The sequence below is a fragment of the Pseudomonas fluorescens genome (genome assembly GCF_902497875.1).
In the GTDB taxonomy this organism is placed as follows: domain Bacteria; phylum Pseudomonadota; class Gammaproteobacteria; order Pseudomonadales; family Pseudomonadaceae; genus Aquipseudomonas; species Aquipseudomonas fluorescens_BR.
Genome location: NZ_CABVHY010000005.1, coordinates 230687 through 277316, shown reverse-complemented (window position 1 = coordinate 277316; position 46630 = coordinate 230687). Strand labels below are relative to the sequence as shown.

The 46630-nt window shown below is 59.1% G+C and carries 31 protein-coding genes and 1 pseudogene (1 of these 32 only partly in view); 21 read left to right on the top strand and 11 right to left on the bottom strand.

Going from position 1 to position 46630, the window contains the following annotated elements; all coding sequences use genetic code 11:
* Positions 1 to 232 precede the first annotated feature (232 nt).
* Together F8N85_RS07055 and F8N85_RS07050 are read left to right on the top strand one after the other, a co-directional pair.
* A complete protein-coding gene (locus F8N85_RS07055) occupies positions 233 to 514 on the top strand; it encodes a putative quinol monooxygenase (protein ID WP_150802929.1) in 282 nt (93 codons plus the stop codon).
* A 61-nt stretch (positions 515 to 575) separates the two neighbouring features.
* Complete coding sequence (locus F8N85_RS07050) at positions 576 to 986, top strand: cupin domain-containing protein (protein ID WP_150802928.1); 411 nt, start codon at positions 576 to 578, stop codon at positions 984 to 986.
* Positions 987 to 1194: 208 nt separating this feature from the next.
* Here the strand turns inward: F8N85_RS07050 and F8N85_RS07045 are convergent, their stop codons facing one another.
* A complete protein-coding gene (locus tag F8N85_RS07045) occupies positions 1195 to 6108 on the bottom strand; it encodes an NAD-glutamate dehydrogenase (protein ID WP_150802927.1) in 4914 nt (1637 codons plus the stop codon).
* 502 nt (positions 6109 to 6610) lie between these two features.
* Here F8N85_RS07045 and F8N85_RS07040 point away from each other — a divergent pair.
* The 10 genes from F8N85_RS07040 to F8N85_RS06995 all read left to right on the top strand — a co-directional run bounded on the left by F8N85_RS07040 (position 6611) and on the right by F8N85_RS06995 (position 18684).
* Entirely contained in the window at positions 6611 to 6967 is a 357-nt protein-coding gene (locus F8N85_RS07040; protein WP_150802926.1) for a hypothetical protein, read from the top strand.
* A 23-nt stretch (positions 6968 to 6990) separates the two neighbouring features.
* Positions 6991 to 7746, top strand: a complete 756-nt coding sequence (locus tag F8N85_RS07035; RefSeq protein WP_150802925.1) for an amidohydrolase family protein — start codon at positions 6991 to 6993, stop codon at positions 7744 to 7746.
* Positions 7747 to 8525: 779 nt separating this feature from the next.
* Positions 8526 to 9725, top strand: coding sequence for a YcaO-like family protein (locus tag F8N85_RS07030; protein ID WP_191636130.1), 1200 nt, complete (start codon positions 8526 to 8528; stop codon positions 9723 to 9725).
* 31 nt (positions 9726 to 9756) lie between these two features.
* Entirely contained in the window at positions 9757 to 11463 is a 1707-nt protein-coding gene (locus tag F8N85_RS07025) for an ATP-binding cassette domain-containing protein (protein WP_150802923.1), read from the top strand.
* A 390-nt stretch (positions 11464 to 11853) separates the two neighbouring features.
* Complete coding sequence (locus tag F8N85_RS07020) at positions 11854 to 12813, top strand: AAA family ATPase (RefSeq protein WP_150640839.1); 960 nt, start codon at positions 11854 to 11856, stop codon at positions 12811 to 12813.
* A 5-nt stretch (positions 12814 to 12818) separates the two neighbouring features.
* On the top strand, positions 12819 to 13757 hold the full coding sequence (locus F8N85_RS07015) for a DUF58 domain-containing protein (RefSeq protein WP_150802922.1): 939 nt from the start codon (positions 12819 to 12821) through the stop codon (positions 13755 to 13757).
* Complete coding sequence (locus F8N85_RS07010; protein ID WP_150802921.1) at positions 13754 to 14248, top strand: DUF4381 domain-containing protein; 495 nt, start codon at positions 13754 to 13756, stop codon at positions 14246 to 14248. Before F8N85_RS07015 ends, F8N85_RS07010 begins: the two co-directional genes overlap by 4 nt.
* The gene (locus F8N85_RS07005; RefSeq protein WP_150802920.1) at positions 14241 to 15314 is read left to right on the top strand and encodes a vWA domain-containing protein; all 1074 of its coding nucleotides are present in this window, start codon (positions 14241 to 14243) and stop codon (positions 15312 to 15314) included. The genes F8N85_RS07010 and F8N85_RS07005 overlap by 8 nt, the downstream gene beginning before the upstream one ends.
* The gene (locus tag F8N85_RS07000) at positions 15311 to 17050 is read left to right on the top strand and encodes a vWA domain-containing protein (protein WP_150802919.1); all 1740 of its coding nucleotides are present in this window, start codon (positions 15311 to 15313) and stop codon (positions 17048 to 17050) included. The genes F8N85_RS07005 and F8N85_RS07000 overlap by 4 nt, the downstream gene beginning before the upstream one ends.
* Positions 17047 to 18684 (top strand): BatD family protein, encoded by a 1638-nt coding sequence (locus F8N85_RS06995; RefSeq protein WP_150802918.1) that lies wholly within the window; start codon positions 17047 to 17049, stop codon positions 18682 to 18684. Before F8N85_RS07000 ends, F8N85_RS06995 begins: the two co-directional genes overlap by 4 nt.
* 184 nt (positions 18685 to 18868) lie before the next feature.
* Here the strand turns inward: F8N85_RS06995 and F8N85_RS06990 are convergent, their stop codons facing one another.
* On the bottom strand, positions 18869 to 21616 hold the full coding sequence (locus F8N85_RS06990; RefSeq protein ID WP_224795658.1) for an RHS repeat domain-containing protein: 2748 nt from the start codon (positions 21614 to 21616) through the stop codon (positions 18869 to 18871).
* A gap of 223 nt (positions 21617 to 21839) precedes the next feature.
* On the opposite strand from F8N85_RS06990, the gene F8N85_RS06985 reads away from it, so the two are divergent.
* The 6 genes from F8N85_RS06985 to F8N85_RS06960 all read left to right on the top strand — a co-directional run bounded on the left by F8N85_RS06985 (position 21840) and on the right by F8N85_RS06960 (position 32377).
* Positions 21840 to 23585, top strand: coding sequence for a hydantoinase B/oxoprolinase family protein (locus F8N85_RS06985; protein ID WP_150802917.1), 1746 nt, complete (start codon positions 21840 to 21842; stop codon positions 23583 to 23585).
* Between the two features lie 32 nt (positions 23586 to 23617).
* On the top strand, positions 23618 to 25708 hold the full coding sequence (locus F8N85_RS06980) for a hydantoinase/oxoprolinase family protein (RefSeq protein ID WP_150802916.1): 2091 nt from the start codon (positions 23618 to 23620) through the stop codon (positions 25706 to 25708).
* Positions 25709 to 25805: 97 nt separating this feature from the next.
* On the top strand, positions 25806 to 26759 hold the full coding sequence (locus F8N85_RS06975; RefSeq protein ID WP_150802915.1) for a helix-turn-helix domain-containing protein: 954 nt from the start codon (positions 25806 to 25808) through the stop codon (positions 26757 to 26759).
* A 136-nt stretch (positions 26760 to 26895) separates the two neighbouring features.
* A complete protein-coding gene (locus F8N85_RS06970) occupies positions 26896 to 28140 on the top strand; it encodes an exonuclease SbcCD subunit D C-terminal domain-containing protein (protein WP_150802914.1) in 1245 nt (414 codons plus the stop codon).
* On the top strand, positions 28137 to 31778 hold the full coding sequence (locus F8N85_RS06965; RefSeq protein ID WP_150802913.1) for an SbcC/MukB-like Walker B domain-containing protein: 3642 nt from the start codon (positions 28137 to 28139) through the stop codon (positions 31776 to 31778). The genes F8N85_RS06970 and F8N85_RS06965 overlap by 4 nt, the downstream gene beginning before the upstream one ends.
* Positions 31775 to 32377, top strand: a complete 603-nt coding sequence (locus tag F8N85_RS06960) for a glutathione S-transferase (RefSeq protein WP_150802912.1) — start codon at positions 31775 to 31777, stop codon at positions 32375 to 32377. The genes F8N85_RS06965 and F8N85_RS06960 overlap by 4 nt, the downstream gene beginning before the upstream one ends.
* Positions 32378 to 32585: 208 nt before the next feature.
* Here the strand turns inward: F8N85_RS06960 and F8N85_RS06950 are convergent, their stop codons facing one another.
* The 6 genes from F8N85_RS06950 to F8N85_RS06930 form a co-directional block, all read right to left on the bottom strand.
* Positions 32586 to 32858 (bottom strand): hypothetical protein, encoded by a 273-nt coding sequence (locus tag F8N85_RS06950; protein ID WP_150802911.1) that lies wholly within the window; start codon positions 32856 to 32858, stop codon positions 32586 to 32588.
* Positions 32855 to 33067: a hypothetical protein gene (locus F8N85_RS06945; protein WP_150802910.1), complete on the bottom strand. Its 213-nt coding sequence runs from the start codon at positions 33065 to 33067 to the stop codon at positions 32855 to 32857. Before F8N85_RS06945 ends, F8N85_RS06950 begins: the two co-directional genes overlap by 4 nt.
* 115 nt (positions 33068 to 33182) lie before the next feature.
* Positions 33183 to 33308: a hypothetical protein gene (locus F8N85_RS35415; protein ID WP_263596370.1), complete on the bottom strand. Its 126-nt coding sequence runs from the start codon at positions 33306 to 33308 to the stop codon at positions 33183 to 33185.
* Positions 33309 to 33520: 212 nt separating this feature from the next.
* Positions 33521 to 33700 carry a hypothetical protein gene (locus tag F8N85_RS06940; protein ID WP_150802909.1) on the bottom strand — a complete coding sequence of 60 codons (180 nt, stop codon included), beginning with the start codon at positions 33698 to 33700 and terminating at the stop codon, positions 33521 to 33523.
* Positions 33701 to 33857: 157 nt separating this feature from the next.
* The gene (locus tag F8N85_RS06935) at positions 33858 to 35033 is read right to left on the bottom strand and encodes a lactonase family protein (RefSeq protein ID WP_150802908.1); all 1176 of its coding nucleotides are present in this window, start codon (positions 35031 to 35033) and stop codon (positions 33858 to 33860) included.
* Positions 35020 to 35316 carry a DUF5629 family protein gene (locus F8N85_RS06930; protein ID WP_150802907.1) on the bottom strand — a complete coding sequence of 99 codons (297 nt, stop codon included), beginning with the start codon at positions 35314 to 35316 and terminating at the stop codon, positions 35020 to 35022. Before F8N85_RS06930 ends, F8N85_RS06935 begins: the two co-directional genes overlap by 14 nt.
* 220 nt (positions 35317 to 35536) lie before the next feature.
* Here F8N85_RS06930 and F8N85_RS34880 point away from each other — a divergent pair.
* The 3 genes and pseudogenes from F8N85_RS34880 to F8N85_RS06915 all read left to right on the top strand — a co-directional run.
* Positions 35537 to 35688 (top strand): annotated as a pseudogene (locus F8N85_RS34880) (GntR family transcriptional regulator); the annotation flags it as partial.
* 171 nt (positions 35689 to 35859) lie between these two features.
* On the top strand, positions 35860 to 39618 hold the full coding sequence (locus tag F8N85_RS06920; RefSeq protein ID WP_150802906.1) for a DUF6543 domain-containing protein: 3759 nt from the start codon (positions 35860 to 35862) through the stop codon (positions 39616 to 39618).
* Between the two features lie 84 nt (positions 39619 to 39702).
* Positions 39703 to 40683 carry a hypothetical protein gene (locus tag F8N85_RS06915; RefSeq protein ID WP_150802905.1) on the top strand — a complete coding sequence of 327 codons (981 nt, stop codon included), beginning with the start codon at positions 39703 to 39705 and terminating at the stop codon, positions 40681 to 40683.
* A gap of 57 nt (positions 40684 to 40740) precedes the next feature.
* Here the strand turns inward: F8N85_RS06915 and F8N85_RS06910 are convergent, their stop codons facing one another.
* From F8N85_RS06910 to pepN, 3 genes are all read right to left on the bottom strand, one after another.
* The gene (locus F8N85_RS06910; RefSeq protein ID WP_150802904.1) at positions 40741 to 43116 is read right to left on the bottom strand and encodes an efflux RND transporter permease subunit; all 2376 of its coding nucleotides are present in this window, start codon (positions 43114 to 43116) and stop codon (positions 40741 to 40743) included.
* Between the two features lie 17 nt (positions 43117 to 43133).
* Entirely contained in the window at positions 43134 to 44189 is a 1056-nt protein-coding gene (locus F8N85_RS06905; protein ID WP_150802903.1) for a WD40/YVTN/BNR-like repeat-containing protein, read from the bottom strand.
* Between the two features lie 780 nt (positions 44190 to 44969).
* Positions 44970 to 46630 carry the 3' portion of an aminopeptidase N gene (gene pepN, locus F8N85_RS06900; RefSeq protein ID WP_150802902.1) on the bottom strand. The gene runs 997 nt beyond the window's last position, so 1661 of the gene's 2658 nt are visible here — the last part of the coding sequence; its start codon lies beyond the right edge, outside the window — the gene reads right to left on this strand; its stop codon occupies positions 44970 to 44972.

Sequence of the window (46630 nt, the reverse complement as noted above, 5' to 3'; positions counted from 1 at the left end):
ACCCGCTGGACAGCTTCTTCCACAACACGCCGGTCAAAAGCGGGCTGTTCATCGGTTTCGGGGCGATCGAGACCCTGGACATCGACCCTGCGCTGGACAAGGTCCGGGATATTCTCAAACAGATCGCCTGATTGGCTCAGTGGTTTTCCCGCGGATTGGATATTGGTGTTGAAAGAGCGCAGCCCTACTCTTCTTCTCACGAACTCCCAAGCCAGCAACAGGAGAACCCGCCATGCACAGCAGCGCGATCAACACCGTCCGGATCCAGGCCGTCCACGGCCGTTCAGATGAGCTCGGCCTGCACCTGGCGCGGATTGCCGAAGCGATCCGTGAAGCCCCGGGCTGCCTCGACTACACCGTGCAACCGTGCCCGGTCATCCCCGACCGGTGGATCGTCAGCGGCCACTGGCAGACCCGCCAGTTCATGGAGTCGCACTTCGCACTGCCAGCGCTGCAAGGGTTTATCGAGCTGATCGACAACCGTGTGGCCAGCCGTCTGGACTTCAATCACTGAGCCCATTGGCCTCCTGTTCTTTCCCGAGAATCACGCCTCCAACCATGCAAAGGTACCCATCATGAACTTCCCAACTTCGATCTTCGCCGGCCTGGCCATGCTGGCCTCCCTCAATTCCTTCGCCCACGACCCGGTCTACGGCAAGGAAAAACTCAATATCCTGCAGGAACATGCACTGACCAACGCACCGGGCAACAAAGCCATGATGCTCACCGTCGACTACGCCCCGGGCCAGGCCAGCGTGCCGCATATGCACCAAGGCTCGGCCATGGCCTATGTGCTGGAGGGTGAGGTCACCTCCCAGGTCAACGATGAAAAGGCGATCACCTACAAGGCCGGCGAATCCTGGTACGAAGCGGCCGGTTCCAAACACCCGGTCTCGGCCAACGCCAGCGCCACCAAACCGGCGAAGTTGCTGGTGTTCATATTGATGGGTGAGAAGGATGAAGTGCTGACGCCGTTGAAGAAGTAAGGCACACAATTTGTGGTGACTGGCAGTGCCTCATCGCGAGCAAGCTCGCTCCCACAGGGGATCTGCTGTGTATCGCAGAGAGTGTGCACACCGACGATCCAGGTGGGAGCGAGCTTGCTCGCGATGGCGTCAGATCAGCCAACACATGATTTTCAGGCCGAAAAAAACCCGCATCTTTCGATGCGGGTTTTTTTCATTCAGCACTCAATCAGGCAGTGGCAGCAACCACCGTTGGACCGCTCTTCGCCAGCTCCGGCGTGGCAGCAACCACCGCTTGCCCGCTCAACGCCAGGTCCAGCAGCTCACGGTTGGCCACCGCATACATGGCGTAGTCAGTGCCGCTGGCGGCACGGATTTCCACCAGCATGGCGCGCCAGCGTTCGATCATGCCGTTGTGCAGCTCCATCCACAGCGCCAGGCGTGTTTCCACATCCTGGGTGCCGTCGCCCATTTGCAGGACCGAGATGGTGATCGCCCGTTGCTGCCAGTCGACGTCATCGCGGAACGCTTCACGAGCCAGGGCCTGCCAGTTGTTTTCCACCGGCAGAGCGCTGATCTGTTGCAGGTACCAGGTAATGTCCAGCGCACTGCCCACGGCGAAGTAGGCCTTGGCCACGTCCGCCGGGTTCTGACCGGTAACGTCCGAAGCTTCGATGACCGGCAGCAAGGTATACAGGTGCGTAGTGCCTGCAACCATGCGCGCCAGCAACTCCGGAACACCGGCGGCGACATACGCCTGATAACGGGTCTGCCAGCCTTCGCGGGTCGGGCCTTCCAGCAATTCGTCGAGCTTGAGGCCCAACGCTGCCAGGTGCGGACCGAAGTGTGCGACGTCACGGGCAGCATTCTGCTCGTTGCGACGGCTGCGCAGGAACCAGCGGGTAGCCCGACGGCCCAGACGCATCAGCTCATCCATCAATTCCAGTTGTACGTCAGCCGAAACCTGGTAGTCCAGGGCTTCGATCTGACGGAACCAGTGCGGGAGATGGAAGATGTCACGCACGATCACATAGGCACCGGCAACGTTCGCCGGGCTCATGCCAGTCGACTCTTTCAAGCGCTGAACAAAGGTGATGCCCATGTGGTTGACCAGATCGTTGGCGATCTGGGTGCTGACGATCTCGCGCTTCAGACGGTGACGACGCATGGCTTCGGCGAACTTGCTGACCAGGGTCGGCGGGAACGCGGTTTCCATGTCACGCGTCAGGTAAGCGTCGTCTGGCACCTGGGAGTTGAGCAGCGCTTCCTTGAGGTCGATCTTGCTGTAGGAGATCAGCACCGACAGCTCGGCCCGGGTCAGGCCATGGCCCGCCGCGACGCGCTCGTTGAGTTGCTCTTCCAGTGGCAGGAATTCGATGGCGCGATCCAGCTTGCCACGGCCTTCGAGGTCGTTCATCAGGCGTTTGTATTCGGCGATCCGCACGTAGGCACGGCGGGCCGCCAGGGACAGCGCCTGGGTCTGCTTGTAGTTGTTGCCGAGTACCAGGTTGCCGACTTCATCGGTCATGCTGCCAAGCAACAAGTTACGTTGCTTCTCGGTCATATCGCCAGCCTGCACCACTTCGTTGAGCAGGATCTTGATGTTCACTTCGTGGTCGGAGCAGTCCACGCCACCGGCGTTGTCGATGAAGTCGGTGTTGGAGCCGCCGCCATTGAGGCCGAATTCAACACGACCCAGTTGGGTCATGCCGAGGTTGCCGCCCTCGCCCACCACTTTGCAGCGCAGTTCGTTGCCGTTGACCCGCAGTGCATCGTTGGCCTTGTCGCCGACATCGGCGTGGCTTTCGGTGCTGGCTTTGACGTAGGTGCCGATACCGCCGTTCCACAGCAGATCCACCGGTGCCTTGAGCAAGGCATTGAGCAGTTCGGTCGGGGTCAGCTTGTCGGCCTGAATGTCGAAGCGCTCCTGCATCTGCGGAGAAATCGCAATGCTTTTCGCGCTACGGGAGAAGATCCCGCCGCCTTCGGACATGATGCTGGTGTCGTAGTCGGACCAGGCCGAACGCGGCAGGTCGAACAGGCGCTGACGCTCGGCGAAGCTGTTGGCCGGCTCCGGGTTCGGATCAATGAAGATGTGCAGGTGGTTGAAGGCCGCGACCAGTTGCAGCTTGTCGGACATCAACAGGCCGTTACCAAACACGTCACCGGCCATGTCGCCGACGCCCACTACCGTGATGCTGTCTTCCTGGACGTTGATCCCGCGTTCACGGAAGTGGCGCTGTACGCCGACCCACGCACCCTTGGCGGTGATGCCCATTTTCTTGTGGTCATAGCCGGCCGAGCCGCCGGAAGCAAAGGCGTCACCGAGCCAGAAACCGTAGTCGATGGCAATGCCGTTGGCGATGTCGGAGAAGGTCGCAGTGCCCTTGTCCGCCGCCACCACCAGGTACGGGTCATCGCTGTCGTGACGAACCACGTTGGCCGGAGGCACCAGCGCACCCTCTTTCAGGTTGTCGGTGATGTCCAGCAGCCCGGAAATGAAGATCCGGTAGCAGGCGATGCCCTCGGCCGCGATCTCGTCACGACCGCCACCCAGTGGCAGACGACGGGGCAGGAAGCCGCCCTTGGCGCCGACCGGCACGATCACCGAGTTCTTCACTTGCTGGGCTTTTACCAGGCCCAGCACTTCGGTGCGGTAATCTTCTTCACGATCGGACCAGCGCAGGCCGCCGCGCGCGACGTTGCCAAAGCGCAAGTGCACACCTTCGACCCGTGGCGAGTACACGAAGATTTCGAACTTCGGTACCGGCTTGGGCAGCTCTGGAATCAGGTGCGGGTTGAACTTGAAGCTGAAGTAGGACTTGTTCTGACCGTTGGCATCGGTCTGGTAGAAGTTGGTCCGCAGGGTGGCCTTGATCAGGTCCAGGTAGCGACGCAGGATGCGGTCTTCGTTCAGCACCTGAACGTCGTCCAGCGCGGAAAGGATCGCGTGTTCCAGGCGCAGCTGCTTGTCGTCGAGGTCGTCACCGGTCAGCTTGCGGGCCAGGTAGAAACGGGTCTTGAACAACCGGGTCAGCTCGCGAGCGATATCGGTGTGGTTGTTCAGGGTGCTGGCGATGTAACCGAGGTCGAAGCCCAGGCGAATCTGCTTCAGGTAACGGGCATAGGCACGCAGCAGCGCCACGTCGCGCCATGGCAGGCCGGCGGTCAGCACCAGACGGTTGAACCCGTCATTTTCGGCATCGCCACGCACGATATGGACGAAAGCGTCCTGCAGTGTGTCGTTGAGTTGCTGGATGTCGAGGTTCAGGCCTTCAGCGGCGGTGAACGCGAAGTCATGGATCCAGAACTCGCGGCCATGGACCTGGCGCAGGCGATACGGGAACTCACCGAGCACGCGCAGACCAAGGTTTTCCAGGATCGGCAGGACATCGGACAGTGCCAGCGGGGTATCGGCGTGATACAGCTTGCAGTGCAACTGTTGCTGACCGGCGATCTGCCCCAGCGGCTGATAGAAGCTCATCACCAGCGGGTTGGTTTCATTCAGGCTCAGCAAGTGCTGCATGTCGACCACAGCCGAATGCGCAGCGAAACGCTCGCGGTAACCGGCCGGGAAACCTTTCGGGAAGTCCGCCAGCACGTTGGTGCCATGGGCTTCGCCGAAGCTTTCGATCACCAGGCTCGCGTAGTCGTCCTGCCAGCTGCGGCAGGCCTGTACCACTTCTTTTTCCAGCAACAGCGGATCGATGTCCAGCCGGTTCTTCGGGTCGACCCGCAGAATCAGTTGCACACGGGCCAGCACGGACTCGGAGAAGAAAGTCCAGAACTCGCAGTCCGAGGCTTTCAGGCGATCCATCAGCACTTGCTGGATCTTCTGCCGCACTTCGGTGGAGTAGATGTCACGCGGCACGTAGGCCAGGCAGTAGCAGAAGCGACCGTACGGGTCCTTGCGCAGGAACACGCGGATTTTGTTGCGCTCCTGGATCTGTACGATCGACATCACGGTGTTGAACAGCTCGTCGACCGGCGTCTGGAACAGATCGTCACGAGGCAGTACTTCGAGCACCTGAGCCAGTTCCTTGCCCAGGTGAGCCTTGGGCTGGAAGCCGGAACGCTGTTCGATGACCTCGACCTTGCGGCGGATGTAAGGAATGACATGCACGCTTTCGCCATACACCGAGGAGGTGTACAGGCCCATGAAGCGGCATTCCTTGATCACTTTGCCATTGGCGTCGATCTGGCGGATCGACACATAATCCGGGTAAGCCGGACGGTGTACGCGGCTTGGGTGTGCGGCCTTGGCGAACGACAGCGGAGTCGGTTCACGCAGGTAGTTGACGGCGTAGTCTTCAATGCGCAGATCGTCGACGGTCAGGCCGGCGCGCATTAGTTTGGTCAGGCCGAGGAAAGAACTCTGGTCATATTCGATATGACCGCCACTCTCGTCATCGCCGACCACGAACTCTTCGTAACCGAGGAAGGTGAAGTGGTTGCCTACCAGCCACTCGAGGAACGTCTTGATCTCGTTCTTTTCGTCGGCATCGATAGGGAACTGGCTATTGTCGATGCCTTCGATCAGTTCCTGGACCTTGGCTTTCATCGGCTCGAAATCGGTGACCGCGACGCGGACTTCACCGAGAACCTGCTCCAGTTCCTTGCTCAGGACATTGAGCTCGGCCACGTTGGCGCAACGGTCGATTTCCAGGTACATCAGGGATTCTTGCAGGATCCCCTCGCCCTGGGTGCCCTTGGGCAGGATTTCCAGCAGCTCGTTCTTGCTGCCGCGACGCACGCTCAGCACGGTGGTCTGCAGGGTATGGATGCTGTAGCCGCGACGGTTCAGCTCGGTGCGTACCGAGTCCACCAGGAACGGCAGGTCATGGTGCAGCACTTCGACCGCGGTGTGGGTCGACTGCCAGCCGTGACGTTCGTAATCGGGGTTGTAGACGCGCACTTGCGGTTGCGCGTGATCGAAGCGCTCAAGCAGGCGCCACGCAGAAAGAGTACAGCCGGCGAGGTCGGACAACCGACGCTGGGTCAGCTCGTCCAGGGAAATGATGCCGAAGAATTGTTCAGCGAACAGCGCCACTTGTGGCAGTGCCTGTTCACTGATGTGCTGCGCCAGTGCCGCTTGCAATTGGTGATGGAAGTCGGCTTTGCTGGCTGCGGTGAAGAACGACATCTGTGGTACTCCGCTTTGGCTTGTTATTGATGGAAGCGTCGCGTGTAACCCCTTTTCGGGGCAATCCGTCACCCTGTTCCTGAATCTCGGGCAGAGAAAACAAGGTGACAGGTGGGTGAAGCTGGACGAGACACTCGGGTCACATTCACCTTCTTCGATGGGCATCTGCAAAAACGACTGTCGAACACATTGACAATGCCTTTACAGGTATCCATCAGTTGCGCAGCTTAACGAGTGCGGCAAGGCCCGTGCTTGCGATGCTGCGACATATTCGGTCATAGGTACGTAACTCGCGTGCTGTGCATCGAACAACACTAGCAGTCACGGGGAAAAATGGCGGTTTTAAGCGCTTATTTGCGGTACAGGCGTACCAGAAATGACCGATAAGGTTGATTCCGTTTCCGGTGCATTTTCTAACACACAAGTCAGCAGAAAACCTTTCGGGCTGGCAGAATTGCATTTTGTTTGCCTTCACCGCGCTCCAGGCGCCAGGAATTGTCCCATGCAACTGACCACCGCCCATTTGATCGCCAACCCTTGCGATGACGAAGAAGACAACATGGCCATGCTCTGCTGCCACAGTGACAAGGGCGAGATGTTCCTGATGACCCGCTACCCGGACGAGGATGAAGTCGAAATCACCCTCGACGGCGAACCTTCGACCCTGGATGGCTTGAAGGTCACCCTCAGCGCCGAGCGCCTGCTGATCGAGATCGGCGCCGCCGATGCCGATGCCCTCAATGGCGACGACCATCTGGAAATCCACCACAGCACCGCGGCGTCGGATATGCCCGAGGTTGAAGAAACCCTGCAAAACATCCTCAAAGGTACCGGTACCTATATCAGCCAGCTCGCCTGAGCCATCGACCGACGGAGCCCGCCATGCCCTCGTGCATTTTCGACGCCCATTGCCACATCATCGACCCCGGCTATCCGCTGATCCCCAACAACGGCTATCTGCCCCAGGCGTTCAGCGTCGATGATTACGTGGCGCAGACCAGACCGCTGGGCATCGTGGGCGGCGCTGTGGTATCCGGGTCGTTCCAGGGTTTTGATCAGAGCTATCTGATTGCCGCCCTCAAGCGACTGGGCAAGGGCTTTGTTGGCGTGACCCAGCTGCCGGCCAGCGTCACCGATGACCAACTGCACCGACTGAACGCTCAAGGCGTGCGCGCGCTGCGCTTCAACCTCAAGCGCGGCGGCTCGGAGCAGCTCGATCAGCTCGAAGCCCTGGCCAGGCGCGTGCATGAACAGGTCGGCTGGCATTCGGAGCTGTACATCGACTCTCGCGAATTGCCGGAACTGGAAGCGCGACTGCTTTCGCTACCCGCGGTGAGCATTGATCATCTGGGGTTGAGCAAAGAGGGACTGCCCAGCGTTCTGCGACTGGCCGAACGCGGCGTGCGGGTCAAAGCCTGCGGCTTCGGCCGGGTGGACTTTGCGGTGGGTCCGGCCTTGAAGCAGATTCACAGCGCCAACCCGCAGGCATTGATGTTTGGCACTGACCTACCTTCGACACGAGCGCCGAGGGCGTTTGAGGTGGCGGACATTCAGTTGCTGATTGAGGCGCTGGGTGAAACCGCAGCCGAAATGGCGCTCTGGAAGAATGCGCAAGAATTCTATGGTTTCGGTGCCTGATCAACCGCATCGCGAGCAGGCTCGCTCCGGGGGAATGCCTACACCCGATCAATTACGTGCCACATGGTCGGCGTAGGAGCTGGCGCAGCCTGCGATCTTTTGGCGGTTTTCGGGGATGCCGAAGAGCAAGATCAAAAGATCGCAGCCTGCGGCAGCTCCTACAGTGATGACGTCCGCAAGAGCAGCATTTCCTTTCCCCATGCAAAAAAAACCCTCAATTGCACAAATCACCCCTCCACAAATGCCGAAAAATTCCTTTTCGCCTTCAGAATATTTAATGCCGGGCGACTGCTATCGACCCCGAATAAAAAACACTCCCCTTTTTATCACTCATCGTTAAACATGCTAACGGACTGATCCAGCAATATAAATTGAAAACCTATGCACACTTAATCAACAACTACGACTTTGATCCTACGCCTCAGCCGGACTTTACCTACGCCGATATAGGACGAATTCGCACCTCGCCCAATTGAACATAACAAGTCGTACTGTTATCAATACATAACTTGCGCTCAACTGACGTAAGCAAGGCGCAAACCCAAACAATGCGCCTTTTAAAATCCAAAAAACTGGAGTTACTGAAATGGGATCAAAACGCTCAGAAATAAATACGTTTGACGCTCTTCAACAACTGGTAGATTTTTCCGCTAGCTTTTTAGCGGCGGAAATCAAGTTCTTCAACTCCCTCACCAATGAACAAATCAACACCATTTAAGAAAGACCCGAAAGAGGCAAAAGCCTCTTCCGGCCCATATCTCGAGGTGAGAGAACACATCATGTCAGAACGCGAACTCAGCACTTTTGATGCAAAAAACCGGATCATGTCAATCATCAAAAATCTCGACTTAAGAGCGTCTACTCGCTACACACACAGCGGAAAACTCGTTGCCACCGCCGACCTCTTTGATAACCGCAACACTCTCGTCGCGTCGGGAGCGGGCAAAGGTCCTGACTGCCTCGTTGGCGCGCTAGCTGAAAGCATTGAACACTACGCGACGCTCCACCCCTCTTCCACATCCATGATTTTGCAATCTTGCCAAGCTATCGCATCCCAGAAACAGACCGAGTCTGACGGCCTATTCACCAGCCTTCCTCTAATAACTGACCCCATTGAATGCTTCAAACTCAAAACGCTATGCGATACAAAACAAATCTTCGTGCCGAGCGTAATTCTTTGCCCCCAGAAAAAGTTAGTGCAGGACACCCATAACAATCAAAGTATACGCCACCTTACCCGTTACTCATCCAACTCAGGAATAGCGTTTGGCTGCACCCAAGCAGAAGCCCTTCTTCATGGCATAAACGAAGCTATAGAGAGACATATTCTTTCGACTCTGTTCATGAGCCTCTGTGAGCTGCATACGAATATTGACTTGTACAGGCCGTCTGAACACTTGCTCAAGGCAGCTCTTAAAAACAACTCTTACGCCCTTGAGACCGCAAATAATTTGCAGATACTTATTATTAAAAATTTCTTCGGCGTTTATTTTTCCGCTGCCTTTCCAAAAATAGCGTCTCAAGATTTTTTTCTATCGCCTTTGGGTTCAGGGTGTTCCATGAATGTGTGCATTGCCATAGAACGGGCAGTCACAGAGCAGCTTCAAACCAGCACCCTCTATGGCGAAATGGAAAAAGACCAAGATAGAAAAACTTATGAATTCTTGTCCACCTCTGAGAGGCTCACCCAACTTATACATCTTGACCCTATCAGAAATATAAACCTCCCCCTCCTGAGCAACAGAGAAAATAAAATCCATCTGAGTGTTTCCGAGCAGATAAATCACATTCATGGAAACCTGCTGGATAACGGTAAAGACATCTATCGGAGGACAGTGAAAAGCTATGCTGATCATGGAGTCGTTGAACAGGTCTACATTCCGGGACTGGAGCGATTCAACATTATAAGAAACGGTTCTCCTGTGGTCCCCCAGCACGTACTTCGCGGTGACTCAGCAAACATTGCCACAGCCACCTGAAAATACTCACTTGCTAGCGAAGTAATTGGCCATGAGAAAATTTCTGACGAAAGCATGCGCTCAACACAAACCGCTTTTAGCCACAACGATTACATCGGTTATTGCGTTAAAAATTTTAACGATGGGGCCTCCCCTGATATTGGGCAAAATTGTCGACAACCTTACTTCCAGCAACACCATCGGCCTCACATCATTAACGGTGCTGATCGGAGGATTCATTCTCGTCAGCTGTATCCAGGCCGCCATCACTCCCCTTCAGATATTTTGTTTATCCCGGCTAGTCCAAAGGGTCATCATGGATGCATCCATCGAGTGGACTGGAGAACTCATGCGCAAGGAGTTCCAATACTTCAGCTCATTACGAATTGGCCAGTTCATCAAATCAGTAGAACGCGGTATTACAGCGCACGAGCAATTATTGAGCTTCTTTGTAACGGTAGGCCTTCCAGTCTGCCTTGAGTTCATTGTGATCGGAGGGGTGTTTTTTTATATGGGCGGCGCTGAAGTGTTTGTCGCTATGGTATTGCTCGGGAGCCTGTATCTGCTTGCAACTCATCGAATCATCAAATGGCGCAGAAAACACATAGACACTGTCAACGAGCAAGAGGATGAGTTAAGCGCCGTTTTATTCAGCACGCTACAGGCCGGCAAATCGATAAAACTGGAAAATGCTCAGGAAAGCGCAATTCGACCGCTGAACCAGGCCTTCACGCGTTACGCCAATGCGGCGATCACGGTAGCAAGCTCGGCAGGAATGTTGAACGCGGCAAAAATCCTGTTCATCAGCCTTTCTACCGGCGCATTGTTGATTTGGGGAGTCATGGATCAGCTGTCCGGCCAGCCCAGCATCAGCGTCGGCGAATTGGTCGCCATCTTCTCTATTGCGGGCAGTTTCCTGTTAAACATATCTGGATTGTCGGAGGCATACCGGGTACTGGACCAGTTTTTAGCCGACCAACGCAGGCTGCAACAACTCCTTTCACTGCCTGATTTTGATGCCCCTCAACGGCAAACGAATATCTCGTCCAATGGTAAATCGACACTAACGCTAGCGCCTTGCTCGATCACAGACAATCAGCTGGAACGCGTCTCCATAAAGCAGAATGTGATCATCCACCAAGGTGAATCCATAGCCATCACAGGCCCAAGTGGCGCAGGAAAGTCGACCCTGCTGGAAGCCCTCGCCGGAGTTTACGATTGCGTACGCGGCCAGTTGAAACTCGACGGAATCGAGGTTTCCCGGTTGAGCGCCGACACGCATCTTGCCGCGCTGCGTTACTGCCCTCAAATGCCGGTATTCCTTGAAGGCAGCTTCAATCAGTCCGTTCTGTTTGGTCAGCCACCTTCACGGAACCTTCAAGAGTCGATACGACTCCTGCAGTTGGATGATGTCGTGAGAAATCGAATCATTGCCGAAGGCGCATCCAATATTTCTGGAGGCGAAGCCAAACGCTTGTCTCTGCTACGCCTGATCAACAAACCAGGACTCTTTAATTTTTTTGACGAGCCCAGCTCCTCCATAGAACCCAAACTTGCTACCCCTGTCTGGGATTTGCTGTTTACCCATTTCGCCGGGCGCGGCCTGATCTGCGTAACCCATGATGTTGAACACCTTTCGCGCTTTGATCGGGTAATCGTCATGCGAAACGGTGCGATCGTAGATCAAGGCCCATGGGCCGATTTGAACACTAGAGCCTGCCTCACACCGATCATAAAAGAAATGCAAGAGATCCGATAACTCGGTGCTGCACCAAGGCGTGGGTGTTTGTACTGACCTACCGTCGACGCGAGCAGGCTCGCTTCGGGGGGAGGCCTACACCCGATCAATCACGTACCACACGGTCGGCGAGCTGGCGCAGCCTGCGATCTTTTGGCGGTTTAGGGGAAGCCGAAGAGCAAGATCAAAAGATCGCAGCCTGCGGCAGCTCCTACCGTGATGACGGCCGCAAGAGCAGCATTTCCTTCCCCCCCATGCAAAAAAACCTTCAATTTCACAAAACACCCCGCACAAATGCCGAAAAACCCCTGATCGCCGTTAGTCGTCCCCCCCTGCTATGGATTAAAGTAACGCCCCCAGCCCTGGCGTTATTCGAACGTCTTTGCTCACCCTTTCCAGGAACAGTCATCGATGGAACATCGTGAAGCGCTGCTTGCGCTGCGAACCTTTCTTTCAACGCAGATTCTCGGCCAGGAAAAACTCATCGAGCGTTTGCTCATTGCCCTGCTCGCCGACGGCCACATGCTGGTTGAGGGTGCCCCCGGTCTGGCCAAGACCAAGGCCATCAAAGAGCTCGCCGAAGGCATCGAAGCGCAGTTCCATCGAATTCAGTTCACCCCAGACCTGCTCCCCGCCGACATCACCGGCACCGAGATCTATCGCCCGGAAACCGGCAGCTTCGTGTTCCAGCAAGGGCCGATCTTCCACAACCTGGTACTGGCCGACGAAATCAACCGCGCCCCGGCCAAGGTCCAGTCGGCCCTGCTCGAGGCCATGGGCGAACGCCAGGTCAGCGTCGGTCGCAGTACCTATGAGCTGTCGCCGCTGTTTCTGGTGATGGCGACCCAGAACCCCATCGAGCAGGAAGGCACCTATCCGTTGCCCGAAGCCCAGCTCGATCGCTTCCTGATGCACGTCAAGATCGGTTTCCCGGATGCTGCTGTCGAGCGGCGCATTCTGCAGCAGGCGCGTGGCGAAGCCCTGCATGGCGAAACCAAGCCCGAGCGCCGCGTCAGCCAGCAGGCGATTTTCGCCGCTCGCAAGGAAATCCTCGGTTTGTACATGGCCGATGCCGTGGAGGAATACCTGGTGCAACTGGTCATGGCTACCCGCACCCCGGCCAAGTTCGACCCGGAGATGGCCGAATGGATCGCCTACGGCGCCAGCCCGCGCGGCTCGATAGCCCTCGATCGTTGCGCCCGGGCCCACGCCTGGCTGGCCGGTCGCGATTTCGTCAGCCCGGAGGACATCCAGGCGGTGCTGTTCGACGTTTTGCGCCACCGCATCATTCTTTCCTTTGAAGCCGAAGCCGCGGGCATCGACCAGGACCGGGTGGTCCAGCGGATTCTCGACGTCGTAGCTGTCGCTTGACCCCGATGAACGTCAACCTGGAACCCGGCATCCGCGTCAGCCTCGCCGAGCTCATCGAGATGCGTCATCGCGTGCGCGAAGTGCAGCTGTTCTCCACGCCGAGCCAGCGCAGCCCGCTGATCGGCCTGCACCACTCGAAACTGCGCGGACGCGGAGTGGACTTCGACCAGGTGCGGGTCTACCAGGCTGGCGACGACGTGCGGACCATCGACTGGCGCGTCACCGCGCGGACCCAGGAGCCGCACACCAAGCTGTTCCATGAAGAGCGCGAACGGCCGATCTTCATCATGGTCGAACAGAGCCGCCGGCTGTTTTTCAGCTCCGGCCTGATGTTCAAGTCGGTGCTCGCCGCCCAGGCCGCGGCCCTGATCGGCTGGGCGGCACTGGGTCATAACGACCGGGTCGGCGGACTGGTGTTCGGCGACAACGAGCACTACGAAATCAAGCCACGACGCAGCAAGCAAAGCCTGCTGCAACTGCTCAACCGTCTGGTGCGGGTCAACCAGTCGCTGCACAGCGAAATCGAGCCGAACCGCGATGCCTTCGGTATCGCCCTGCGTCGCGCCCGGGAAGTATTGCGACCGGGCAGTCTGGTGATCGTGATCTGCGATGAGCGCGCCCTGGCCGATGGCGTCGAGCAACAACTGAGTCTGCTGTCACGGCATTGCGACCTGCTGTTGCTGCCGTTGTCCGACCCGCTGGACCATGCCCTGCCCGCCGCCGGGCTGCTGCGTTTCGCCGAGCGTGGCGCGCAGCTGGAACTGGATACACTGAACTACGAGTTGCGCCAGGCCTATCGCGCCCAGGGCGAAGCGCGCATTGCTCACTGGGCGTTGCTCGCGCAAAAACTGCGGGTGCCGTTGATGCCCTTGAGCACCCAGAGCGAGATGGTCGACCAGCTGCGTGATTACCTCAATCCGCAGCGTCCGGGGAAAACCCGATGAGCAGCCTCGACCAATTGCAACCCTTGATCTCCCCGCCGCCGATTGGCTTCTGGCCGCCTGCGCCGGGATGGTGGCTGCTATTGATCCTCCTGCCGCTGTTGGGTTTCGGTGTTTGGCAACTGCGGCGTTTTTTACCGGGCAAACGTCCCCCGGCCCGTGCCGAGCAACCACTTGATCCTTTGCGTGTGGCAGCCCTGGCTGAGTTGGCCCTGATGCCTAAACCCTATGACGGCGCGCCCGCGGGTGCCTGGCTGCAACAACTCAATGGTCTGCTCAAGCGCCTGTGCCGCAACGATTACCCCTACAGCCAGAGCCATACCCTCAATGGTCGCAAATGGCTGGCCTTTCTCGACAACCGTTGCCCGGCTGCCGGCCTGACCCGCTGGATGGTGTTGGTCGAGGGTGCCTACAAACCCGAATGCAAACTCGATGACAAAGCCATCGCCGGCCTGACCCAAGCGGTCGACACCTGGATACGCAAGCATGTTTGAGTTCGCCTGGCCATGGATCTTCGCCCTGCTGCCACTGCCCTGGTTGTTGCGGGTGCTGCTGCCGGCAGCCGACAGTGGCGAGCCGGCACTGAAAGTCAGCTTTCTCGCCGACCTCGAGGGCCTGGCCCGGCGTCGCGCCCGGGCCAATCTACCGGCCTGGCGCCAGCAAGCGCCGTTTTTTCTGCTCTGGCTGCTGCTGTTGATCGCTTGCGCACGCCCACAGTGGCTGGGCGAGCCCTTGCCGGTTGCCGCCAGCGGCCGCGACTTGTTGGTGGCGGTGGATGTGTCCGGCTCCATGGATTTTCCCGACATGCAATTACAAGACGAGGACGTCAGCCGCCTGACGCTGGTCAAGCACCTGCTGGGGGACTTTCTCGAAGGCCGCGAAGGCGATCGCGTCGGTCTGATCCTTTTCGGCAGCCAGGCTTATCTGCAGGCACCGCTGACCTTTGACCGCCGCACCGTGCGCATCTGGCTCGATGAAGCGCGGATCGGCATCGCCGGCAAGAACACCGCTATCGGCGACGCCATCGGCCTGGCCCTTAAACGCTTGCGTCAACGCCCGGCACAAAGCCGGGTGCTGATTCTAGTCACCGACGGCGCGAACAATGGCGGCGAGATCGACCCGATCACCGCTGCGCGATTGGCCGCCGAAGAAGGCGTGACCATTTACCCGATCGGCATCGGTGCCGACCCGGATAGCGGCACGCTGGGTTTTCTCGGAGTGAATCCGAGCCTGGACCTCGACGAACCGGCCTTGAAGGAAATTGCCGAAGTGACTGGTGGGCGCTACTTCCGCGCCCGCAATGGCGAAGAACTGCAGGCGATCAAGGAAACACTCGACCAGCTTGAACCGGTTACCCAACAACCCACCCAGGCCCGCCCCGCCCAGGCGCTGTACCACTGGCCGCTGGCTGGGGCGTTACTGCTGAGCATGTTGTTGGTGGTGCGCGAGCGCTGGCCGGACAACCCGCTGCAGCGTTTTTTCACCAGGGAGCACTTCCTGCAACAACACCCTGACTGGCGCCAGCGGCTCAAACGCCTGCGCCTGCGGAGGCGCAAATGATCGCCCTCTGGCCGCACTGGTTCCGTCCCTGGTGGTTGCTGCTGTTACCGCTGCTGGGTTGGTTGCTCTGGCAACTCTGGCATCGGCAAAAGCGCGCCGGCCGCTGGCAGATGATCCTGCCCCCGGCCTTTCACGCCGCCTTGCTCAGCGGCGGCAGCGGTCGCGAAAGCAAGTTGCCCTGGGTCGCCCTCGGCCTCGCTTGGGTCCTGGCCGTTCTGGCCCTGCTCGGCCCGAGCTGGCAGCGGGTTGAACAGACCAGCCAGAAGTCCGCCGATCCGCTGGTGGTGCTGCTGGAACTGACCCCGGAAATGCTCGCCACGGATGTTGCGCCGGACCGCCTGGAGCAAGCTCGGCGCAAGCTGTTGGACCTGTTGCAGAACCGCAGCGATGCGCAGACCGCAATTATCGTCTACGCCGGCAGCGCCCACACCCTGGTGCCGCTGTCGGATGACCTGGCCACCAGCCATAACCTGCTGGAAGCGCTGAAACCCTCGATCATGCCTGAGGGGGGCCATCGCGCCGACCTGGCGGTGAAGAAAGCCCTGACCCTGCTGGAGCGCGGCGCGCTCGGCCAGGGCCGGATACTGCTGATCGGTTCATCGCTTACCGAGCAGGAGCGCCAAGGGATTCGTCAGGCCCTCAGTGGCCAGGCGCCTCAGCTGTTGATGCTCGGCATCGGTAGCCGCGAAGGGGCGCCGGTGGCGGAGGAAGATGGCAGTTTCCTCAAGGATGCCCAAGGCGCAATTCTCGTCTCGCGCCTGGACGGGCCGAGCCTCAAAGCCTTTGCCAATGAGCTGGGCGGGCGCTACCGCCAGGCACGACTGGATGATAACGATCTGCGCGGCCTTGGTCTGCTCGACGGCCCACGCAGCGTGCGCGATGACGGCCAGACCCTGCGCCTGGATACCTGGGCCGATCAGGGTTACTGGCTGTTGCTGCCGTTACTGCTGCTCGCCGCCTGTGCCGGGCGCCGGGGCTGGCTGTTTTGCCTGCCATTGCTGTTCATGCTGCCGCAACCGAGCTACGCCTTCGAGTTCACCGATCTGTGGCTGCGCCCGGATCAGCAGGGCCTGCATCTGCTCAAGCAAAAACGCCCCGCCGAAGCCGCCAGGCTCTTCGAAGACCCGCAATGGCAAGGCGTTGCGCTCTATGAAGCCGGCAATTACACCGCTGCCGTTCAGCGCTTCGCCCAAGGCAGTGATGCCCACGCCCACTACAATCGTGGCAATGCCCTGGCCAAAAGCGCTGAACTGGAGGCCGCACTGGATGCCTACGAACAGGCACTGGAGCTGCAACCGGATTTACGCCCCGCGCTGATAAACAAAGCCTTGGTGGAAACCCTGCTGAAACAACAACAAACAACGACGCAAAACGAGCCGGAAAAGACCGAGGACACGGACGCCGAAGCAGCCACCCAGCCGCCGCCATTGGACGCTGCCACTCAACCTTCGACCGCTGACAAACAGAAAAACGGCAAGCAGAACCCCTCGGCGGACAGCGATCCTCAGGCACAGGGCACGCCACAACCGGGCAATAATGAAGTACCGGGCAGCGAACTGGCTGACGAACAGACCACCACGCCGCCCCTCAGGCCCGCCGACGGCCGCATCGACAGCGAGCGTCGACAGGCACTTGAACAATGGCTGCGGCAGATTCCGGATGACCCGGGTGAACTGCTCAGGCGCAAATTCTGGTACGAACAGCAACAACATCAGGATCAGGGAAAAACTCGATGACCCGCTTCACCGCACTCTTGCTCGCGCTCCTGCTCTGGACCTGTCAGGCCCAGGCTGCAGGGCTGGTCGCCAGCGTGGATCGCAGCCGCCTGAACTCCGGCGAAACGGTCGAACTGACTCTCGAATCCAACGACGTCACGCTGTTCGGCAAACCGGACCTGAGCCCACTGGATGCGCTGTTCGAAGTACGCGGCACCCGTCAGATCAACCAACTCAACACGTTGAACGGCGAGAGCCATGCCACCACCCGCTGGATCATCACCCTGCTGCCCAGACAAAGCGGCACTGTGGAGATCCCGCCGTTGCAACTGGGCGATATCAAAAGCCAGCCGATCAGCCTGCAAGTGCTCGAAAGCCAAGGCCAGGACAGCGTGAACAAGCTGGCACCGGTCTTCATCGATGCCAGCCTCGACCAGGAGAGCGTTTACGTGCAGGCGCAAGCGGTCCTGACCGTGCGCATCTATCACTCGGTGTCGTTGTATGACGACAGCAGCCTGACGCCCTTGCAGATTCCCGATGCGCGTGTCGAACAGCTGGGAGAGTCGCGCACCTACGAAAAAGTCATCAACGGCCTGCGCCATGGCGTGATCGAACTGCGTTACGCCATCTATGCGCAGCACAGCGGCGAGCTGAAAATCCCGTCACAGATGTTCAGCGCCACCCTGGTCGACTCCCAACCGCTCCAGGGGCCGGCACCTTTCAGCCCGAAACAGGGCAAGCTGATGCGCGTCAGCTCCGCCGAGATCCCGCTGACGGTCAAGGCCAAACCCGCCGACTACCCGGCCGACACTCCTTGGCTGCCGGCACGCAGCCTGAGCCTGAGCGAAAGCTGGAGCCCGGAGCCGGATCACAGCCAGGTCGGCGACTCCCTGACCCGCAGCCTGACCCTCAAGGCCGAAGGTCTGTCCAGCTCACAACTGCCGCCCCTGCCCGCCACCGACGTCAACGGTTTGCGCCGTTACCCGGACCAGCCGGTACTGAGCAACCAGAGCAGCGACCGCGGGCTGATCGGCAGTCGCGAAGATCGCGAAGCCCTGGTGCCTAACCGCAGCGGCCCGATCGAGCTGCCCGCGGTGGAAGTGGTCTGGTGGAACACTTTTGAGGATCACCTGGAACGCAGCAGCCTGCCGGCCCGGACCCTGCAAGTCGCGACCAACCCAAGCCTGATAGTCGACACCCCGGCCGGCACCTCGGCGACTTCAGCGGCTGGCAACACCACTCTCTGGCCGTGGCAGCTCAGCACGCTAATTCTGGCCTGCACCACCCTGCTCGGCTTCGGCCTATGGTGGCGCGCCCGTTGGCAGCCGGCGATCCTGCGTGCCGCACAGACTGGCCCCAGCCCAAGGACCCTGCTCGACGACATCAAGCGCGCGAGCCAGGCCAACGACCCGCAAGCGACCCGCCAGGCCCTGGATGCCTGGGCCCGCCAGCAACCGGAAACCCTGGCCGACATGGCCGCGCGCTATGTGCCGCTGTCCGATGCCCTGGACGGCCTGAACGGCGCGCTCTACAGCGAAACCGGTCAACACTGGCAAGGCGAGGAATTGTGGCGGGTGATCCGCGCCATCCCGATCACCGAACGCGCCCAGGACCCGACCGGCGACAGCAGCCTGCCGCCGCTGTATCCGAAGTAGTGGACAGGATACTTGCCCCATACATTCCCCGTAGCAGCTGCCGAAGGCTGCGTTCGGTTCGGGGCGCGTTCGGACGAAGCAGCCGCCAATCATGCCACCACGGTTAGTCTGCTAAACCGCAGTGCCTGACTTGACGACCGCGTCGTTTAGCGGAGTGCGCCTTGCGCGCTGTTTCAAACATCTCTTAAAGATGCCAGTAATACCGCCCTCGCTCGATATCTATCGATCCTCGACGAAACGAGCCCTTCAAGGGCTCCGCACCAAAAAAACGTGAATCATCAGGCAAATGATCAAGTTCCCGAGAAGGCGCTCTTTTCTCCATGCCCTCACCCTGTTGCGCTAGCGAGGCATTCTGCCGAGGTTGTACATGAACCAGAAAATCAAATGTCCCTGATTCATTTTTAACTCTTTCAACATCTATGGCTTCAAGCCCGAAATCCTCCATGATTCTCAGAGTACTTTTACCGTTAGGCGTTTGAGTAAAGAAAGTAGTCATCCTGCGTTGCGCATCACTGGCCAAGTTCCATGTATTGGCCAGTGCGGCATAGTTCATAACATTTTCTCTCTTGATAACGGAAGGCAACACTCCAAAAAAATCAAGTCTGTGAGCTACCTGCTCATACTGGTACCTGGCGACATCACTGGCATAGAAGCTTTCTGGCTCTTTGGGCTTTTGAGAACCTCTTTGCGGGGGCTTGGTCTTGTAGTTTTCTTTAAAAATCCAGACCTCTTCATGAAACTCATTTTCAAACCAGCTCTCATAATTTTCTCCGCCCACCTGCTCAATGTAAGTCGACGTTATTTCATGGAGGTTATCGCTTGAATCGGATTTAAAGTTATCCCTGATGAACCGTTGGAAGTGCGGGCTGATTTCGTCCTGCTGCTCGAATCTTTTTTGTAAGTCACTTACCCTGAATGACCGGGGTGCTCTTCCGTCACCATCAACCAACGTAGTGGGGCGATTCTCAACCATTGCATACACATTCAACCCGTAGTCAGCACCTGCTGGATCGGGATTCATCCACCGCTGCAACCACGGTGCGTAATACCGATAGCCATAATAATAAAGCCCGGTCGCATCCCGCTCCTTGCCCGAGTACCGAATCGTTTTGTACCTGGCCACAGTCGCACTTGAACCCGCCCACCACGCGGTGCCACCGAATGGGTAATAACCTTCCTGGCTGAGCAATCCGGCATTTTTATCCAGCTCCAGCGTGCTGGACCCCAAATGGTCGCTGAGGCTGTAGCGCGGCTGGTCATTACCGAGGCCTTCCGGCGGTTGGGTTTCCCAGTGCAATACCCGCACGCGGTTGCGTCCGGCGTCGACGCTGATCACGTGGTGCTTCTCACCGCTTACCGCATCGCGGTGAATTTCCAGCCCCGGCAGATATCGTACTTCCGCGCGCAAAGTGCGGCTGCCTGTCTGGGTGAGCCGAACCTTGCGCAGGCGATGGCCGGGACGGTCGTAGATGTAACGTTCCTGGTCATCCGGCCCGTCGTCGCGTTTCACCAGCGTCACTTGGCTCAGTTGATTGCGCACGTCCCAGCTCATGGTCTGGCCGCGTTGCAACTCCCGTTGATTGCCGCTGACATCGAAGCCGTTGGCGATTTCGTTCTCATCGGGCAGGGTTCCATCCTCGTGCTGCGCCATGCTGCGATTGCTGGTTTGAGAGGTGGCCATACTGAAGGTCGGGGCACCGCTGTGCTGGCGGGTCAGCAGATTGCCGGCACGGTCATACGCGAAAGCTTGGGTGTACTGGCGCAGTTGATTGGGGTCCAGCGGCGTGGGCTGCAACAGCGACAACGCAAGTCCGTAGCTGGGTCTTACGACTTCCCGGCCACGGGCTTCAACCACCTGATAAAGGCTGTCGTAGCGGTAGCGGTTGATCGGCTCGATGCGCTGGTTCCTGGAGTAGCGGATTAGCTGAGACCGATCTTCGATGCTGAGGATATTGCCGACCGGGTCGTAGCTGTAGCTCAAGTCCTGAAGCACCTTGCCGCCGGGAATCTCGGCCCGCAGTCGAATCAACCGACCATCGTCGTCCGCATAGTTAGCAGTTGTTTTTACCCCATTGCCGGCGCTTTCGCTTTCGACCTGGCCGAAGGCGTTGTAGTGAATAGCGCTGACCAGCAAACATGGTTGCACGCCTTTCCTCGCCAGTTGCAGTCGGGCTTCTTTCAGTTCGCCGGACAGCATATAAGCGAACAGCCTGAAGTTTCCCATGGCATCGGTCTGGCTCTGCATCTCACCTGCCGCGGTGTAGACCTGGGCCGTAACAAAGCCCTTGCCGTCTTCCAGCAACTCATCACGCAACTGATCGTCGAGGGGCCAATCGGGCCGGTCCAGATTGTTCAGAAACTGCCTTTCTTCCGCGAGCGGCAGACCGTTCAGCGCGTAGTCGACTAACCGTCGGGTGCCGGCCGGGTCGTCATGCCGGACCACCCGGCCGCACTGGTTATGGGATGAAAACCCGACACTGGCATCACCATAGGTAAAACGCTCGACGACACGCGGCGACTCATCGGCCATCCATTCGCTGATGACAACCGGGCGCTGAAGCGGATCGTATTCAGTGTGACGCTGGCTGCCGCGACTGTCCCAGGCGCTCAAGGCTTCACCGGCTTGTCCGAGCAAAGTCGCATGCCATCCTGCGTCAACGCTATTGGTCGACAGCGCAGTACCAGACAGGGTGCGCACAGTTGTCACATTGGGCTTGAGGGTTTTCCCCGCAACAATACCCGCCCACAAGCGCGGATCCCAACTGGCAATCTCACGCCCCGCCGGATCAAAGGCATGGCGCGTAACACGCGTTTGCGGCACTTGGTCAGGCTGCAAGCGCCAGTAAGCAACGCTGCGGCCATGGAGGCCGCGTGGGTCCATGACCGTCATGATGGGAGTGGCGCAGTCCATAGAAGTTTTTTCCATGGACATGAAATATCAGGTTAGCAAGACGATAGCTACTGTCAGAAATTACAGGCAGGGCGAGGAACTGTGGCGGGTAATCCGCGCCATCCCCTCCAGCCCAGTGCCCTGCAAATCAAAAAACAGTGCACCCGGTGACAAGCCAGCGGCCTGTGTCAGCGCGTAGCTTAAGTCCGGGGGTTAGACATCCGTCATGCCCCCACCCAGATAACAACAAAATCCCTGGTGACCCATGAGCCCTGTAGATCCGATCACACTGGCCGTCGTGCGAGGCGCGTTGGAAACAGCGCAGCGAGAAATGACCCTGACGCTGGAAAAAACCGGTCGTTCGAGCGTGTTCAACCTCGCTCACGACTATTCCAATGCCCTGTTCGACCACCTCCCGGAAATGGTCCTTCAAGGACAGGACATCCCGATCCATCTGGGATCACTGATTCCCGCCATGAAATGTGTCGCCGGCTTCTTTGGCGATGACATTCTTGAAGGCGATGTCATCTATCACAACGATCCGGCTTACCAAGGCAGCCACATTCTCGACTGCTGCATGTACAAACCGGTGTTCTACAAAGGTGAACTGGTGTTCTGGGCCGTCTGCAAAGGCCATCTCACCGACATTGGCGGACCGGTGCCCGCCGGCTACAACCCTGATGCCAAAGAGATCTACGCCGAAGGCTTGCGCATTCCCCCGGTCAAGCTGTGGTCGCAGGGCAAGCGGCGTGAAGACGTGATCAACCTGCTACTGACCAACATGCGTGCCCGCGCCTATCAGGAAGGCGACATGAATGCCCAGTATGGGGCGTGCAGCGTCGGCGAACGGCATTTGCTGGAGCTGCTCGACCGCTACGGCGTCGAACAAGTACGCGCCTGCATTGCCGAACTCAAGGACATGGCCGACCGCCATATGCGCGCCTTGCTGCGTGATGTGCCGGATGGTTTCTACAGCGGTACCGCGATTCTCGAAGACTCCGGCCATGGCCTGGGCGAACTGTCGATCACCGCGCAGGTAGAGATTCGTGGCGACGAAGCCCATGTGCTGATCCAAAGCCCGCCGCAAGTGCCGTACTTCATCAACTCCTACGCGGGCAACTCGATCTCCGGTGTGTACCTGGGGCTGATGATGTTCGCCCAGGTACCGCCACCCTATAACGAAGGTCTGTATCGGTGCGTGAGCGTGGATCTCGGTCCGCCCGGTACCTTGTGCAATGCCCAAGAGCCGGCACCCCACGTCAACAGCACCACCACACCGATGGAAACCCTCGCCGATGCCGTGCGCCAGGCCCTGGAACAAGCCGCACCGGATCGCGTCACCGCATCCTGGGGCCATGCCAGCGGGATCAACATCGCCGGGCACGACCCGCGCAACAACGACAACGAATACGTGACCATGGTTCTGGCTTCAATCATTTCTGGAGCCGGCGCCAACAAAGCCATGGATGGCTGGCCGGCGTGCGGCCCGCTGTGCTGCTTCGGCGCATTGATGTCCGGTGACATTGAGCTGCTGGAGTACTCCTACCCGGTGCTGATCCACCGCTACAGCCTGATGACCGATAGCGGTGGCGCCGGTGAGTTCCGCGGTGGCTCGGGCACCCGCATTGAAATCGAACCGCTGAACCATGCCATGACCGTGGTCGGTTTCGGCGAAGGTCGCCAGTTGCCGACTGCCGGGGCAGCCGGAGCGAAGAACAGGTTGCTCAAACCGAAACTGGGACGGTTGATTCACCGAAAGGTGGACGGCGTAGAAGACCACTTTACCTATAACGCTCTGCTGACCGCTCAGCCGGGTGAACGCGTGATCAACATCAATCCGGGTGGCGGTGGTTATGGCAACGCACTGCAGCGTCCCGTCGCCATGGTGCTCGAAGATGTGCTCAACGGCCTGGTATCGGCTGATGGCGCGCGCCTGGAATACGGCGTGGTGATCGACAGCCATGGCCAACTCGACGAAGTTGCCACCCGCGCTCAGCGCGCCGCGCATTGAGTCCTCCCTTGAGCAACGCAGAGACCTCCACCATGACTAAGCAGCAATATCGCCTGGGCATCGATGCCGGCGGCACCTTCACCGACTTCATCCTCGCTGACCGCAACGGCAACGTGCAGTTGTTCAAGGCGCCGTCCACACCCCAGGACGGCACTATCGCCATCCGCAACGGCCTGGCGCAGATCGCCGATGCCATTGGCCGTACACCGGCCCAGATCATTGCCGACTGCGATTTGTGCATCAATGGCACCACCGTGGCCCTCAACGCGCTGATCGAAAAGACCGGCGTCAAAGTCGGCCTGCTGTGCACCGATGGCCATGAAGACAGCCTGGAAATCCGCCTTGGCCACAAGGAGGATGGCCATCGCTACGATGCGAACTATCCGCCGGCCCACATGCTGGTCCCGCGTCACCTGCGACGCCCGATTGGCGGCCGGATCATCAGTGACGGCAGCCAATACTGCCCACTGGATGAAACGGCGATCCGTGCCGCTATCGACTACTTCCGCGAGCAAGACGTCAAGGCGGTAGCCATTTCCTTCGTCTGGTCGGTGCGCAATCCGAGCCATGAACAGCGTGCCGCAGAAATGGTCCGCGCCGCCTTGCCGGGGGTGTTTGTCTGCACCGGCAACGAAGTGTTTCCACAAATCCGCGAATACACCCGAACCTCCACCACGGTGGTCAACGCCTACTTGAGCCCGGTGATGGGCCGATACATCGAGCGCATCGACGCGTTATTCGAGGAGTTGGGCGCGCAACAACCGACCCGCTACTTCCAGTCCAACGGTGGCCTGGCGCCGGGCGCTATCATGCGCGAGCGGGCGGTCAACGCGATCAATTCGGGCCCCGCATCGGCACCGCAAGCCGGGTTGTGCGTGGCCAAGCCCTTCGGCATCGACAACGTGATCACCGTCGACATGGGGGGTACCTCATTTGATATCACCCTGAGCAAATCCGGGCGCACCAACTTCAGCAAGGACAGCGACTTTCTGCGCTATCGGATTGGCGTACCGATGATCCAGGTGGAAACGCTCGGTGCCGGTGGCGGTTCGATTGCTCACCTTGACGCCTTCGGCATGCTCCAGGTCGGCCCCCGCAGCGCCGGTGCCAGCCCGGGCCCTGTGTGCTACGGCAAAGGCGGCGTCGAACCAACGGTGACCGACGCCAATCTGGCCCTTGGCTATCTGGCCGACGGCGCGTTGCTTGGCGGCAGTATTCGCCTGAATCGCCAGGCAGCGATTGACGCTATTGGCAAAAAAATTGCCGAGCCCTTGGGCATCAGCGTCGAGCGGGCAGCCCTCGGCATCATCACCCTGGTCAACCTGAACATGGTCAGCGGTATCCGCCGGGTGTCCGTGGAGCGTGGTTATGACCCCCGCGAGTTTGCCCTGATCGGTGCCGGTGGCGCAGCCGGCATGCACGTCATTCGCCTGGCCGAGGAAATCGGCAGCCAAGTGGTACTGATTCCGAAAGTCGCTTCGGGTCTGTGCGCGTTCGGGCAAATTCTGTCGGACATTCGCTACGACCAACTGACTACCCTGCCGATGCGCCTGGACGACCCATTCGTCAATCTGCCACTGCTCAATCAGACCCTCAATGAGCTGCGCGAACGCGGTATGAACAACCTGCGCGAGGATGGTTTCAGCGCTGGCAACAAAGTCGACTGCCTCTACAGCCTGGAAATTCGCTACCTCGGCCAGATCCACGAATGCAGCATCGAACTGACCCAGGCGCCCCTCGACAACGCCGGGCTGGTGGCTTTGCGCGAGGCGTTCCATACCCGGCACAAGGCCCTGTTTTCCTACAGCGAACCGCAGAGTCCGATCGAACTGGTGAACCTGGAGTGTTCGGTCATTGCGCGCCTGCAACACCCTCCCATGCCGGAACTGCCGATTCCGGAAAATGCGCAGCCAGCCGTGCCGCAAAGCCATCGCTCGATGCTGTTCGACGGGATCGACACCTGGCAGGAAACGCCGGTATACAACGGCGACCGGCTGCAAGTAGGGCAAACGATCAGCGGCCCTTGTGTGATAGAGGAGGCCACCACCAACATCGTTGTACCACCTGGCTGGCAGGCGTGCCTGGCACCCTCGGCCACCTACCGCCTGACACCCGGCAATTGACCGTTAGCGGCTTTTGACCAAAGATGGCCCACCAACAGCACCGACGGTCCAACCCCTCGGTGCTGTCCTCGATAAAACCAAAAAAAGAGGGGCAAAGATGGCTCAACACCTGTCCACTCGGTATTGGCCTGACAGTGAACGGCAACCGCGCTGGGCTGAGGCAATCGGCAATACTTACTTCCCGCTCTCCCTGGAATTCAATCCCGACGCCGAGTTCCAGGGCAGCTTGCGAATCTGGGAAACGTCCAGCACCGCGTTGGCCCTGTCGCGCCTGCGCTCCAGCCAGCTCGGTTACTCACGCAGCAAGGCTCAAATCAGCGACGACTCCGAAGCCTGCTATCTGGTCACGGTACCTCGTCGTTGCGAGGTCCTTTTCGAACAGGACGGCCAGGAGCTGCATTGCCAGCCCGGGAGTTTTATCTTCGAACGCGGCGATGCGCCCTACCGCTTTCGCTACGCCGCCGATAACGACCTTTGGGTATTCAAACTGCCTGAACGCGCGCTACAAGGGCAATTACGCGGCGCCGAACGCTATACCCGCTTCTGCTTTGACGCCCGGCGCAGCCTCGGACGGATTTTCGTCGAGCAACTGGCGATGTGCGCCGCGCGCTTCGACGAATGCGACCAAGCCGCTCGCCATATGCTGCTCGAACAGGCGCTTTCGACGTTGCTGATGGCCCTGCGACAGGACGAGCGCGTACTCAACAGCGAAACCTCGAACCTGGCCGCACTGCACCTGCAACGCATCGAGCACTACGTCGAAAAAAACCTCTGTTCAACCGACCTGACCCCGCACCACATCGCCCAGGCCTGCGGTCTGTCCGTGCGCTACCTGCATAAACTGTTTGCCACCACGCCTTTCAGCCTGGGCGAATGGATCCGCCGACAACGCCTGGAAGCCGTGCATCGCAGTCTGCGCGACCCCCTTTGTCGGATGTCAATTGGCGAACTGGCACTGCGCTGGGGCTTCAACGACCAGGCGCAATTCACCCGAGGCTTTCGCCAGCACTTCGGCACCACCGCCAGCGAGGTGCGAGCGAAATGCTCGTAAAAATGGCGGCGTAGCTTCACCAGCCCCCATGGCGCCACATCAAACGCGCCCTCCGGGTTTTTTGCCAGTAAACTCTCTGCCCTTTCGCCGTTATCATTTCCCTGCGGCGATACCTTATTTTCAAGCGGAGTTTGCCTTGCGTCTGTTTCACACCTCCGACTGGCACCTTGGGCAGAACCTGCACGGCCAGGAACGCGATTTCGAACATGCCTGCTTCCTCGACTGGCTGCTGCGGCAATTGGCCCAGCACACGCCGGACGTGCTGCTGATCGCCGGCGATATCTTCGACACGGTCAACCCGCCGGTCAAAGCCCAGGAACGCCTTTACGACTTCATCGTCAACGCCCACGAGCAGCAGCCATTGCTGACCATCGTGATGATCGCCGGTAACCACGACTCAGGCTCGCGGATCGAGCTGCCCGCGCCCTTGATGCGGCGTTTGCGCACCCATGCCCTGGGTCGGGTGTTGTGGCTCGATGACGGCCAGCTCGATGCCGAACGCTTGCTGATTCCGCTGCCCGACGCCAGCGGCGAAATTGCCGGCTGGTGCCTGGCGCTGCCGTTCCTGCGACCGGCCGAAGTCACCGGCGCCCAGTTGGGCGACAACTACCTGCGCGGTATCGGTCAGGTTCATGAATGGCTGATTGCCGCGGCCAACGCCAAGCGCCAGAAAGGTCAGGCGCTGATCGCCATCAGCCACGCACATATGGCCGGCGGCTCGGTTTCGGAAGACTCCGAGCGCAGCCTGATCATCGGCAATGCCGAAGCGCTGCCCGCCAGCCTGTTCGGCCCGAGCATCAGTTATGTCGCCCTCGGTCACTTGCACAAGCCGCAGAAGGTCAACGGTGAAGAGCGCATCCGCTACTGCGGCTCGCCGATACCCTTGTCGTTCTCCGAGATCGGTTATCAGCACCAGATTCTTGATATCGAGCTCGATGGTGAAACCCTGGTCAGCGTCGAGCCCAGGTTGATCCCCCGCGCCGTTAACCTGCAACGCCTGGGCCCTGCGCCCTTGGCCGAGGTCCTGGGCCAATTGGCTGAGCTGCCGAATATCGACCTGCTCGCTGATATCCAGCGTCAACCCTGGCTGGAAGTGCGAGTACGCCTCGACGAGCCACAGCCGGACCTGCGCCAGCAAGTGGAGACTGCGCTGCAAGGCAAAGCCGTGCGCCTGGTACGGATCGCCGCCGAATACGCGGGCAACGGTAGCCGCGAAGGTGCCGATGACGCTGGCCAGTTGATCGAGCTGGACCAGTTGACCCCGCAGGAACTGTTCAGCCGCGCATGGAAGGAAAACTATGGTAGCGAGGTCGATGAACAGACCCTCAAGGACTTTGCCGTGCTGCTGCAAGACGTTCAGTTGGAGAGCGAACAACCATGAAGATTCTCGCGATCCGCCTGAAAAACCTCGCCTCTCTGGCCGGGCCTTTTGAGCTCGACTTCACTGCCGAACCCCTGGCCAGTGCCGGCCTGTTCGCCATTACCGGGCCGACCGGCGCCGGCAAAAGTACCTTGCTCGATGCCTTGTGCCTGGCGTTGTTCGGTGCGGTGCCGCGGCTGAACAATACCGGGCGCGATGCCAAGGTTCCGGACGCCGAGGGCGAAATCGGCAGCGGCGACCCGCGCACGCTGCTGCGTCGCGGCACCGGTGAAGGTTATGCCGAGGTGGATTTCGTCGGCATCGACGGCCGCCGCTATCGTGCCCGCTGGGAAGCCAATCGCGCCCGGGACAAAGCCGGCGGTAAGCTGCAAGCCAGCCGCCAGAGCCTGCGAGACATCGATCAGGATCAACTGCTGGCCAGTCAGAAAGGCGAATACAAGACCCAGCTCGAAGCGGCACTGGGCTTGAACTTCGAACAGTTCACCCGTGCCGTGATGCTGGCCCAGAGCGAGTTCAGCGCTTTCCTCAAGGCTGACGATAGCGATCGCAGCGAGCTGCTGGAAAAGCTCACCGACACGGCGCTCTACACCCGTCTCGGTCGCCGGGCCTTCGACAAAACCAAGGAAGCCCGGGAAGCCCACAAGCTGTTGCAGGACCAGGCCACCGGGGTTACGCCGTTGTCAGCCGAAGCCCGGGCCGAGCTTGATGAGCGCTACAACCAGGCTCAACTGCAACTCAAGACCCAGCAGGCACAGCTCAAACAGCTTGAGTTGCAGCATATCTGGCTGAAGGACCTGCGCCAGTTACAGGACGAGCAACAGAGCGCCACCGGGCAACTGCACAACGCTCAGCAGCACTGGGACAGTCTGGCCGGCGAACGGTTGAAGTTGACCCGCCTGGAGCAACTGGCCCCGCAGCGGCACCAGTTCGCGCGCAAGAGCGAACTCAGCGTCCAGCTCACACCGCTGGCCGCGCAGATTCAGCAGCACACTCAGCAACAACAAAAACAGCAGGCGCGCCAGGCTCAACTCGAACACAGCCTGAGCAGCGCCCATACCGCGCTGACCGAGGCCCAGGGACAACACACCGCCAGTGCCCCGCTACTGCGTCAGGCCTTTGAAGAGCAAAGCGCCCTCGCCCGTCTGGTCAAGGACGCCAGCCTCAGTGCCGATCTCAAACAACAAGCGCAACTGGCCTGCACTCAAGGCCAGAACACCATTCAAGGATTGCAAGACCTGCAAAAGCAGGTCGCGTCACGCCTGGAGCGGATCGCCGGGCAGCTTGCGCAAAGCGCTCATCTGGCGCCCCTGAGCGATGCCTGGAACGCCTACCGTGATCGCCTGCAACAGTTGATGCTGGTGGGTAATCGCCTGAATAAGGGCCAGGCCGAGTTGGCCACTCTGGAACAAAGCGCCAACCGAGCAGCCGAGGAACTGGCCGCACAGCGCCAGAGTCTTGAAGTCCTGTACAAAGAGGCCGGTGCCGAGCCCGAAGCGGTGACTGAGCAGATCCAGATTCTCGGCAGCCTGTTGCAAGACAACCGTAAGCAGCAACGGGCCTTCGAAGAGCTGACGCGACTCTGGGTCAGCCAGCAGGAGCTGGACAAACGCGCCGCAGAACTCCAGCAACGGCAACAGACCGCGCAACAGGAGCGCGATCGTCTGACCCTGGACGGCGTGAAGACCAAGGCCGAACTGGCCGTCGCCGAACAGACCCTGTCCGTCACCCGCGAACTGCTGGAGCGTCAACGCCTGGCCCGCAGCGAGAGCGTCGAAGAACTGCGCGCTCAGCTCCAGGACGAGCAACCGTGCCCGGTCTGTGGCAGCCCGGATCACCCTTATCATCAGCCCGAAGCGCTGCTGCAAAGCCTGGGCCGGCATGACGAAAGCGAACAGGCCAACGCGCAAAAAGCGGTGGACCTGCTCAAGGAAAAACTCACCGAACTGCGCGCCGAAGTCGGCGGTTTGATTGCTCAGCAAAAAGAACTGCTGCAACAGCAGGAACAACTGGTCGCCCAGCAACAGAGCCTGGCGCCAAGTCTTGCAGCCCACCCGCTGTCGACCCAGCTGCTGGCCCAGGACCCGGCCAGACGGGATGCCTGGCTCACGCAACAAAGCAACCAGCTGAACCAGAGCATCACTCAGGACGAACAACGGCAAACCGCCCTGCTCACGTTGCAACAGGATGTCGCGCGGCTTCAGCAGCAACTACGCAGCGCAGAAGCGGCGAGCCAGCAAGCGACCCAGCACCTGACCCACCAGCAACATGAGTTGAGCAGTGATCGTCAGCGTCTGGACCAAGAGCTGACGGCCTTCAGCACCCTGCTCCCGGCCGACACGCTGGAGGCCTTGCGCAACGAACCTGCCGCCACCTTCATGCAACTCGACCAGCAGATCGCCCAGCGCCTGGAACAACTCGACCAGCAACGCGATGAACTCAACGAACAACAACAGCGTCAGCAGACGCTGGAGAAAGAACAGGATCGCCAGCAGACTCGCGTCCAGCAGTTGGAAACCGCCCAGCAGCAGTTCGCCGCCCTTGCCGAGCAGCAACAGACTTGCCAGCAAAAACTGACGCAATTGTTGGGCGAGCACATCAGCGCCGAGCAGTGGCAGCAGCAACTGGATCAGGCCGTCGAACAAGCCCGCAACACCGAAACCGCGGCCAATCAGGAACTGCAAGCCGTGCGCACGGGACTGGTGCAGTTGGCCGCCGAACTCAAGGCTCAGCAGGAACGCTTGCGGGCACTGGAAACCGAAGATCGCGAGCTGGCCGGCAAGATCGCCGACTGGCGCGGGTTGCATCCAGAGCTGGACGACGGTGGCCTGGAAGATCTGCTGGGTGTCGACGACCAGCAGGTCAGCACATTGCGTCAGCAGCTGCAGCACAGCGAAAAAGCCATTGAACAGGCCAAGGTCTTGTTGCAGGAGCGAGATCAGCGCTTGCTCAATCACCAGGCGCAACACAATGGCAACCTCGACGCCGAGCAACTGGCCAACGCCCTGAGCGAACTGCACAGCCAGTTCGCCGCCAGCGAACAGCTGTGCGCCGAACTGCGAGCCGAACAAGCCGAAGACCAACGCCGGCAGAACGCCAACCGGGCGCTGGCACAACGTATCGCCGAGGCCTATAGCGAATGGCAGCGTTGGGCTCGATTGAATGCCTTGATCGGCTCGGCCACCGGAGACACTTTCCGCAAGATCGCCCAGGCCTACAACCTTGACCTGTTGGTGCATCACGCCAACGCGCAACTGCGACAACTGGTGCGTCGCTACAGGCTCAAACGCGGCGGCAGCATGCTGGGTCTGTTGGTGATGGACACGGAAATGGGTGACGAGCTGAGGTCGGTGCATTCGTTGTCCGGTGGCGAGACCTTCCTGGTCTCACTGGCACTCGCCCTGGGCCTGGCGTCGATGGCATCCAGCACGCTGAAAATCGAATCGCTGTTTATCGACGAAGGCTTCGGCAGCCTCGATCCGGAGTCGCTGCAACTGGCGATGGACGCCCTCGACGGCCTGCAGGCACAGGGCCGCAAGGTCGCGGTGATTTCCCACGTGCAGGAAATGCACGAGCGAATCCCGGTGCAGATCCAGGTCCGCCGCCTGGGCAATGGCCTGAGTACCCTGGAGGTGAAATGAGTACGACGACCCTCTACTCCTTTCGCCGCTGCCCCTACGCCATGCGGGCGCGCATGGCCCTGCGTTATTGCGCGGTGGCCGTGAACATCCTTGAGGTCAGCCTGAAAGCCAAGCCGGCCGAAATGCTCGCGCTGTCGAGCAAAGGCACAGTGCCGGTGCTGAGTGTTGATGGGCGGGTTATCGACGAAAGCCTGGAGATCATGCATTGGGCGCTGGAACAGAACGATCCGCAGGACTGGTTGCTCAAGGACGACCTGGTGGCTCAGCAAGCGAGCGCCGCGTTGATCGAAGAGAACGATCAGCTGTTCAAGGTCTATCTGGATCGCTACAAGTATGCCGATCGCTATCCCGAGCAGCCGATGGAACATTACCGTGGCCAAGGCGCGGTTTTTTTACAGAAACTCGATGACCTGTTGCAGCAGCATGACTATTTGCTGGCTGATCACCCGAGCCTGGCGGACATCGCCCTGGTGCCGTTCGTGCGCCAGTTCGCCCATGTCGACCGGGACTGGTTCGCGCAGACGCCGTATCGGCATCTGCAGGCGTGGTTGCAGCGGTTTCTGGAGTCGGAGTTATTTGTTGGGGTGATGGCGAAGTAACGCTGATCTAGCGATGAGCACAATCTATTGTGGTAAGGGGGCTTTCTGTGGCGAGGGGGCTTGCCCCCGTTGGGCCGCGAAGCGGTCCTGAAATCTGCAATCGTATTTCGTCAGGCACACCGCATTCACAGGTTTTACGACTGCTTCGCAGCCGAGCGGGGGCAAGCCCCCTCGCCACAGGTACAAGGCTCGGCTCTAGACTTCATTCTTAAACCACCCCCCACCCGGGAAACGCTCTGCACATCTTCAACGCCGAGCAATCCACCTTGAACGGCCCGAAAAACTCAGCACTGCGCTTGATCGGCGGATTACCCACCATCAACTCCAGGGCCTTGGCGGTCTGGATGTTGTGGGCGATGCTGTGATTGCACTGGATGGCCCGTGCCAGCGAACCCGCCGAGCCCTGCCCCAACCCCAGCAAGGAAAAGCCATTGGTCAAGAACGCCATGAAGGCGACCACCCAGAGTTTGCCTCCTTTCATAACGCCGCCACCGCCTCAGCTCGCGCTTGTTCAGCGGAGATGCTCTGCACGCGATATTCGAACTGAATGCCTGGGTGAGCGACGTGAATCGGCGGCTCGATAGAGTGCTGAATATGGCCAGACAGCGTGACCACAAGGATCAAAACCGCATACACCGCGAGGGCGATATAAGCGCCGTGCTTGGCAGAAGTAAGAAGTTTGCTGGCCATGGGATTCTCCGTGGGCATGTTTCAGTGCCCACAGGATCAATCAATCAGCGAACGATGAAAAACGACCTTCATGCATAGTCACTATCAGCTTTGTTGATCCTCAACCCGCTGAGTTTCAGTCCTGCAGCAAGCTCATCAAACGCTCGCGCGCGGCATCCGGTTCGTCTGGAACAGGCTGTTCAGTCGACAGGATGGGGGTGGAATAGAGAAACAGAAGTACCACTGCCAGACGCATGACCATGCTGTCGATCCCTTGGAGAGATGAAGTCAATAAATTAGCGTCAAATTTAAACACATGGCCATATGGCATTACCAAGGGAATTTGTCATGCCGGATGAATACTGTCGCAAACGGTTTATGCAGGAGCGACATCACTCTGATCTCCGCCGACAAAAATAATCGCCAGTCAGAGCAGTGATTTCGCTCCTGCATAAATTCTGTAGTGCGCAGGTTTCAGCGTTGGATCTTGTGATCCAGTGCAGCGTAGAAGTTGGCGCTTTGTTGCAGGTATTTCTGGGTGTAGGTGTGGGTGCTGGATTTTTTCTCGCTTATCTCTACGTTGGCACTGGCTGGCAGAGCCACGGTAGCCGAGATAGCGGAAGCAGCGATGACAGAGAAGATATTGAAGTTCATGGCGGTAACCCTCGTGGATTCGATTGGCTTGCTTGCCCGTGCGGGCCGTGAAGCAAACTTACGCCGGAGGGTCGGCTCTCTGAAATGCTTTGTAACAGTAGCGAATATCAGCGTCATTGATAGAACTACACAGGCCCCGACGTTCGGGGCCTGCGACTCATTGACGCAGCAAGAATTTGATATCGCTGGGGGAATCGAATGGCATTTTTTGTACGGATTTGCCTAACAAACCGCTCTGGGCATCGCGCTCCAGCACAACGATCTGGTTACTTTTCTGGTTGCCGATCAACAGGAACTTGCCACTTGGATCGAGGCTGAATTCCCGTGGGTGATCACCTTCCACCGCACGTCGCTGGATTTCCTTGAGCTCACCGGTCGCAGGATCAATGGCAAACACCAGCAACTGGTTGGCGGTGCCACGGTTGCTGACATAGAGGAACTTGCCATCCGCCGAAGCATGCAGCGCACCGGCGGCCTTCTGTTCCTTGGGTTGATCGGCGGCCAGTTCGACTATTTGCCGCTGCACCAGCTTGCCGGCCTGATAAACGAACACCGCGACCTGCGCGCTCATTTCCAGGGTCAGCCAGGCATGCTTGCCATCTGCGCTGAACAACAGATGTCGCGGCCCGCTACCCGGTGGCAACTGCACCGAGGCCGGGGTGGCGGCGGTCAATGGTTGCTCGGGATTGGCCTTGGGGTCGTAGCGGTAGACAAAGATCCTGTCCGCCCCCAGGTCGCTGGAAAATACGTACTGACCGTCCGGCGATGACACGGTTGAATGTACATGCGCCGACATCTGCCGCTCGGGATTGACCCGACTGGACGGATGACTGCTGAGCTGCACTGGCGGCGCCAGCTTGCCATCGGCCGCCACTGGCAATACCGCGAGGCTGCCACCTGGATCCTGCGCCACCGAGTAGTTACTGACGAACAGGTAGCGACCGTTAGCGCTCAGGCTGGAATGGGTCGGCTCGTTGCCAAGGGACTGGACCTGATTGATCAAGCTCAACTGTTGGTTCTGCGGATCAATCGCAAAACTGCTGACACGGCCGACCGGGTCTGCCTGGCCGGGACCGTTTTCGTTGACCACGAACAGCTGTCGTTGATCCTTGGACAGGGTCAACCAGGACGGGTTCGAGCTCTTCACCACCTGCAAGGGTTTGCTGTCGAGCTGACCGGTGCGGCTGTCGAACTGCAAGCGATAAAGACCCTGGCTCTGCCCTTGGGTATAGGAGCCGACCAGCAGCTCATGGCTATCGACTGCGGCCGCCTGCACCGACATTGCCGCGACACTGCCGGCCATCAGCAATGGCCAGAAGTTACGCATCCTCATGCTCGTCATCCGCTTCGTCACCGCCGCTGAATGCGCTCATGCACACCAGCCGGTGTTCACCGGAATCGCCGGTGATGGTCCAGCTTTGCAGGGTTTCATCGAAGATCGCGGCCTGCACCTGAGCCATAGTGAAAACCCAGCGCTTGGCCGCCCGGCCGTCCATGCATTCGATGTGCAGTTGATCCTCTTCATCGAGCGAGAAATCAAAGGCGTGCAGCCCGTCGATTTCCAGCATATCGCAGGTTTCGAGGACGTTGAGCAAGGTGTCGGTAGCGGCAGTCATGGCGATCAATCATCAAGTGGAAAGTCCCAATGATAGCCCATCATCGAACTCCAAACCCCGGACCAATTGCCAAGCACAAAACCCTGTGGCGAGGGAGCTTGCTCGCGCTGGGGCGCGAAGCGGCCCTAAAACCAGCAATCGCGGTTTTCCAGATAGAACACATCAGCCGGGTTTACGACTGCTGCGCCCGAGCGCGGACCGGCCGGCAGGGGCAAGCCCGCCGAACCTGCATGAACTGGCGTTGCCACGACACAAGGCGATTCTCACGGCAATCGAGAATCGTGATGCGTTGGGCGCTCGGCATGCGACGTTGGTACAGCTGGATGATGCGCGCAGTGCATTGGATGTCTGCTGGGTACCGACCCCGTGTAGCTGGTGCTCATCAATGGAGTGCCTCTAGCACATTTACAGCTCTGGAGGGTGGTATCGCGCTGGCGCACCCCGATCTTTTCGTACATTACCCTTGGCAATACAGCTTGGCGCCCACCCACGCTTTGCATGGTTGACGGGCGTCGCATCAGCCCTATTGCGAAGGAACGCAACATGCCCCTACCAACGTCTACCTCCCCCTCCCGGTTAAATATTCTTGCCCGTGCGGTCAGCACTCAATTCGCCAACCGACCGACGCTTCGTTCGGTTGTGACGAAGATGCTCGAGCAGCAGATTGTTGAAAAAACCGCGCCACTCAATACTGAGATCAGCTCGATTTACCTCGACTTTCCCAATGAAACAGGTGGCTACACCACCCACTCATTGGTCGATGTCGTACTTGCCTATCTCGCCAGCGGCGATACCCCTGTTTTTTCAACACAAATAGATGATCGTCCTGTCCGTTTGGTCAATGCGCAACGGCAGAAAATAACCTACCGATCGATCGGCGATACCGCTGAAAGCACCTGGCCCAGCCTGTCGATGATCGAAGACGTCATTCGGGAACTCCCCTCCCTTCTGTACATCGGTTTCCAGGAGACCCTGGTCGCTTACTGGAATGAGCTCGGCAATAGCGGCAGCAGTCGCTTGCAATGGTTGGGCGATCAACTGCGCGACTCGCTGAGAGCAGCAGCCGTCAGCCAGTCGAGCGGCGATGCGACATTGGCCACGACACTCCTGCAACTGGTCGATCACCCCTGTTTACAAGACCGTCCTCCTCTACCGGCCATTCACGCCTATACCCTGCAAGCCACTGCATCCAAAGGCCTCCAGTCCACGACATTGCAGTCCACCGATCTGCTGATTACTCAGGGGGCACGGGCGCTGCTGTGTAGCGTGTCCGGTACCGTAGAGTCATATGCGTCCCTTGGCGATTTCGGCCAGGCATGGGGACAGAAAATACAACGACCACTGGACCTCGATGCCTTCACCTGGAAGCGCTACGAGCCCGACGGAAATATTTTCGACGTGCAGGCCGCCCTGGTGCTGAATCAACAACTGGAAGACCTCGCGGCGATCACGCTGCCCGCGCGCATCAGCAACAGCGAACTGGAAAAGCTTTACACGCGGGTGACTGATCCGGCCTCGTTGTTCGCGCACGCTGCGCAGATGCAAACCCGACACTTGCAACATGTGCAATCGGCTTTGCCGCACTGGCTCAAGGACGCAACGGTTGCCGATCAGCTGGCTTACCGCAAACACAGCCTGGAACTGGCCAGCGCCCGGCAGGCCGCCCAGGGCAAATCCTGGTCAGAGGGTATCGAGGACATCCGTGCATTTGCAGCCCGAAAGCTGCACGAGCAGATACTTTCCGATCATCCCGACGCGCCCGACTACTCGTCCGATAAGCTGGAGTTGACGTTTCACGTCCCCGTGGGTGATCTGGGCAGCGGCTACCTGGAACCGGTGAAAATGTCCCTGACCGACCTGGCCCTGAAAAATCTCTCGGGCAAACCCAAGGGCCGTATGACCCTGCGCCATACCGGCGGGCAACCGGTGGACCAATGGATGACACCCGAGTATCTGCTCGGCCTGGTCAGCAAGGTCGATGTGGGCAAGCACTTCCCCGACACGATCAAGAACCTGCTGTTGAATGACAATGCAGAGGCCCGAGACCGCGAGCGTCTTTTTGGCAATGAACTCAAAGTGACATTGCCCCTGGAGGCCCTGGAACTGGCCATCAAGGGAGAACGAGGTTTTACCCGCCGCGGCTACCAGCTGATTGCCGCGCTGGTACAGACCGCCCGTTCAGACCAGTTAGTTGACGAGGACCCTATTGTGATACGGCCACTGGCTTTGCTGCGAAAGCCGGGAGCCGAAGCGGACGAGGTCGGCAATATGTTTGTGATCGAACCTGCTGACATAACCCATGGCCCACATATCCTCTATAGACCTGCATACAAAGAGTTTTTGCATCAATACCCGACTCGTGCTGCGCTGATCGCCGCCATTGCCGAACCCGGCGCTATCCAGACCAGCGTGTTGACCTGGCTGTCGGACAGTGCCCGGCCGATTTATGACCAGGGTGGGTTCAAGGAACCGCACATTGTCCATTTTTCCCCATTGGACCCCTTCGGCCTGCCGGACAAGCCCCTCCCCGCCACCCTGGCCAGCGCACCGGTTGGCGAAGAACTACTGGCGTCACTGCATCACGGGAAACTGATGGAATACCTGTTTGGCAGCAACGCCCGCGCGATGGTCGACCTGGCCGACCGTGATTCCATATCCAACACCGAGAGCCGTTGGGCCATTTTGCGCGAAGGTGGCTGGCTGCTCTTCAACACGCTGCTGGCATTACCGGTCAGCACGCCGGTGATGCTGGCGAGCTGGATGGTGGCGCTGACCAATAGCCTCATCGATGATATCCCCGCACTCGACAGCACAGACGCCAGCGCACGGGACTCGGCATGGATCGATTTTCTGCTGAACATCGCCATGGTGCTGTTGCACGGAGCACGGAATCCGGAGTCATCGGCTGAACCCGTTATCTTTGAGCAAGACGCCAGCTTCAGGGTCAGTCTGGAACCGTTACGCCGGCCATCGGATCAACCCATCTCCCCCGCAAACCTCATCAAGCCAGGCAGCGTCGGGCTGCCCTCGGAACCACCGGGGGGCGGCACAACACTGCTGGACTTCGACAAATCACTGGCTCGCGATTCATCCGCGGCGCGATTGCTGGCAAAACTGCAGAGCGTACGTGTCGACTGGCCAAAAGAGCCGGTCGAGCCGATTGCAATCGGTAACTTCAAGGGTCTTTTCAGAATCGACGACGCATGGCACGCATCGGTCGCCGGGCTTTTGTTTCGAGTGAGCGTCGTTCCAGGTTCTGGCGAGGTTTTCATTATTCATCCACAAAAACCTGAGCATCCTGGAATCAAACTTAAAACCGATGGGCTGGGCCACTGGACACTTGACCGCGGTCTCAAGCTGACAGGTGGCGGCCCCAAAAACAGAATTAAAGCAAAGCGCGCAGAAATAGCCGCAAACATTGCTCAACTGACGATCGACAAACAAGAGATCAATGTTCGACTCGACGCGCTTATCGACACGCAGAATCGAGCGCTTACCAACGCCCGCCAAGCCAGGACCGATTTTGAGTTGCAGCGGGAAAAGCTCGTTACCGCCTTCCACAACCTGGAGGCGGCATCTCCCATGGAGAAGGACCGGACAACAGCGGAGCATCAAATCGAGCAGGACAAAACCCGGGCCGCCCACATTACAGTAGAAGTCACCTTACGCTTACTGAGACGGCGCATGGACGAAGCCAAACCGGCACGCAGGGAACTGATAGACACCCTGAGCCAAATCCGCGCGCTGGACAACGCAGCTGTGCACGAGAGGGAGCAATTGCACGCGTTGTCCAACCTCTCAACGGTGCAGCTAATCTACAGTGGCCTGCTGCGTCAGCTGGGTAGTGACCTGAGCATTACGTCCCGAGGTGAAAGCATGTCAGCGCTGCTCTCCAGGATGGATGCCGAGATGCGGCGTGGCGAAGATGGCGCCTATCTGGAATTTGTCGCGATACAAAAACAAGATGCCGTCATCGCACAAACCCTGATCGAGTGTGCGACATGGCAAGAGGCAACACTTGAAGAAATGGGGCAAGTATCGGCGGCCGGTGCCGCCGCCCGCGATGAGTTGTTAAGAAAAGTCCTGCTGCCAGAAGTGTTTTTTTCCGACAACCTGAAGCTGCAAGCGCTGCATATTCATAAGGAATTGATGCTGGATCGCAGAGGTAGCATCGATAATCCGACTGAGTTGTACTACACCAGTCAGTTGGCCAGCACTGAATTCCAACCTGCTTATATTGCTCATGTTGAAACGCGTAGCAGACGGGGCTACTCCCCGGAGGATCGCATTTCGATCTACTAAAACGTTATCAAGCAGTACGCGATCAATGACCGCGCCAGCCACGCACTGCAGGAACTCGGTTCAAGCAGTCTGCGCGCAGAATATATGGACAGCTTTCTACAACTTCTTGAAGACGCTCGCCTTCTCGCCGAGCAAGATCTGGCCGATGCGATCCTGGAGGTCGAACAGGCTAAGGAACTGCCCGCTGCGTCAAAGCTGCTGACCCGTAAAGCAGCCAGCAAACGCGTGTTCAAATCGCGCAACAAAGGCACCTTGGTCGGGGATGTTCGCCCGACGCAACCGGACGTGGAAGGCGAATTCATCGACATTCGCGACATTCAATCCGGCGCTGTCATCAGCACTTTCCATAAGCACCCGCAGGACAGTGTCTATGTTGAAGTGCTGCCCGCGTCACCTGCGACGAAAACGCCGGCACTCCGCTCAGCGGCAACCATCATCGGCGCCGGGCGCAAGCTGATACTCGAACGCGCCAGTCGCGAAAGGATGATTCAGCGCGAAGTTCGCCAACTGGATGACCCCATATTGCGCGAAGAGAAAAGTCCGTGGGAATGGGAGAACCTTCTGGAACAGTTGGCGGAAAAACTGGAGTCGACCATCGCAGAGCTTGAACGGGTTGAAAATATGACCCAGGAGACCCGGGTAGTCATCGAGGAATTTCGCACCGAGGCCCAGGACTTGAGGCGCGAGGGGCGGCAGTACCGTAATGACGGATACAAGCGGCAAGCGCCGACGCCGGATAAGGTATTGGCCTTATGGAAGAGCGGTGTGATCGATATTCAGCCGGTGAAAATCCGCGAACTCACTAACGCCCGGGACTACCTCACCGAGTATGCGATCAGGGACAAGCAGTCCAACGAAGTCCTGTGGTATGCACACTTTCACTATGCCAGCAGCGCCGGTCCCGAGTTGGCCTATACCGTCGGGCACTTGAAACGTGCGAATCAACGCACCATCGGGTTCAAGGCACAGCTCAAACAAGCTCTGAACAACAAGGAAGTCGCGCGTATCTGGCGCAGCAAGGTATCGCCCGACATGGCCAGAAAGCTGTTCTTTTACACCTCTTGATGCCTCTGAAAGCACAACGCCGCGATCGAAGTCGCGGCGTTGTGCTCTTGCCAAGGGTTAATGGGCAAACAGCGAGTTACCCTTTTGCCCGGCCAGTTTCTCGGGCTTGATCAGGAAACGAGCCAGCGCTGGCAGCAGCCACAACGCGCCGAACATGTTCCACAACAGCATGAAGGTCAGCATCAGGCCCATGTCGGCCTGGAACTTGATCGCCGAGAAGATCCAGGTCGCCACGCCGATGGCCAGGCACAGGCCGGTGAACAGCACCGCCTTACCGGTGGATTTCAGCGTCTGGTAATAGGCTTCTTGCAGCGGCAGACCGGCACGCAGGAAGCTTTCGAGGCGGCTATAGATGTAGATGCCGTAGTCGACACCGATCCCCACCCCCAGCGCCACCACGGGCAAGGTCGCGACTTTCACGCCGATGCCCATGAAGGCCATCAGGGCGTTGCCGAGCACCGAGGTCAGCACCAGCGGCAGGACAATGCACAGAGTCGCCGCCCAGGAACGGAAGGTGATCATGCACATGGTCGCCACGCAGATGTACACCAGGATCAGGATAGTCAGCTCCGACTCCCTGATCACTTCGTTGGTGGCCGCTTCGATCCCGGCGTTACCCGCGGCGAGGATGAACTCCAGGCCGTCCTTGTTGTTTTCCTTGGCAAACTCCTGCACCGCATGCACCGCCCGATCGAGGGTTGCGGCCTTGTGGTCGTTGAGGAACACCAGTACCGGTGCCAGCGAGCAACTGTTGTTGTACAGGCCATCGGCGCGAGCGATGGAGTTGTTCAGCACATCCGGGTTGCGCGACAGGGTTTCCCATTTCAGGTTGCCTTCGTTCATGCCCTTGATCATCTGCTTGGAGACGGTCACCAGGGAAATGGCCGACTGCACGCCTTCGGTGTTCTGCATCTTCCACATCAGTTCGTCGATCGGCGCCATCGCGGCATAACGCGAGCAGCCTTCCGAGACGGTCTTGACCATCACCACCAGCACATCGGAGCTGGTGGAGTAGTTGCTGATGATGAAGTTGTTGTCTTTGTTGTAGCGCGAGTCGGGACGCAGTTCCGGCGCGCCTTGATCGAGATCGCCAATCTTCAGGTTCTGGCTGTACCAGAGGCCGCCACCGAAGGCCACCAGCGCCAGGGCAATCGACACCGGTGCGACTTTCGGGCTGGCGAAGTTCGACAGCAGGCGCCAGAACGGATGCTCGCGTACTGCGTCTTTCTTGCTGCGCTCGATGGCACGCTTGCTGATGCCGACATAGGAAATCGCTACCGGCAGCAGGATCAGGTTGGTGAACACGATCACTGCCACACCGATGGAAGCACCGATGGCCAGTTCACGGATCACGCCGATGTCGATGATCAGCAAGGTGATGAAGCCCACCGCATCCGCCAGAATCGCGATCATCCCCGGCAGGAACAGTTGCCGGAAGGTTCGGCGCGCCGCGGTCAGGGCGTTGTCGGCCTCACCCGACTGCAAGGCGATACCGTTGATCTTCTGCACGCCGTGGGAAATACCGATGGCGAAGATCAGGAACGGCACCAGCATCGAATAGGGGTCGAGGCCGAACCCGATGGCGTGCATCAGCCCAAGCTGCCAGACCACCGCCACCAGCGTTGTTATCAACACCGCGATGGTGCTGCGGATGCACCAGGTGAACCAGTACAGCAGCACCAGGGTGATGACAAAGGCGATGCCGAAGAACATCACCACCATGATCAGGCCATCGATCAGGTCGCCGACTTTCTTGGCGAAACCGACAATATGGATCTTGATGTTGGGGTTTTGCGCTTCGAACTTGTTGCGGATCTTGTCTTCCAGCTCGTGGGAAAACTTCTGGTAGTCCAGTGCGAGCAACTTGCCCTGGTCTTCAGGGTCCGGGTAGGACTCCAGCAACGGGATATCGACGATGCTCGACTTGAAGTCGTTGGCCACCAGCCGACCGACCTGGCCGGACTTGAGCACGTTGTTGCGCAACTGGTCGAGACTGTCGGCCGAGCCGTTGTAGCTCTGGGGAATCACTTCACCACCGGCGAAGCCTTCCTCGGTCACTTCAGTCCAGCGAACGCTGGGGCTCCACAGCGACTTGAGGCCGGAACGGTCAACGCCGGAGATGTAGAACACCTCGTCGTTGATCTGCCGCAGGGTCTCCATGTACTCCTTGGAGAAGATGTCGCCATCGGTGGCTTCCACCGAGATCCGCACGGTGTTGCCGAGGTTGGCCAGGTCGTTGCGGTGCTCGAGCATCTTCTCGATGAAGGGGTGCTCGAGCGGGATCATTTTTTCGAAGCTGGTGGACGGCTTGATCAGCGTGGCCTGCCAGAACAGGAACACACTGACCAGCAGGCAGATGACGATCACTGCCGGGCGGTTGTTGAAAATCAGGCGTTCGAGAAACGTCGCCTTGTCTGTTTGATGACTGCTCATGGAAATCCCCCGCCTTCTTATTGTTTGCCCAGCTCAGCGCCGGTTGGCGTGGTAGCGCGAACGCCGCCCTGTCCTACCAGAATCAAGTTGCCATTGCCCGCTGCCGTCACCGCCGATAAGGAGATGCGGTCGGGCCGATTGAATACGCTGAAGGTCAAACCGTTGTCGCTGCTGCGCACCACGCTGCCGCCGTTGCCGACGATGACCAGTGAGCCATCGTCGAGCAAGGTCGCGCCGGACAGGCCGAACTCCAGTGCACCACGGGCAGCCTTGAGTTCAACCGGCTCCCAGGTCGTACCGAAATCGGTGGAGCGGAACAGATTGCCGCGCAAACCATAGGCCAGCAGCGTGCCGGACTCGGCGGTGCCGATCACCCCGAACAGCGAGCCCTGGTACGGGCCTTCAAGGCGTTCCCAGGTTTGTCCCCAATCGGCGGAACGGAACATGCTGCCCTGCTCACCGACAATAAACAGACCGGAATCCTTGACCGCCGCAATGGCGTTGAGGTGGTACTGGTCTTCGTTGTCCAGGCGCTCGCTGGCGTCTTCCCAGTGCTTTCCGCCATCGGTGGTTTCCAGTAACGCGCCATAAGCGCCTACGGCAAAGCCGTTGCTGGCATCCTTGAACCAGACGTCGAGCAACGGTGCTTCGCGGGTCAAATCTTCGTATTGCTTGGTCCAGGTGCTGCCGCCGTCTTCACTGGCGAGGATCTGCGCGTCATGCCCGACCGCCCAGCCATGCTTGGCGTCGACAAAAAACACCGCCGTCAGCAGCTGCCGGGTCGGTACTTTGGCTTGGGACCAGGTCTTGCCCTGGTCATCGGAATAGAGAATGTGACCGCGGTCCCCCACGGCCACCAGACGCGCACCGGCCTGTACGACATCGAGCATCAGGCCTTTGGCGGACTTTGCGGATTCAATCGAATAAACAGTATCGACCGCCGCCGTGGCAGCGGCCTGGACGGGCGCCGACAACATGGCAACGCCCAACAGCGAGAGCGCTGTAGCCAGCAACGCGAATCTGCGTAATGCCGGCGGGCGGCAAAAACCCACACCCATGACAGGCTCACTCATAGACCTTCCCCCATTATTATTGTTAGGTCACTCAACCTTTCAGGGCGCCGTTCAGGGCAGTTCGTTCTGAATTGCCGTTTCGGGCCGTTATCCTGAAACCTGCAATCTAGAGCCCCTTAGGAAGCTGGCCTATCCTATCCAGCTTTGGAAAGCCCTGACAATCAATACGACGTTATCTTTTGTTAACCCGGGGCTGCGGAGTAGTCCCTGAATGGCGAGGCATTCGCTGGTTTGATGAATAAAGGCCGTTAAATGGCCTTTATCAAGGAGGCGGGAGGCTGGATGTCCACCTGCAATGTCGGGGAATACACACAATCCCCCCGTAGGAGCTGCCGCAGGCTGCGATCTTTTGATCTTCGCCGTTGTAGTGTCCACAGAAAAGATCGCAGGCTTCGCCAGCTCCTACGCCGACCGAGCCCACCTGCAATGTCGGGGAATACACACAATCCCCCCGTAGGAGCTGCCGCAGGCTGCGATCTTTTGATCTTCGCCGTTGTGGTGTCCGCAGAAAAGATCGCAGGCTTCGCCAGCTCCTACGCCGACCGAGTCCACCTGCAATGTCGGGGATGTACACAATCCCCCCGTAGGAGCTGCCGCAGGCTGCGATCTTTTGATCTTCGCCGTTGTGGTGTCCGCAGAAAAGATCGCAGGCTTCGCCAGCTCCTACGCCGACCGAGTCCACCTGCAATGTCGGGGATGTACACAATCCCCCGCAGGCTGCGATCTTTTGATCTTCGCCGTTGTGGTGTCCGCAGAAAAGATCGCAGGCTTCGCCAGCTCCTACGCCAGGCTTTTGCTGACCACTTCGAAGACGTCGCTGGAAAGCTCGCCCGAAGCAAGAATCCGCTCCAGCTCGCCCTTCATCAACGCCTGACGAGCACTGTCGTACTTGCGCCAGCGAGTCAACGGCGCCAGCTGCCGCGAAGCGATCTGCGGGTTGAAGCCGTTGAGCTGGATCACCAAATCCGCCAGGAAGCGATAACCGGAGCCGTCCGCTGCGTGGAAGTTGATCAGGTTCTGCCCGGCGAAAGCACCGACCAGGGCGCGGACCTTATTCGGGTTCTTGATGTTGAACGCCGGGTGTTCCATCAGCGCCTTCACCCGCTGCAAGCCGCCTGGCAAACCGCTGCCGGCCTGGACGCTGAACCACTGATCCATGACCAGCGGGTTGTCCTTGAAGGTATCCGCGAAGGTCGCCAGGGCTTTGGCCTTATCCTCATCGAACGCAGAATTGACCAGCACCGCCAGCGCCGTCAGGCGTTCGGTCATGTTGTCGCAGGCGTCGAATTGCTCGAGGGTCGCCGCCAGAACCTCCGGCTTACCACTGAGCATCAGGTAGGACAGCACAATGTTCTGCAGGCTGCGTCGGGCAAAGTGCTCGGCTTCGGCGATGTAAGGGGTGTTTTTCGACAGATCGCGATTGGCCTGATAACGCAGCCACAAGGCTTCGAACAAGCCGTCGGCCAACTGCTTGCGAGCGAACTCGCGGGCGGCATGGATCGCCTCCACGTCGGCCACTTCGCTGATTTCGGTGAGGTAGGCTTCGCTCGGCAGCGAAAGCATTTCAGCGACCATCGCCTGATCCAGCGTTCCGTCCGCCAACACCGTGCGCAACGCCGTCACCAGGCGTTGATCCATAACCAATGCAGCGCCTTGTTGATGCTGGGCGATCAATTCCTGCAGCACCTGCACCGACAGTTGCTGGCCGGCTTCCCAGCGATTGAAACCGTCGCTGTCGTGTTGCATCAGGAACATCAACTGGTCGCGATCGTAGGGGAAGCTCAGTTTCACCGGTGCCGAGAAACCCCGCAGCAGCGATGGCAACGGTTTTTCAGCGATGTCGACGAAGGTGAACGTCTGTTCGGCTTCGGTTACCGAGAGCACCCGCGAGGTGCCCGCCGCAGCGGCTTCACCGGTCAGGCGCAGGGCAATGCCCTCCCCCTTGGCGTCCAGCAGGCCGAGTTCGACCGGGACCACGAAGGGTTGTTTCTCGACCTTGTCCGGGGTCGCCGGGTAGCTTTGGCGGAAGGTCAGGCTGTAGGTTTTCGCCGCACTGTCATACGCCTCGCTGACGGTCAGACGCGGCGTACCGGCCTGGCTGTACCAGCGTTTGAACTGGGTCAGGTCGACGCCATTGGCATCTTCCATGGCCTTGATGAAATCGTCACAGGTCACAGCCTGGCCGTCATGGCGCTCGAAATACAGGTCGCTGCCTTTACGGAAACCGTCGGCACCGAGCAAGGTGCGAATCATCCGCACCACTTCCGAGCCCTTCTCGTAGACGGTCAGGGTGTAGAAGTTGGAAATTTCGATAAAGCTTTCCGGGCGCACAGCATGAGCCATGGGGCCGGCGTCTTCGGCGAACTGGTGGGTGCGCAGATAAGCCACGTCCTCGATGCGCTTGACCGTGCGCGAGTTCATGTCGGCAGAGAACTCGGCAT

Coding starts and splice junctions, on each gene's coding strand:
- F8N85_RS07055 (WP_150802929.1), top strand. CDS start 233: ATGCACAGCAGCGCGATCAACACCGTCCGGATCCAGGCCGTCCACGGC.
- F8N85_RS07050 (WP_150802928.1), top strand. CDS start 576: ATGAACTTCCCAACTTCGATCTTCGCCGGCCTGGCCATGCTGGCCTCC.
- F8N85_RS07045 (WP_150802927.1), bottom strand. CDS start 6,108: ATGTCGTTCTTCACCGCAGCCAGCAAAGCCGACTTCCATCACCAATTG.
- F8N85_RS07040 (WP_150802926.1), top strand. CDS start 6,611: ATGCAACTGACCACCGCCCATTTGATCGCCAACCCTTGCGATGACGAA.
- F8N85_RS07035 (WP_150802925.1), top strand. CDS start 6,991: ATGCCCTCGTGCATTTTCGACGCCCATTGCCACATCATCGACCCCGGC.
- F8N85_RS07030 (WP_191636130.1), top strand. CDS start 8,526: ATGTCAGAACGCGAACTCAGCACTTTTGATGCAAAAAACCGGATCATG.
- F8N85_RS07025 (WP_150802923.1), top strand. CDS start 9,757: ATGAGAAAATTTCTGACGAAAGCATGCGCTCAACACAAACCGCTTTTA.
- F8N85_RS07020 (WP_150640839.1), top strand. CDS start 11,854: ATGGAACATCGTGAAGCGCTGCTTGCGCTGCGAACCTTTCTTTCAACG.
- F8N85_RS07015 (WP_150802922.1), top strand. CDS start 12,819: ATGAACGTCAACCTGGAACCCGGCATCCGCGTCAGCCTCGCCGAGCTC.
- F8N85_RS07010 (WP_150802921.1), top strand. CDS start 13,754: ATGAGCAGCCTCGACCAATTGCAACCCTTGATCTCCCCGCCGCCGATT.
- F8N85_RS07005 (WP_150802920.1), top strand. CDS start 14,241: ATGTTTGAGTTCGCCTGGCCATGGATCTTCGCCCTGCTGCCACTGCCC.
- F8N85_RS07000 (WP_150802919.1), top strand. CDS start 15,311: ATGATCGCCCTCTGGCCGCACTGGTTCCGTCCCTGGTGGTTGCTGCTG.
- F8N85_RS06995 (WP_150802918.1), top strand. CDS start 17,047: ATGACCCGCTTCACCGCACTCTTGCTCGCGCTCCTGCTCTGGACCTGT.
- F8N85_RS06990 (WP_224795658.1), bottom strand. CDS start 21,616: ATGTCCATGGAAAAAACTTCTATGGACTGCGCCACTCCCATCATGACG.
- F8N85_RS06985 (WP_150802917.1), top strand. CDS start 21,840: ATGAGCCCTGTAGATCCGATCACACTGGCCGTCGTGCGAGGCGCGTTG.
- F8N85_RS06980 (WP_150802916.1), top strand. CDS start 23,618: ATGACTAAGCAGCAATATCGCCTGGGCATCGATGCCGGCGGCACCTTC.
- F8N85_RS06975 (WP_150802915.1), top strand. CDS start 25,806: ATGGCTCAACACCTGTCCACTCGGTATTGGCCTGACAGTGAACGGCAA.
- F8N85_RS06965 (WP_150802913.1), top strand. CDS start 28,137: ATGAAGATTCTCGCGATCCGCCTGAAAAACCTCGCCTCTCTGGCCGGG.
- F8N85_RS06960 (WP_150802912.1), top strand. CDS start 31,775: ATGAGTACGACGACCCTCTACTCCTTTCGCCGCTGCCCCTACGCCATG.
- F8N85_RS06950 (WP_150802911.1), bottom strand. CDS start 32,858: ATGAAAGGAGGCAAACTCTGGGTGGTCGCCTTCATGGCGTTCTTGACC.
- F8N85_RS06945 (WP_150802910.1), bottom strand. CDS start 33,067: ATGGCCAGCAAACTTCTTACTTCTGCCAAGCACGGCGCTTATATCGCC.
- F8N85_RS35415 (WP_263596370.1), bottom strand. CDS start 33,308: ATGGTCATGCGTCTGGCAGTGGTACTTCTGTTTCTCTATTCCACCCCC.
- F8N85_RS06940 (WP_150802909.1), bottom strand. CDS start 33,700: ATGAACTTCAATATCTTCTCTGTCATCGCTGCTTCCGCTATCTCGGCT.
- F8N85_RS06935 (WP_150802908.1), bottom strand. CDS start 35,033: ATGAGGATGCGTAACTTCTGGCCATTGCTGATGGCCGGCAGTGTCGCG.
- F8N85_RS06930 (WP_150802907.1), bottom strand. CDS start 35,316: ATGACTGCCGCTACCGACACCTTGCTCAACGTCCTCGAAACCTGCGAT.
- F8N85_RS06920 (WP_150802906.1), top strand. CDS start 35,860: ATGCCCCTACCAACGTCTACCTCCCCCTCCCGGTTAAATATTCTTGCC.
- F8N85_RS06915 (WP_150802905.1), top strand. CDS start 39,703: ATGGACAGCTTTCTACAACTTCTTGAAGACGCTCGCCTTCTCGCCGAG.
- F8N85_RS06910 (WP_150802904.1), bottom strand. CDS start 43,116: ATGAGCAGTCATCAAACAGACAAGGCGACGTTTCTCGAACGCCTGATT.
- F8N85_RS06905 (WP_150802903.1), bottom strand. CDS start 44,189: ATGAGTGAGCCTGTCATGGGTGTGGGTTTTTGCCGCCCGCCGGCATTA.